The 56,008-nt window shown below is 65.4% G+C and carries 55 protein-coding genes (2 of these 55 only partly in view); 30 read left to right on the forward strand and 25 right to left on the reverse strand.

Annotated elements, in window-relative coordinates; genetic code table 11:
- On the forward strand, positions 1–995 hold the 3' portion of the coding sequence (gene chrA / locus JQ586_RS18975; protein WP_409410999.1) for a chromate efflux transporter. Its footprint begins 232 nt before the window's first position; the window shows 995 of its 1,227 coding nt (coding positions 233–1,227); its start codon lies beyond the left edge, outside the window; it ends in the stop codon at positions 993–995.
- A 47-nt stretch (positions 996–1,042) separates the two neighbouring features.
- Here the strand turns inward: chrA and JQ586_RS18980 are convergent, their stop codons facing one another.
- The 4 genes from JQ586_RS18980 to JQ586_RS18995 all read right to left on the reverse strand — a co-directional run bounded on the left by JQ586_RS18980 (position 1,043) and on the right by JQ586_RS18995 (position 5,660).
- Positions 1,043–2,218 (reverse strand): ABC transporter substrate-binding protein, encoded by a 1,176-nt coding sequence (locus tag JQ586_RS18980; protein WP_249147770.1) that lies wholly within the window; start codon positions 2,216–2,218, stop codon positions 1,043–1,045.
- Between the two features lie 69 nt (positions 2,219–2,287).
- On the reverse strand, positions 2,288–3,298 hold the full coding sequence (locus JQ586_RS18985; protein WP_212396126.1) for a VOC family protein: 1,011 nt from the start codon (positions 3,296–3,298) through the stop codon (positions 2,288–2,290).
- 17 nt (positions 3,299–3,315) lie between these two features.
- A complete protein-coding gene (locus JQ586_RS18990) occupies positions 3,316–4,170 on the reverse strand; it encodes a fumarylacetoacetate hydrolase family protein (RefSeq protein WP_212396127.1) in 855 nt (284 codons plus the stop codon).
- Positions 4,167–5,660, reverse strand: a complete 1,494-nt coding sequence (locus JQ586_RS18995; RefSeq protein WP_212396128.1) for a bifunctional 3-(3-hydroxy-phenyl)propionate/3-hydroxycinnamic acid hydroxylase — start codon at positions 5,658–5,660, stop codon at positions 4,167–4,169. The genes JQ586_RS18990 and JQ586_RS18995 overlap by 4 nt, the downstream gene beginning before the upstream one ends.
- An 89-nt stretch (positions 5,661–5,749) precedes the next feature.
- On the opposite strand from JQ586_RS18995, the gene JQ586_RS19000 reads away from it, so the two are divergent.
- Both JQ586_RS19000 and rnd read left to right on the forward strand, forming a co-directional pair.
- Complete coding sequence (locus JQ586_RS19000) at positions 5,750–6,496, forward strand: helix-turn-helix domain-containing protein (protein WP_212396129.1); 747 nt, start codon at positions 5,750–5,752, stop codon at positions 6,494–6,496.
- Positions 6,497–7,272: 776 nt separating this feature from the next.
- The gene (gene rnd / locus JQ586_RS19005) at positions 7,273–8,421 is read left to right on the forward strand and encodes a ribonuclease D (RefSeq protein ID WP_212396130.1); all 1,149 of its coding nucleotides are present in this window, start codon (positions 7,273–7,275) and stop codon (positions 8,419–8,421) included.
- A 1-nt stretch (position 8,422) separates the two neighbouring features.
- On the opposite strand, the gene JQ586_RS19010 is transcribed toward rnd, so the two are convergent.
- Complete coding sequence (locus tag JQ586_RS19010; RefSeq protein ID WP_212396131.1) at positions 8,423–9,619, reverse strand: autotransporter outer membrane beta-barrel domain-containing protein; 1,197 nt, start codon at positions 9,617–9,619, stop codon at positions 8,423–8,425.
- Positions 9,620–10,071: 452 nt separating this feature from the next.
- Here JQ586_RS19010 and JQ586_RS19015 point away from each other — a divergent pair, with 452 nt between their 5' ends.
- Complete coding sequence (locus tag JQ586_RS19015; RefSeq protein ID WP_212396132.1) at positions 10,072–10,275, forward strand: cold-shock protein; 204 nt, start codon at positions 10,072–10,074, stop codon at positions 10,273–10,275.
- 80 nt (positions 10,276–10,355) lie between these two features.
- Here JQ586_RS19015 and purN read toward each other — a convergent pair whose 3' ends face one another.
- A complete protein-coding gene (gene purN / locus JQ586_RS19020; protein ID WP_212396133.1) occupies positions 10,356–11,009 on the reverse strand; it encodes a phosphoribosylglycinamide formyltransferase in 654 nt (217 codons plus the stop codon).
- Complete coding sequence (gene purM / locus JQ586_RS19025) at positions 11,006–12,079, reverse strand: phosphoribosylformylglycinamidine cyclo-ligase (RefSeq protein WP_212396134.1); 1,074 nt, start codon at positions 12,077–12,079, stop codon at positions 11,006–11,008. Before purM ends, purN begins: the two co-directional genes overlap by 4 nt.
- Before the next feature lie 159 nt (positions 12,080–12,238).
- Between purM and JQ586_RS19030 the strand changes: the two genes are divergently transcribed.
- The 4 genes from JQ586_RS19030 to ppx all read left to right on the forward strand — a co-directional run bounded on the left by JQ586_RS19030 (position 12,239) and on the right by ppx (position 17,382).
- Positions 12,239–12,781: a CDP-alcohol phosphatidyltransferase family protein gene (locus JQ586_RS19030; protein ID WP_212396135.1), complete on the forward strand. Its 543-nt coding sequence runs from the start codon at positions 12,239–12,241 to the stop codon at positions 12,779–12,781.
- Positions 12,782–12,852: 71 nt separating this feature from the next.
- The gene (locus JQ586_RS19035) at positions 12,853–13,530 is read left to right on the forward strand and encodes a chromosomal replication initiator DnaA (protein ID WP_212396136.1); all 678 of its coding nucleotides are present in this window, start codon (positions 12,853–12,855) and stop codon (positions 13,528–13,530) included.
- Between the two features lie 132 nt (positions 13,531–13,662).
- Entirely contained in the window at positions 13,663–15,867 is a 2,205-nt protein-coding gene (locus JQ586_RS19040; protein ID WP_212396137.1) for an RNA degradosome polyphosphate kinase, read from the forward strand.
- A 12-nt stretch (positions 15,868–15,879) separates the two neighbouring features.
- Positions 15,880–17,382, forward strand: coding sequence for an exopolyphosphatase (gene ppx, locus JQ586_RS19045; protein ID WP_212396138.1), 1,503 nt, complete (start codon positions 15,880–15,882; stop codon positions 17,380–17,382).
- A gap of 15 nt (positions 17,383–17,397) precedes the next feature.
- On the opposite strand, the gene JQ586_RS19050 is transcribed toward ppx, so the two are convergent.
- Positions 17,398–18,237, reverse strand: a complete 840-nt coding sequence (locus tag JQ586_RS19050; protein ID WP_212396139.1) for a YjbE family putative metal transport protein — start codon at positions 18,235–18,237, stop codon at positions 17,398–17,400.
- Positions 18,238–18,350: 113 nt separating this feature from the next.
- The gene (gene ndk / locus JQ586_RS19055; protein WP_212396140.1) at positions 18,351–18,773 is read right to left on the reverse strand and encodes a nucleoside-diphosphate kinase; all 423 of its coding nucleotides are present in this window, start codon (positions 18,771–18,773) and stop codon (positions 18,351–18,353) included.
- A gap of 344 nt (positions 18,774–19,117) precedes the next feature.
- Between ndk and JQ586_RS19060 the strand changes: the two genes are divergently transcribed.
- The 3 genes from JQ586_RS19060 (at position 19,118) to JQ586_RS19070 (ending at position 21,731) form a co-directional block, all read left to right on the forward strand.
- A complete protein-coding gene (locus tag JQ586_RS19060) occupies positions 19,118–19,375 on the forward strand; it encodes a sulfur globule protein precursor (RefSeq protein ID WP_212396141.1) in 258 nt (85 codons plus the stop codon).
- Positions 19,376–19,582: 207 nt separating this feature from the next.
- Complete coding sequence (locus JQ586_RS19065) at positions 19,583–19,759, forward strand: hypothetical protein (RefSeq protein WP_212396142.1); 177 nt, start codon at positions 19,583–19,585, stop codon at positions 19,757–19,759.
- A 109-nt stretch (positions 19,760–19,868) separates the two neighbouring features.
- Positions 19,869–21,731, forward strand: a complete 1,863-nt coding sequence (locus JQ586_RS19070) for an ABC-F family ATP-binding cassette domain-containing protein (protein WP_212396143.1) — start codon at positions 19,869–19,871, stop codon at positions 21,729–21,731.
- Between the two features lie 16 nt (positions 21,732–21,747).
- Here JQ586_RS19070 and JQ586_RS19075 read toward each other — a convergent pair whose 3' ends face one another.
- The 3 genes from JQ586_RS19075 to JQ586_RS19085 form a co-directional block, all read right to left on the reverse strand.
- Positions 21,748–22,350 carry a hypothetical protein gene (locus JQ586_RS19075; protein WP_212396144.1) on the reverse strand — a complete coding sequence of 201 codons (603 nt, stop codon included), beginning with the start codon at positions 22,348–22,350 and terminating at the stop codon, positions 21,748–21,750.
- Positions 22,351–22,442: 92 nt separating this feature from the next.
- Positions 22,443–22,895, reverse strand: a complete 453-nt coding sequence (locus JQ586_RS19080; RefSeq protein WP_212396145.1) for a DNA polymerase III subunit chi — start codon at positions 22,893–22,895, stop codon at positions 22,443–22,445.
- A gap of 15 nt (positions 22,896–22,910) precedes the next feature.
- The gene (locus JQ586_RS19085; RefSeq protein WP_212396146.1) at positions 22,911–24,413 is read right to left on the reverse strand and encodes a leucyl aminopeptidase; all 1,503 of its coding nucleotides are present in this window, start codon (positions 24,411–24,413) and stop codon (positions 22,911–22,913) included.
- Positions 24,414–24,762: 349 nt separating this feature from the next.
- Between JQ586_RS19085 and lptF the strand changes: the two genes are divergently transcribed.
- The 11 genes from lptF to JQ586_RS19140 all read left to right on the forward strand — a co-directional run bounded on the left by lptF (position 24,763) and on the right by JQ586_RS19140 (position 37,987).
- Positions 24,763–25,929 (forward strand): LPS export ABC transporter permease LptF, encoded by a 1,167-nt coding sequence (lptF, locus tag JQ586_RS19090; protein WP_212396147.1) that lies wholly within the window; start codon positions 24,763–24,765, stop codon positions 25,927–25,929.
- Positions 25,926–27,023, forward strand: a complete 1,098-nt coding sequence (gene lptG / locus JQ586_RS19095; protein ID WP_212396148.1) for an LPS export ABC transporter permease LptG — start codon at positions 25,926–25,928, stop codon at positions 27,021–27,023. The genes lptF and lptG overlap by 4 nt, the downstream gene beginning before the upstream one ends.
- Positions 27,023–29,509 carry an LPS-assembly protein LptD gene (locus JQ586_RS19100; protein WP_212396149.1) on the forward strand — a complete coding sequence of 829 codons (2,487 nt, stop codon included), beginning with the start codon at positions 27,023–27,025 and terminating at the stop codon, positions 29,507–29,509. Before lptG ends, JQ586_RS19100 begins: the two co-directional genes overlap by 1 nt.
- 64 nt (positions 29,510–29,573) lie before the next feature.
- Positions 29,574–30,527 (forward strand): SurA N-terminal domain-containing protein, encoded by a 954-nt coding sequence (locus JQ586_RS19105; RefSeq protein ID WP_212396150.1) that lies wholly within the window; start codon positions 29,574–29,576, stop codon positions 30,525–30,527.
- Positions 30,528–30,544: 17 nt separating this feature from the next.
- Entirely contained in the window at positions 30,545–31,546 is a 1,002-nt protein-coding gene (pdxA, locus tag JQ586_RS19110; protein WP_212396151.1) for a 4-hydroxythreonine-4-phosphate dehydrogenase PdxA, read from the forward strand.
- Positions 31,547–32,401, forward strand: coding sequence for a 16S rRNA (adenine(1518)-N(6)/adenine(1519)-N(6))-dimethyltransferase RsmA (gene rsmA, locus JQ586_RS19115; protein ID WP_212396152.1), 855 nt, complete (start codon positions 31,547–31,549; stop codon positions 32,399–32,401).
- A gap of 19 nt (positions 32,402–32,420) precedes the next feature.
- Positions 32,421–33,479 carry an alcohol dehydrogenase gene (locus JQ586_RS19120; RefSeq protein WP_212396153.1) on the forward strand — a complete coding sequence of 353 codons (1,059 nt, stop codon included), beginning with the start codon at positions 32,421–32,423 and terminating at the stop codon, positions 33,477–33,479.
- A 46-nt stretch (positions 33,480–33,525) separates the two neighbouring features.
- Positions 33,526–34,731 (forward strand): ABC transporter substrate-binding protein, encoded by a 1,206-nt coding sequence (locus JQ586_RS19125; protein WP_212396154.1) that lies wholly within the window; start codon positions 33,526–33,528, stop codon positions 34,729–34,731.
- Between the two features lie 79 nt (positions 34,732–34,810).
- Positions 34,811–36,172 carry a caspase family protein gene (locus tag JQ586_RS19130; protein ID WP_212396155.1) on the forward strand — a complete coding sequence of 454 codons (1,362 nt, stop codon included), beginning with the start codon at positions 34,811–34,813 and terminating at the stop codon, positions 36,170–36,172.
- 41 nt (positions 36,173–36,213) lie between these two features.
- Positions 36,214–36,714: a hypothetical protein gene (locus JQ586_RS19135; RefSeq protein WP_212396156.1), complete on the forward strand. Its 501-nt coding sequence runs from the start codon at positions 36,214–36,216 to the stop codon at positions 36,712–36,714.
- A 79-nt stretch (positions 36,715–36,793) separates the two neighbouring features.
- A complete protein-coding gene (locus JQ586_RS19140) occupies positions 36,794–37,987 on the forward strand; it encodes a hypothetical protein (RefSeq protein ID WP_212396157.1) in 1,194 nt (397 codons plus the stop codon).
- 2 nt (positions 37,988–37,989) lie between these two features.
- Here the strand turns inward: JQ586_RS19140 and gmk are convergent, their stop codons facing one another.
- From gmk to JQ586_RS19185, 9 genes are all read right to left on the reverse strand, one after another.
- Complete coding sequence (gmk, locus tag JQ586_RS19145; RefSeq protein WP_212396158.1) at positions 37,990–38,643, reverse strand: guanylate kinase; 654 nt, start codon at positions 38,641–38,643, stop codon at positions 37,990–37,992.
- Positions 38,644–38,646: 3 nt separating this feature from the next.
- Positions 38,647–39,534 (reverse strand): YicC/YloC family endoribonuclease, encoded by an 888-nt coding sequence (locus tag JQ586_RS19150; protein ID WP_212396159.1) that lies wholly within the window; start codon positions 39,532–39,534, stop codon positions 38,647–38,649.
- 128 nt (positions 39,535–39,662) lie between these two features.
- Positions 39,663–40,925 carry an endolytic transglycosylase MltG gene (mltG, locus tag JQ586_RS19155; RefSeq protein WP_212396160.1) on the reverse strand — a complete coding sequence of 421 codons (1,263 nt, stop codon included), beginning with the start codon at positions 40,923–40,925 and terminating at the stop codon, positions 39,663–39,665.
- 128 nt (positions 40,926–41,053) lie between these two features.
- A complete protein-coding gene (gene fabF, locus JQ586_RS19160; protein ID WP_212396161.1) occupies positions 41,054–42,319 on the reverse strand; it encodes a beta-ketoacyl-ACP synthase II in 1,266 nt (421 codons plus the stop codon).
- 97 nt (positions 42,320–42,416) lie between these two features.
- On the reverse strand, positions 42,417–42,656 hold the full coding sequence (locus JQ586_RS19165) for an acyl carrier protein (RefSeq protein WP_002716125.1): 240 nt from the start codon (positions 42,654–42,656) through the stop codon (positions 42,417–42,419).
- 288 nt (positions 42,657–42,944) lie between these two features.
- Positions 42,945–43,682 (reverse strand): 3-oxoacyl-[acyl-carrier-protein] reductase, encoded by a 738-nt coding sequence (gene fabG / locus JQ586_RS19170; RefSeq protein ID WP_212396162.1) that lies wholly within the window; start codon positions 43,680–43,682, stop codon positions 42,945–42,947.
- A 21-nt stretch (positions 43,683–43,703) separates the two neighbouring features.
- Entirely contained in the window at positions 43,704–44,657 is a 954-nt protein-coding gene (gene fabD / locus JQ586_RS19175) for an ACP S-malonyltransferase (RefSeq protein WP_212396163.1), read from the reverse strand.
- Positions 44,658–44,879: 222 nt separating this feature from the next.
- The gene (locus tag JQ586_RS19180; RefSeq protein WP_212396164.1) at positions 44,880–45,905 is read right to left on the reverse strand and encodes a fatty acid desaturase family protein; all 1,026 of its coding nucleotides are present in this window, start codon (positions 45,903–45,905) and stop codon (positions 44,880–44,882) included.
- Positions 45,902–46,594 carry a TetR/AcrR family transcriptional regulator C-terminal domain-containing protein gene (locus JQ586_RS19185; RefSeq protein ID WP_409411000.1) on the reverse strand — a complete coding sequence of 231 codons (693 nt, stop codon included), beginning with the start codon at positions 46,592–46,594 and terminating at the stop codon, positions 45,902–45,904. The genes JQ586_RS19180 and JQ586_RS19185 overlap by 4 nt, the downstream gene beginning before the upstream one ends.
- Before the next feature lie 372 nt (positions 46,595–46,966).
- Here JQ586_RS19185 and rpsF point away from each other — a divergent pair, with 372 nt between their 5' ends.
- The 4 genes from rpsF (at position 46,967) to rplI (ending at position 49,432) form a co-directional block, all read left to right on the forward strand.
- Positions 46,967–47,440 (forward strand): 30S ribosomal protein S6, encoded by a 474-nt coding sequence (gene rpsF / locus JQ586_RS19190; RefSeq protein WP_212396166.1) that lies wholly within the window; start codon positions 46,967–46,969, stop codon positions 47,438–47,440.
- 6 nt (positions 47,441–47,446) lie between these two features.
- Complete coding sequence (rpsR, locus tag JQ586_RS19195; RefSeq protein ID WP_044536455.1) at positions 47,447–47,686, forward strand: 30S ribosomal protein S18; 240 nt, start codon at positions 47,447–47,449, stop codon at positions 47,684–47,686.
- A 126-nt stretch (positions 47,687–47,812) separates the two neighbouring features.
- Positions 47,813–48,781, forward strand: coding sequence for a DUF2232 domain-containing protein (locus JQ586_RS19200; RefSeq protein ID WP_212396167.1), 969 nt, complete (start codon positions 47,813–47,815; stop codon positions 48,779–48,781).
- Between the two features lie 51 nt (positions 48,782–48,832).
- Positions 48,833–49,432 (forward strand): 50S ribosomal protein L9, encoded by a 600-nt coding sequence (rplI, locus tag JQ586_RS19205; protein ID WP_212396168.1) that lies wholly within the window; start codon positions 48,833–48,835, stop codon positions 49,430–49,432.
- A gap of 38 nt (positions 49,433–49,470) precedes the next feature.
- Here the strand turns inward: rplI and JQ586_RS19210 are convergent, their stop codons facing one another.
- From JQ586_RS19210 to JQ586_RS19220, 3 genes are all read right to left on the reverse strand, one after another.
- Positions 49,471–49,935, reverse strand: coding sequence for a PaaI family thioesterase (locus tag JQ586_RS19210; protein WP_212396169.1), 465 nt, complete (start codon positions 49,933–49,935; stop codon positions 49,471–49,473).
- Positions 49,932–50,537 carry a TetR/AcrR family transcriptional regulator gene (locus tag JQ586_RS19215; protein WP_212396170.1) on the reverse strand — a complete coding sequence of 202 codons (606 nt, stop codon included), beginning with the start codon at positions 50,535–50,537 and terminating at the stop codon, positions 49,932–49,934. Before JQ586_RS19215 ends, JQ586_RS19210 begins: the two co-directional genes overlap by 4 nt.
- An 82-nt stretch (positions 50,538–50,619) precedes the next feature.
- Complete coding sequence (locus JQ586_RS19220; RefSeq protein WP_212396171.1) at positions 50,620–51,687, reverse strand: hypothetical protein; 1,068 nt, start codon at positions 51,685–51,687, stop codon at positions 50,620–50,622.
- A 258-nt stretch (positions 51,688–51,945) separates the two neighbouring features.
- Between JQ586_RS19220 and JQ586_RS19225 the strand changes: the two genes are divergently transcribed.
- Positions 51,946–53,196, forward strand: coding sequence for a cyclopropane-fatty-acyl-phospholipid synthase family protein (locus tag JQ586_RS19225; RefSeq protein ID WP_212396172.1), 1,251 nt, complete (start codon positions 51,946–51,948; stop codon positions 53,194–53,196).
- A gap of 38 nt (positions 53,197–53,234) precedes the next feature.
- Here JQ586_RS19225 and JQ586_RS19230 read toward each other — a convergent pair whose 3' ends face one another.
- Positions 53,235–53,555, reverse strand: a complete 321-nt coding sequence (locus JQ586_RS19230; protein ID WP_212396173.1) for a hypothetical protein — start codon at positions 53,553–53,555, stop codon at positions 53,235–53,237.
- A 34-nt stretch (positions 53,556–53,589) separates the two neighbouring features.
- Between JQ586_RS19230 and JQ586_RS41135 the strand changes: the two genes are divergently transcribed.
- The 3 genes from JQ586_RS41135 to alr form a co-directional block, all read left to right on the forward strand.
- Complete coding sequence (locus JQ586_RS41135; RefSeq protein WP_283815460.1) at positions 53,590–53,712, forward strand: hypothetical protein; 123 nt, start codon at positions 53,590–53,592, stop codon at positions 53,710–53,712.
- Between the two features lie 291 nt (positions 53,713–54,003).
- Complete coding sequence (locus tag JQ586_RS19235) at positions 54,004–55,506, forward strand: replicative DNA helicase (RefSeq protein WP_212396174.1); 1,503 nt, start codon at positions 54,004–54,006, stop codon at positions 55,504–55,506.
- A gap of 48 nt (positions 55,507–55,554) precedes the next feature.
- On the forward strand, positions 55,555–56,008 hold the 5' end (the start) of the coding sequence (gene alr / locus JQ586_RS19240; protein WP_249147759.1) for an alanine racemase. 803 nt of this gene lie beyond the right edge of the window; only the first 454 of its 1,257 coding nucleotides appear in the window; the start codon lies at positions 55,555–55,557; its stop codon lies off the right edge, out of view.

The following is a 56,008-nucleotide window of genomic DNA, read 5'->3' on the forward strand; positions in this document are numbered from 1 at the left end:
CGAGCAGCCAGGTCGGTTTCTCCATCGGCCTGATGCGCGCCGGCTATCGGGGCGCGCTGGCGGCCTGGACCGGGTTCACGCTGCCTTCGGCGATTGCGCTGGTGCTGTTCGCCTTCGGTGCGAGCGCGCTGCACGGCGCCGCCGGCGCGGGTCTCGTGCACGGCCTGAAGCTGGTTGCGGTTGCGATCGTGGCGCAGGCGGTCTGGGGCATGGCGCGCGCGCTCTGTCCGGACCGCGAGCGCGCATCGATCGCGACGGTGGCCGCGCTGATCATCCTCGTCAGCTCATCGTCGGTGGCGCAGATCGCCGCGATCATCCTCGGTGCCCTCGCTGGGCTCTGGCTCTGCCGCGCGCCGCAAGCCGATGGTGCCACCCATATCACGATGCCGGTGTCGCGCCGCACAGGCCTAGGCCTGCTGGTGCTGTTCATCGCGCTGCTGGCCGGCCTGCCGGTGCTGGCCCGGATCTGGCCCGGCCTTGCGGTGTTCGACGCCTTCTATCGCTCGGGCGCGCTCGTCTTCGGCGGCGGTCATGTCGTGCTGCCGCTGCTGCGCGAGGCCGTGGTGACGCCGGGCTGGATCAGCGACGACGCATTCCTCACCGGCTATGGCGCGGCGCAGGCCGTGCCCGGACCGTTGTTCACCTTCGCCGCCTATCTCGGCGCGGTCATCGGCGGCGTGCCGGGCGCGATCGTCGGGCTGATCGGCATCTTCCTGCCCGGGATCCTGATCCTGCTGGCCGCGCTGCCGTTCTGGGACGGCTTTCGCAAGCGTGCCAGCGCGCAGGCAATGATGCGCGGCGTCAACGCCGCCGTGGTCGGCATCCTAGGAGCGGCGCTTTATGACCCGGTGTGGAGCAGCAGCGTGCTTCGCCCGCTCGATTTCGGCATCGCGCTCGCCGGCTTCGTCCTGCTCACCGCGTGGCGCGCGCCGCCGCTGGTCGTCGTGGCACTCAGCGCGGCAGCCGGCGTCGCCACCGGACTGCTGCAATCCTGAACACGGCGCCGGGCTGACGTGTCCGCGGCAACTCCCGTCCGGATCGGCTATTTCACAAGCGGGCACTTGCTCTCCTCGAGCGAGCGAAACGCCTCGTCGGGCGGGATGGTGGTAACCAGCTTGACCAGATCCCACGGCCCCCTGGACTCCGCCGGAGTCTTGACCTGCACGAGATAGAGGTCGTGAACCATGCGCTGGTCGGAGCGGATCGTTCCTCCCGGCGTATAGGCATCCGACACCGGCGTCGCCTTCATCTTCGCCATGACGATTTCGCCGTCGTCGGAATCGGTGTCCTTCACCGCCTGCAAATAATGCCGGACAGCCGAATAGACCCCGGCCTGGATCTGCGAGGGCATCGCCTTGCGGCGTGCGAAGAACGCGTCGGCCCATTTGCGCGCCGCGGGCGTGACGTCCTCGTAGAAGCTGGTCGCGATCAGGTCGCCCTGCGTGACCGGGAGCCCGGCAGCCACGATGTCGACGTTCTGGAACGTCATCGGGACAACGGCAATTCCCTGCTGCGCGAAACCGAACTCCTGCGCCTGCTTCATGATCGTGACGTTGTCGCCGGCGGCATTCAGCGCCAGCACCTTGGCACCGCTTGCCTGTGCCTGCAGCAGGAAGGAGGCGAAGTCCGCCGTGTTGAGCGCGGTCTTGACGCTGCCCGCGACCTTGACGCCGAGCCTGTCGAGCTTGGCCCGCGCGATCGCTTCCACCGCATGCCCGAACGCATAGTCCGCGGTGATGAAGAACCAGGACCCCTGTACGGTCTTTGACACGCCGGCGACGACCGCATTGGCGGTCGAGGCCGCATCGTGGGTCCATTGCACGCTGGTCGGTGCGCAGGCCTTTTCGGTGAGCTCGAGAGCGCCGGCACCCGAGACCAGGAACACCCGCTTGTTCTCACGCACCAGTTCCTGCACGGCGAGTGCGGCGCCGGAGCTGCCGCCATCGGCAATGGCCTGCACGCCCTCGCGATCGAACCAGCGACGCGCGATCGCCGATGCGACATCGGCCTTGTTCTGGTGGTCCGCCTGCAGAATCTCGATCGGCTTGCCATTGATCCTGCCGCCGAAATCCTCCGCTGCCATCCGTGCCGCCTCGACCGAGCCCGGTCCCATCGCGGTGGCGAAGATGCCGCTCATGTCGGTGAGCACGCCGATGCGGATCGCATCGCCCTTGATCTCGGCCGACGCGCTGCCCGACAGGGCTGCGACCGCGACCATCGGCAGCGCCGCGCGGATCAGCAATCGAGAGATCATGCCTGGTTTCCGGGCCATCAGTGCTTCCCCTGTCTATGTTCGTTTGACGAATTCGCCGCGCCCGGTCACTGCGTCGAGCCACGGGCAGTCCGGCATCGGCGCACGCACGCCGCGCGCGGCCGCCGACAGCCGCATGTCACGCAGGCGCGCACGGCTCTCAGGCTCCATGTAAAGCCGGTCGTGGCCCCAGAAGCTCGGGCCGTCGAAGGTTTCATGCGGTTGCCAGGTGGCGGGATCGATGACCCGGCCACCCCAGCCATACTCGACGAAGAAGCCGGAAGGCGTCGTGGCGTAGAACGAGGTCACGAAATCGTTGGTGTGACGCCCGAGGGTATAGGCGATCCGCCCCTCGTCGAGCTGTGCGAGATCATAACCCTGCCCGACATCGTCGAGGCTGTAGAGTTCGACCATGAAATGATGCAGTCCGCGCCGGCCCGACCCGACCATCGCAAAACTGTGGTGACGGCCGTTGACGTGGAAGAAGTACAATTTGTACGGCGTCAACCCGTAGTCGCTGACCTTGAAGCCGAGCAGATCGCGATAGAACGGCAACAGCGGGTCGACGTCCTCGACATGCAGCACGACATGGCCCATGCCGAGCGGTCCGGTCTTGAACCCCGAGATCGGCCGTGCCGGTGCAAACGGCGTGTCCGCGATCGCGGGCCCGTAGAACACCTCGAGCGGATTGCCGGCGGGATCGCGGAAGCCGATGAGATCGGCAACGTGTCGCTCGTCCGCGAGCTGACGCGTGCCGCGGCGAACCGCAGTGCCGTGCCGCTCGAGCCGTGCCGCAAGCCGCTCGAGCGCGGCCGCATCCGCAACCTCCCATCCGAAGAAGGCGGCATTGTCGCCCTCGCGATCGCTCACCACCAGACGCTGCTTGCGGTCGTCCATCCGGAAGGCGCGGGTGCCGCCGCCACGATCGACCGGCTGCATGCCGAGCAGGCTGGTCGCAAATCCGGTCCAGTCCTCGAGCCGTTGCGACTGGATGCCGATGTAGCCGAGCGCATTGATTTCCGAATTGGTTTCCGAATTGGCTTCCATGGCTCCCTCCGTCCCTGTCATGCGGTCTCCGCGACCACCGGATTGCGCAGCACGCCGATCCCGGAAATCTCCACCTCGGCGACGTCGCCGGGCCTCATCCAGAGCGGCGGGTTGCGCTTTGCGCCGACGCCGCCCGGCGTGCCCGACACGATCACGTCGCCGGGCAACAGCGGCAGAATGGTCGAGATGTAGGCGATCAGACCAGGGATATCGGTGATCATGAGATCCGTCGTGGTGTGTTGCACCACCTGTCCGTTGATGCGCGTCTCCAGCGTCAGCTTCGACGGATCGGCAATCTCGTCGCTCGTCACCATCCAGGGTCCGAATGCGCCGGTGCCGGCGAAGGTCTTGCCGGAAAGGAACTGGGTGGTGTGGCGCTGCCAGTCGCGAATGCTGCCCTCGTTGTAGCAGGCGTATCCCGCGACATGCGCCAGCGCATCGCGCGCTGCGATATGCCGTCCGCTCTTGCCGATGATGACCGCAAGCTCGCCTTCATAGTCGAACTCGTCGGAAACCTTCGGTGTCACCAGCGGCGCGAGATGGCCGATCTGGCTGCCGGCGTAGCGCGCGAACAGCGCCGGCTTCTCCGTGACGGTACGGCCGGTCTCGGCGACGTGGTCGCGGTAGTTGAGGCCGACACAGATGATCTTGTCGGGGTTGGGGATCACCGGATCGAAGGCGACCGCGCCCAGGGCGAGGTCGGGCTTCGATGCCTTGGCAAGTGCCGCGGCCTCGTCAAGCAGTCCCCTGGCCAGCAGATCGCGCAGGGTCGGCGCGCGATCGCCAAATGCCGTCGACAGTGCCACGATGCCGTCACCGACGACGCATCCGTATCCGGCGCCTTCGGCGGTCGAGTAAGATGCGAGCTTCATCCAAAATCCTCCTGGTTCATGGTGTCGATCAGCGCCGACAATTCCTGCGGGGTCTGCGCCAGCCCGACGATGTACCGATCGGGCCGAACCAGTGCGGCGTGCGCGCCGACGCTGTCGAGCCAGCTGCTCAGCGGGCCCGGGCCGGCGGCGACCAGGGCGATGCCGCGTTTGCCGCAACTCTCGCGTATCGCGATGTCGAGCCCGTCGAGAAAGTCAGGCCGCACCAGTGCGGCAAAACGATAGCCGACATGATCGTCGAGCCGGCATCCGTTCGAGAGCATCGGCTGCGGGGCCAGAGTGCCGGCAACGGCGCACCCGCGCCGGAACAGGCCCGGTCCAAGCCGCGGCTTGATGGTCGCCATCCGGCGCGGTTCCGCGCCCGCTTCGCGGCCCTCGACGCGCGTCGCGTTGATCAGGCTTCCGAGCCGGACTGCAAGCTCGATATATTCGCGGACATGGGGATGGCGCTCGGTCTGGTAACTGTCCAGCAAAACGTCGCTCGCCTCACCGCGGATCACGCGTCCGAGCTTCCAGGCCAGATTGGCGGCATCGCGGATGCCGGCACACATCCCCTGCCCGAGAAACGGCGGGGTCTGGTGCGCGGCATCGCCGGCGATCAAGAGCCGCGCGCGGCGCCAGGCCGATGCGATGACCGAGTGAAAGCTGTAGCACGCCGCGCGCTCCAGCTCGGCGTCACCGGGGGTGATCCAGCGCGCCAGGAGCTTCCAGACGTTGCCGGGGTCGGTGATCCGCCGCGCATCGTCATCCGGCATGACAGCGATTTCCCAGCGCCGGCGATTGCCGATGCTGCGGACATAGGTCGCCGGACGGCGGGCGTCGCAGAACTGGACGCTGTAGTCGCCGAGCTCGGGCTTCGGCCGCTTCAGGATCGCGTCGACCACCAGCCACTGCTCGTGAAAGCCGAGGTCTTCCACATCCGAACCGATCAGTCGCCGGACCAGCGAGCGCGCGCCGTCGCAGCCGACGACGTAGCGCGCCCGCGCCTCGTCGAGCCTGCCGTTGGCTAGGCTTTCAAAGCGGATCGCAACGTGATCGCCGCGTTGATCCAGCGCAAAGACGTCGGTGCGCAAGCGAATATCGACCGACGCATGGGCACTCGCACCGGCACGCAGCACGCGTTCGAGATCGGGCTGATGGAAGCGATAGCTCGCATTCCATCCGTTCGGACCGACCTGCAGCGGCCGCGACCAGTCGAGGAACAGTCTTCCGTCACCGTCCACGAAATGCATGCCCGGCGAGACATGCGTGAACGGCAAGATCTCGTCGGCCAGACCGATGGTCTGGAAGATCCGCATGACCTCGTCGTCGAAATGCACGGCGCGCGGCAACGCATAGGGTGTGGGCTCGCGATCGAAGGCGATCACGCTGAGCCCATCCACCGCCAGCAGGTTGGCCAATGTCGCGCCGACCGGGCCGAACCCGACGATCGCGACGTCATAAAGCCCTTCCGCGCGTTGCGGCCCGTCCATGCGTTTCCCTTTCCGTTGCGATAAGGCTTGCCAGCCGGTCGGCAGCCGTGCAACGACGACGACAGTTCTGTTCACCAGGTGAACATGCCATGGACGTCAAACCGATCCGCGCACTCGGCCGGGGCCTTGCCGTGCTGGCAGCGCTGAACCGCCACGCATCCGCCAGCGCGCTGACGCTGGCGCGGGAAACCGGCCTGCCGCGGGCCACCGTCTATCGCTCCCTGAAAACGCTGATCGATACCGGCTACGTCATGCGGAGCCGCTCCGATGACCGGTTCACGTTGCTTCTGAAAGTGCGCGAGCTCTCGGAGGGGTTCGAGGACGAGCAATGGCTGGGGGCCGCGGCGGCGCCGGTGATCTTCGATCTCACACGCGAGATACTCTGGCCCTGCGATGTCACCACGCTCGAAGGGGTGCGCATGGTGGTCCGTGAGTCCACGCATCGCTTCGCGCCGATGTCGATCGATCGTCGCATGGTCGGCGTCCGCATTCCCCTGCTCGCCAGCTCCGCCGGCCTCGCCTATCTCGCGTTCACCGCGCCGCACGAGCGGACCCTTCTGCTCGATCTGCTGCAGGGCGCAGGCGAGCTCATGGATCGTGCCGGCACGGAGAAGCAGCTCCAGGGCATCCGCCGGCGCGGCTACGCCGTGCGCCAGGGCGGCAGGATCTGGCCTCACACCGGCACCATCGCGATGCCGATCCGCCGCGACAGGCAGGTGATCGGGTGCGCCTCCATCATCTGGATGACCAAGGCCTTGACCGCGACCGAAGGAATCGCGCGCTGCCACGGCCCGCTTCGTCAGGCCATCCGAGGCATCGAGGCACGGTTGCAGTAGAGCTGGCTTTTTACGCGCGAACGCTTCCGATTTTCCGAATTGAACTTGACATGTACCCCAAATCAGATGTCCAATCCGCCCGTCTCACCCGCTCGAGGGGCGCTTTGCGGTCGTCACGAACGTTGTGGTGGGATGCGGTGGACGCCGCATGCGTGACTGACGAGAGCGCATGCAGCGGACGGCGAAATCGTGCAGGCCTGACGCCCTGGTGGCAGGTGTCCTGTCAGCAAGAGACCAAGGTCTCTTGCTGACGGCGGTGACAAAAGAGCCCAGTCTCACCGGGGAGAGTACGTATAAGCCGTAACCCATCGCGCAGGGAAAGCCGGGATGTTTGCGGTTACACCTGTGGTCCTACCTCCCGCGTTTTCTAATACGCGGGACCCATGGGTGCGATCGGCACCCGGCTTTCCCTGTGCCCTCTGATCTTCGGAGTGGCGAAACGAAATACAAGCCTCGGACAAATCATGTCGCGAGAACGCGAAGCTGTGGCCCCCTCCACCGCTGTCATCGCCGGCTTGACCGGGCGATCCAGTACGCCGCGGCCCATCGGCTCAAGCAGAATGTGGCGAGGAGCGCACGATCAGGGACAACAGCGACATTGTGGCACCTTCGGTGCCCCTTTCTTCGGCAACAAGATCGAAATTCCTCTCAAATCCCTCCCGATCCCGCCAAAAATCCCCTGCCCCTCGCGCCATGCAGAGCCAAAATCCCAGCAAGACCCTTGACATAGCTGCACTTTCGGCAGAACGCGTGTCTCTAAGCGTCATGGACAGTTCATGGATCTGATTACCAACACCTCCGAGCTTGCGGCCGCCTGCGAGCGACTTGCCAAACACAAGGTCATCACCGTCGACACCGAGTTCCTGCGGGAGACGACCTACTATCCGCTGCTCTGCGTCGTGCAGATGGCGAGCGCGGACGAGGCCGTCGTGATCGACGCGCTGGCTGAGGGCATCGACCTCAAGCCGTTCTTCGAATTGATGTCCAATGAAGCCGTGCTGAAGGTGTTCCACGCGGCCCGGCAGGACATCGAGATCGTCTGGCATCTCTCCGGCACCATTCCGCATCCGATCTTCGACACCCAGGTCGCTGCCATGGTGCTCGGCTATGGCGACAGCATCGCCTATGATGCGCTGGTCGACCGCGTCACCGGCCACCGGCCGGACAAGACCCACCGCTTCACCGACTGGTCGCGCCGCCCGCTGAGCCAGGAGCAGCTGCACTACGCCGTCTCCGACGTCACCCATCTGCGCGACGTGTTCGCAGCGCTGGACGCCGACCTGCAGAAGCGCGGCCGCAGCGACTGGGTCAGCGAGGAGATGGAGATCCTGACCTCGCCGAACACCTACGATTTCCATCCCGAGCGCGCCTGGGAGCGGCTCAAGACCCGCGTGCGCAAGCCGCGCGAGCTCGCAGTGCTGATCGAAGTCGCGGCCTGGCGCGAGCAGGAAGCGCAGAGCCGCGACGTGCCGCGCTCGCGCGTGCTCAAGGACGATGCGGTCGGCGACATCGCGACCCACGCGCCGACCTCGCTGGAGAAGCTCGCCACTTTGCGCTCGCTGCCGAAGGGCTTCGATCGCTCGAAATGGGGCAGCGACATCATCGCCGCCGTGCAGCGCGGGCTCGCGCGCGATCAGTCGACGCTGCCGAAGCTCGAGAAGCCGCGCAACAATTCCAATGGCGCGGCAACCGTCGAGCTGCTGAAGGTTCTGCTGCGAATGACCTCGGAGCGGCATGGCGTCGCCAGCAAGGTGATCGCGACCGTCGACGATCTCGAGCAGATCGCCGGCGACGACAACGCCGATGTCGGCGCCCTGCACGGCTGGCGCCGCGAGCTGTTCGGCGAAGCCGCGCTCAAGCTGAAGCACGGCCAGGTCGCGCTCGCGATCGACAAGGGCCGCGTGGTACGGGTGGATCGGAGCTAGCTCACCACTTGTATTCGAAGCCGATCGTGCCCTGATGCGACTGCATGGCGGCACGGAACTTGGCGTCGTAGTTCAGGTAGATGCGCGCGGTGCTGGTCAGGCTCAGCGAGGCGGCCGCGCCGGCGTCGGCACCATACTGGCTCTCGCCGATGCCCTGCAGCGTCAAGCCCTGCCCGGCGAGGCTGACGGTCGTATTGCTGAAGTTCTGCACGACATTGTCGACGAACTTGCCGTACGCGGACAGATCGAGAATCTTCTGGTCGAAGATCCAGTAGTGGCCGACCTCCGCACCCAGCAGAAGGCGCATCCGGTCGACGCTGGATGCGGTGACGGAGACGGGATCGAGCCCGCCCGTCTCCTGGTACGATCCGGTTCGCGCGTGGACGTATTCGAGCGCACCCTTCGGGATCAAGCGGCTCTGGTCCTTGTCGATGTAATAACTGAGCTCGCTGATCGCACCGTCGAGCCGCGCGTTGTAGCCCGCGGTCGCAAGGCCGAGGCCGGTGTCGCGGCTGGAGTTGATATTGCCGAAGCCGTGCACCAGCGCCACCGCCCAGGTCCACGGCCCCTTGTCGAGCGAAGCCGTGAAGCCGAACTGGGTGAGATCGAGCGTGGCCGATTGCAGCGCCAGCGGCACGTCGATCGCGGTGCGGCTCTGGTCGATCGAGAAGCCGATGTTGACGCCGGGCGCGACCCGCGCGCCGATCCCGGCGACGCCGCCCCAGGTTGTCCTGGTGTCGCCGACATAGCCGCCGGTCGCGCCTGTTGTCATCGAGATTCCGTAACCTTCGACCCAGCTGCGGTAGACCGGACCATCCGTGCTCTCGGATGCGCCGCCCCCGCCGGGATTGGTACGCGACATCCGGTTGAACCCGTTCGAGGCCTGGTTGCCGAGCCGTTCCAGGAAGTTGCTGCCGAGATTGGTGACGGTCGAGGAAGCCGAGACGTCGGCATTGATCATGGTCTGCGTCGGGCTCGGAGCCGGCATCGGGCTGGGAGACGGCGTGGGCGTGACTGTTGGTGTCGGCGTGGGCGTTGGTGACGGCGTCGTGGTCGGTGTTGGTGTCGGCGTCGGGCTCTGCGCACGGACCGGCGAGGCCATCGCGACGGCCAACAGGGCGACGAGCCCGGCGAGGCGCGCGAGACCGCGGGCACTTCCGGTCAGTCCTGCGCACGAACGGCGCGATAGGCGGCACATGCGATCAGGCCCCAGGGAGCAGCGTGCGGCGCGAAATACGCGGACGGCCGATACGGCTCTGCGTGATTTGCTCGCACTTCCCGAAGAGCGTCAACGCCCCGCGCCATCGGCCGATGGCCGAACGCCGGGAGCTGTTGTCCGGTTGCCACAGGTGGCGATTGCATCGCCACATCCTGCAGGGGCACGCCGCAGCCTTGCTAAGGCGCAATTTTCGTGTTGCAATCCGTTCACAATCGGATTGCGGCCGTTCGACTATGCGTTTCGCGACGTTGAGATCCAAGGTTTCGAGGGGCGACCCTTCGAGCGACAAGACTTCGGACTTGAAGACTCGAGACTTGAACACTGCGGACCTGAAGACTCGGGAATTGAACAGACACCCGGAAGCCCGCTTGTGGCGTGGCACGTGCAAAACGTGGCCGCGTCTTTTTTATATCCAGACTGGGAGAGAGGCGATGCCGAAGGGTACCGTCAAGTGGTTCAACCCGACCAAGGGTTACGGGTTCATCAAGCCGGCCGTCGGAGACAAGGACGTGTTCGTCCATATCTCCGCCGTCGAGCGCGCGGGGCTTTCCACGCTCAACGAAAACCAGACGGTCGAATACGAGTTGGTGGAGAACCGCGGCAAGTCATCAGCGGAAAATCTCAAGGTGCACTGAACGGCAGCGGCGGCGAAGGCTGTCGTGACGTCTCCCCCGGCCGCATCACCCCGGGGGTCGTGTTTTTGCGTGCCCGCGCGCTAGCGCACAGCCGGCGCAATCAGCGTGCTGTTCGACGCGGCGCTGTCCAGCGTCCGGCAGTGATCGCCGTCCAGCCTGAGCCTGCCGCTGGCCAGCAGCCGCAGCGCCTCGGGATAGATCCGATGCTCGATCGTGATGACGCGCGCTGCCAGCGTGTCAGGCGTGTCGTCGTCTGCCACGGTGACCGCCCCCTGCATCACGATCGGCCCCGCGTCGGTTTCCGGGATCACGAAATGCACCGTCGCGCCGGAGAGCTTGACACCCGCACGCAAGGCCTGGCCGTGCGGATCCAGGCCAGGGAAGCACGGCAGCAGCGAGGGATGGATGTTGAGCATCCGCCCGTACCAGGCCCGCGCGAACTCGGCGGTGAACAGCCGCATGAAGCCGCCGAGGCAGATCAGCTCGACGCGGTTCTCGTCCAGCGTCCGCTGCAGCACCGCCTCGAAGGCGGCGCGGTCCTTGCCGAACGGCTTGCTCTCGATCACGACGGTCGGAACGCCTCCGGCGACGGCCCGCTCCAGCCCCGGCGCGTTGGCACGATTGGAGATCACGACGGCGATCTCGGCCGGAAAATCCGGCGCCTTGGCGGCCTCGATCAGCGCGGCCATGTTGGAGCCGCGGCCGGAGATCAGGATGGCGACGCGGCGCTTCATCGCGAGAGATCGAGACGACCGTGATAGACCACGCGATGCTCGCCTTTGGCCTCGATCACCTCGCCAAGCAGCGCCACGGTCTCGCCGCTGGCGGCGAAGGCTTCGGTCACTTGCTCGACGGCGTCGGCCTTGACGATCGCGATCATGCCGATGCCGCAATTGAACGTGCGCAGCAGTTCGAGCTCGGAAATGCCGCCCTGCTCGGCCAGCCACTTGAACACCGGCAACACCGGCAGCCGCGCCAGATCGATGCCGACGCCGAGGTGCTTGGGAAGCACGCGCGGAATGTTGTCGGTGAAGCCGCCGCCGGTGATGTGCGCGAGCCCCTTCACCGCGCCGGTCTCGCGGATCGCGCGCAGGCAGGATTTCACGTAGAGCCGCGTCGGCGTCAGCAGCGCCGCGCCGAGCGTCATGACGGGCGAGAACGGCGCAGGCGCATCGTAGGTGAGTCCGGAGTTTTCGACGATCCGCCGCACCAGCGAATAGCCGTTGGAGTGGACGCCCGAGGACGCCAAGCCGATCACCGCATCGCCGACCGTGATATCGGCGCTCGGCAACAGCGTGCCGCGCTCGGCGGCGCCGACGGCAAAGCCGCCGAGGTCGTAATCGCCATCCTTGTAGAGGCCCGGCATCTCGGCGGTCTCGCCGCCGATCAGCGCGCAGCCGGATTCCCGGCAGCCTTCCGCGATGCCGGCGACGATCGCTGCGGTGGCCTCGGGATCGAGCTTGCCGCAGGCAAAATAGTCGAGGAAGAACAACGGTTCCGCGCCCTGCACGACGAGGTCGTTGACCGACATCGCGACCAGGTCGATGCCGATGCCGCCATGGATGTTGGTCTCGATTGCGATCTTCAGCTTGGTGCCGACGCCGTCGGTCGCAGCCACCAGCACCGGATCCTTGAAGCCGGCCGCCTTGAGATCGAACAATCCGCCGAAGCCGCCGATCTCGGCGTCCGCCCCGGGGCGGGCGGTCGCCCGCACCATCGGCTTGATCAGATCGACCAGACGATTGCCAGCATCGATATCGACGCCAGAATCCGCGTAGGTGAGCCCGTTTTTGCGCTCGGTCATGCCCAATTCCAGATGATCAGGGGCTGGTTACGAGGAATTCCGCCCCCGCGCAATGGCTCGCGGCCCAGCTGCCACGATACTATGTAGATAACACCCGGCCGCTGCTGAAAAGAGCCGGATATCGAGTAAAATCAGGCTTCTAGCCGGGAAGCGACCAAGTTGAGTATTCCGAACATCATTACCATCGCCCGCATCATCTTGGTGCCGGTGATCGTCTGGGCCATCGTCTCCAGCCAGATGGAGATCGCATTCGCGATCTTCGTGATCGCCGGTGTCTCGGACGCGGTCGACGGCTTCCTGGCCAAGCGCTTCAACATGACGAGCGAGCTCGGCGCCCTGCTCGATCCGCTCGCCGACAAGGCCCTGCTGGTCTCGATCTATATCGCGCTCGGAATCTGGGGCGCCGTGCCGCGCTGGATCGTGATCCTCGTCGTCTCGCGCGACATCATGATCGTCGCAGCCGTGATAGTGTCATGGTTGTTCGACAAGCCGGTTGAAATGAAACCGCTGATGGTGTCGAAGCTCAATACGGTGGCGCAGGTCGCGTTCGCCGCATTGGTGCTGGCCTCGCTCGGCTTCGGCTTCGAACCGCACCCCTACGACGTGATCCTGATGGGATTGGTCACGGTGTTTACTCTGGGTTCGGTGTCGCTCTATCTCGTGGAGTGGATCCGGCACATGAGCACGATCGAAGCCCGGTAGAGCTGTTCCGGAAAAGTGGAGGCCGGTTTTCCGAAGAATTCATGCTCAAACAAGGTGTTTTGGAGACTTGCGTGGCAGGCAGCGTTCAACCTCGTCAATTGGCCTTGGCATTGCCGCACGAGGAGAAACTGACCCGCGACGACTTCCTCGAGGGACCGGCCAATGAGGCCGCGCTGGCGCTGATCGACCGCTGGCCCGACTGGCCGAACCGCATCATGCTGCTGGTCGGAGCGGAGGGCTCCGGCAAGAGCCATCTCGCCGCAATCTGGGCTGAGCTATCGGGTGCGCGCGCGACCTCGGCACGGGCGTTGACGGCCGAGACGGTGCCAGCAGCGCTCGCCACCGGCGCGCTGGTCGTGGAAGACCTGAGACCCGCGGAGTTCGACGAACGCGCGATGTTCCACCTGATGAATCTCGCTCGGCAGGACGAGGCCTTCGTGCTGATGACGGCGCGCATTCCCCCTTCCGCCTTCGAGATCGAGCTGCGTGACCTGCGCTCGCGGCTGCGCGCGGTGCCGACGGTGGTGCTGCTGGCGCCAGACGACATGGTGTTTCGCGGCCTGATCCTGAAATTCTGCGCCGACCGCCAGATGAGCGTGGACGAATCGGTCGTGAGCTACTTGACCAACCGGATCGAGCGTTCCTATGCGGCGGTCCGGCAGGCGGTCGAATTGCTCGACACCGAGGCGCTGCGGCAAGGCCGACCGGTGACGCGCGCGCTGGCGGCCGAGCTGCTGCGCGATGCATGAGCCGGCTGCCGGCTTGACGCGCCAAGCGGGCGGCACATCAATGTCATCGAAACGTCATCGCAATATCACATGGTTTGAGCGGCCCTCGGCTAGACCACCCGGGCCGCCTGCCCAAAATTGGATCACCACTTGATGGACTCGGCACAAGTTACTGAAATCAAAGAAAAAGATGTGGAAGTCGCACCGCTCCCCGCGATCGCGACCAGCCCCGAGCGATTCATCAATCGCGAGCTCTCCTGGCTGCATTTCAATCGCCGGGTGCTCGAGGAATCGGTCAATCCCGGCCATCCCGTGCTGGAGCGCGTCCGGTTCCTGTCGATTTCAGCGAATAACCTCGACGAGTTCTTCATGGTCCGCGTCGCCGGCATCAAGGCGCAGGTTCGCGAAGGCATTCCCGAGCGCAGCCCGGACGGCCTGCTGCCGGCCGAGCAGCTCGTCATGATCAACAAGACGGTGTCGCAGCTCGCCTCCGACCAGCAGGCGATCTGGAGCGACCTGCGCGCGATCCTGTCCGGGGTCGGCATCCAGCTCGTCGACGCGCGCGACGTCACCAAATCCGAGCGGACCTGGATCGAGGATCACTTCCTCCACAACATCTTCCCGCTGCTGACGCCGCTGGCGATCGACCCGGCCCACCCGTTCCCGTTCATCCCGAATCTCGGCTTCACGGTTGCGCTGCATCTGTCCCGGACCTCCGACGGCAAGCCGATGAACGCCCTGATCCGCATGCCCGGCAAGATCGACCGCTTCATCCGCATCCCGTCCGCGAAGGAAGGCGGCGCGGTGCGGTTGATCACGCTGGAACAGGCCACCGGCCTGTTCATTGGCCGCCTGTTCCCCGGCTACACCGTCAAGGGCCAGGGCGCGTTCCGCATCATCAGGGACTCCGAGCTCGAAATCGAGGAAGAGGCCGAAGACCTCGTTCGCCTGTTCGAAACCGCACTCAAGCGCCGCCGGCGCGGATCGGTGATCCGGCTCGAGATCGAGGCCAAGATGCCGGAAGAGCTGCGCATCTTCGTGCAGCACGCGCTGTCGGCCGCCGACGACGAGGTGTTCCTGGTCGACGGCGTGCTCGCGATGAACGAGCTCTCGCAGCTGACGCGCCTCGATCGGCCCGACCTCGAATTCCCGCCCTATGTGCCGCGCCATCCCGAGCGGGTGCGCGACCATGGCGGCGACATCTTCGCGGCCATCAGGCAGAAGGACCTCGTGGTCCATCACCCCTATGAATCCTTCGACGTCGTTGTGCAGTTCCTGCAGCAGGCGGCGCGCGATCCCGACGTGGTCGCGATCAAGCAGACGCTCTATCGCACCTCGAACAACTCACCGATCGTGCGTGCGCTGGCCGAAGCCGCCGAGGCCGGCAAGTCGGTGACCGCGCTGATCGAACTGAAGGCGCGCTTCGACGAGGAGGCCAATATCCGCTGGGCTCGTGACCTCGAGCGCGCCGGCGTGCAGGTGGTGTACGGCTTCATCGAGCTGAAGACCCACGCCAAGCTGTCGATGGTGGTGCGCCGCGAGGGTGGCAACCTCACCACCTATGTGCACACCGGCACCGGCAATTATCATCCGGTCACCGCGCGCATCTACACCGACCTGTCCTACTTCACGTCGGATCCGATCATCGGCCGCGATACGGTGCGCGTATTCAACTACATCACCGGCTATGCCGAGCCGAGCGACATCGAGAAGATGGCGGTGTCGCCGCTGACGCTGCGCAAGCGCATCATCGAACACATCCGTGGCGAGATCGCCCACGTCCGGAACGGACGCCCCGGCGCGATCTGGATGAAGATGAACGCACTGGTCGATCCCGACATCATCGACGCGCTTTACGAGGCTTCGCAGGCCGGCGTCTCGGTCGAACTCGTGGTGCGCGGCATCTGCTGCCTGCGGCCCGGCCTGCCCGGCCTGTCGGAGAACATCCGCGTCAAATCGGTCATCGGCCGCTTCCTCGAACACGGGCGCGTCTACTGCTTCGGCATGGGGCAAGGCCTGCCGAGCACGAAAGCTGCTGTGTATATCTCGTCCGCCGACATGATGCCGCGCAACCTCGACCGACGCGTCGAGGTGCTATGTCCGCTGCAAAATCCCACGGTGCATCAGCAGGTTCTCGAACAGATCATGGTCGCGAACCTGAAGGACACCGAGCAGAGCTGGCAATTGTTGCCGGATGGATCGTCTACGCGTATGAAGGCCGCGAAAGGCGAAGAGCCTTTCAACCTGCACAACTACTTCATGACAAATCCGAGTCTGTCCGGCCGTGGCAAATCTCTCAAGGAATCCTCGCCGCGCCGGCTCACGCGCCGCAACGAACGTCAGCAGCCGTCGGCATAAGGGAACTTCACGGTGAAGCGACCGCGGAAGCGCGCTGCCAGCGTCGCTGTCATCGATATTGGCTCGAACTCGGTTCGTCTCGTGGTCTACGAGGCGATGGCGCGCAGCCTCATCACCATCTTCAACGAGAAGGCGCTGTGCGGGCTCGGCCGCGAGGTGCAGACCACCGGCCTGCTTGCGACCGACGCCGTCAACAAGGCGCTCACCGCGCTCCGCCGCTTCCGCGCGCTGTGCAAGATCCAGCAGGTCGGCCGGGTCTATGCGATCGCGACCGCGGCCTGCCGCGACGCCAAGAACGGTCCGGACTTCATCGCGCGGGCCGAGCGCATCTGCGGCGCCAGGATCGAGATCCTGTCAGGACCGCGTGAGGCGAAGCTGTCGGCGCTCGGCGTCATCTCCGGCGTGCACAACCCGAACGGCATCGTCGGCGATCTCGGCGGCGGCTCGCTCGAACTGATCGACGTGAGAGGCAATCGCGTGCGCAGCGGCGTGACCCTGCCGCTCGGCAGCCTCGCGCTGCAGGACCTCGCGCACAAATCGCTCAAGCGGGCCGAGCGCATCGTCAGGAACGAACTGCTCGGTGTCGCCCTGCTCAAGGCCGGCCGTGGCCGCGCCTTCTATGCGGTCGGCGGCACCTGGCGTGCGCTGGCGCGCATCCACATCATCCAGAGCGGTTATCCGCTCAAGGTGATGCACGGCTATTCCATTCCCGCGGCCGACGCGCTCGACTTCGCGCGGCGGCTGCGGCGGCTTGCGGCCGCCAATCTGCTCGCCAATATCGAGGCGGTCGCCGATGCGCGGCGACCGCTCCTGACCTATGCCGCGCTGGTGCTCGAATACATCATCCGCGTCGCGCAGCCGAAGACCATCGTGTTCTCGACCTTCGGCGTGCGCGAAGGCCTGCTCTACGAAATGCTGCCGCAGGCCGAGCGCGCCAAGGACGGTCTGGCCTGCGCCGCGCAGGACCTCAACGTGCTGCTGTCGCGCTCGGCGCGTCACGCCCAGGAATTGACGGCATGGACCGACCGGCTGGCACGCGTGGTGCACCTGCGCGAGACCGAGGAGGATCGCCGGCTGCGCCACGTCGCCTGCCTGCTCTCCGACGTCGGCTGGCGGGTGCATCCCGACCATCGCGGCGAGGAAACCCTCAGCCTGATCATGAACGGCAATTTCGGATCGATCACGCATCAGGGCCGCGCCTTCGTCGCGCTCTCGGTGTTCTACCGCTACGCCGGCCTCAGCGAGGAAAACGAGCCGCCGCCACAAATCCGCGAATTGGTGACGCCGGCGATGGACGAGCGTGCCCGCGTGCTCGGCGCCGCGTTTCGCGTCGCCCATCTGATCACCGCGGCACGCACCGGCGTGCTGCCGGCGACGCATTTCCGGACCCAGGGCCGCAAGCTGATGCTGGTGTTCGAGCACCGGATGGTCGATCTCGTCGCCGACCGGGTCGGCAGCCGCTTCAAGCAGCTCGCGCGGCTGCTCGGCCGATCCGGCTCGATCGTGCGCCGCTAGAGAACGACGAAGCGTTCACGCAGCCCTGACGGAACGCTTCGCCTTCCTGAGCGCGCGACGGCGCCAGATTGATCCCAGCATCAACACCACGACGATCCCGAGCACCGCGAGCAGGATCTCGCTGCCGCTGCCGCCATGGGCGAATTGCGGAGCCACTCCAACCGACGCCAGCCAGGAATCCAGTCTGGCGCCGAGCGGTCCGGCGAACAGCAGATCCAGCTTCGGATGCACGGCGGGATCGGTTGCGATGACGTCGCCCGCGATCCAGCCGAGCAACGCAGCACCGGCCCAGACCAGGATCGGCAGCTTGTTGAGCAGCGCCATGATCAGCGCCGCTCCGGCGACGATCAAGGGAACGCTGATCGCAAGTCCGAGCACCAGGAGCGGCACGCTGCCATTGGCGGCGGCCGCCACCGCGATCACGTTGTCGAGGCTCATCACGATGTCGGCGACGACGACGATCTGCACCGCCGCCCACAAATGCGCGGCAGCGGCCACGCTGTCCTCGTCCTCGTGCTCCGGCACCAGCAGCTTGGCCGCGATCACGATCAGCGCCAGCCCACCGACGAACTTCAGGTAGGGCAGTTCCATCAGGCTGGCGACGATGCCGGTGAATATGACGCGCAGCAGCACCGCAGCGGCCGCTCCGAAGATCATGCCCCACAGTCGCTGTCGCGGCGCAAGGCCCCGGCAGGCGAGCGCGATCACGAGCGCGTTGTCACCCGACAGCAGGACATTGATCCAGATGATCTTGCCGACGGCGACCCAAAAGGTCGGGGTCACCATCTCGTTTCTGAACTCGGTAAAGAACGCACCGATTTGCGCGGGATCAAAGATCTGCCACAGCCAGTCCACGGTGCGTCCTTTTCGGCCTCGCGGCCGCCCCTGTCGGCGATCGCGCGCCGCTCCCGAGTCTATATAGGCACGATCTGGTCGGAAAACCGCTGCCCGGCTTTCCCGATCGTGCCTTAGCCGACGATCTCGTTGCCGGCGAAGAACTGCGCGATCTCGATCACGGCGGTCTCCGGCGCATCCGAACCGTGCACCGAGTTTTCGCCGATCGACTTCGCATGGAGCTTGCGGATCGTGCCTTCAGCGGCCTTCGACGGATCGGTCGCGCCCATCACATCGCGATATTTCAGGATGGCACCCTCGCCTTCAAGCACCTGGACCACCACCGGGCCCGAGGTCATGAAGTCGACCAGCTCACCGAAGAACGGACGCGCCTTGTGGACCGCGTAGAAGGTCTCAGCCTGGCCGCGGGTCATGCGAATGCGCTTCTGCGCCACGATCCGCAGTCCGGCCTTCTCGATCACCGCATTGACCGCGCCGGTCAGGTTGCGCTCGGTGGCATCGGGCTTGATGATCGAAAAGGTGCGTTCAATCGCCATGATCTCGTCCTTGCAAAGGGTGGTTGGGAGTTGCCGGGGCTTATATCGGCGCGATGCCGCGTCGGCAAGCGACCCGGCGCCTCGCCAGCCCTTGGTTTTGATGCGTTCTGACGCCGAAAAACGTCTCGGCAGCGATGATCCGGCCGAGCCCATCCCTGCCAGCTTACGACGATTTCACGAAGGTGAACCCATCCTGTCAGCGCTGTGCCGCTTCCATTCAGCTGCGGCCGCATAGGCTCTCAACCGATCGGACGCCTTGCTGGCCCCTCCGCAAGCCGCACAGGACGTCCCGGGAGATGTCACCGCCGGCGCGTCGACCGCGCCCCAACTTCGAGGAGACGATCATGTTACGCAAACTCTCGCTTGCTGCAGTTGCCGCGATTTCGCTGGGCGCGGCCGCGCTGGCCCCGACCTCCGCCTCCGCCTTCGGTGGCTGGCACGGTGGATGGCATGGCGGCTGGCACGGCGGCTGGTGGGGCCCGCGCGTCGTGGTCGGTGGTCCCGCATACGGCTATTACGGTGGTTACGGCGGCTGCTACGTGCGGCGCGTGGTCCCGACCCCGTGGGGACCCCGCTGGCGCCTGGTGAACCGCTGCTACTGACCCGATTTGATGCCCCTCCCCTGACTTGGGCCCCGGCCACCGCGCCGGGGCTTTTTTCGTCCGCGGGAACCCGCCAAATGCTCCAGGCCGCTACCTCAGAGCGAGCGCCGGACCACAGAAATGCCCGAAACCAAAATCGGGCTCGCGACTTGATAAGGCACGGATTTACTCAAACCTCGCGAGGTGAAACTCGCCAAGAGACGTGCCATGACCACGACCCAGACCAACAGGGATCTCGAGCAGATCGATCACAAGACCTGCCGCCACATCTGCGATGCCGTTGGCGAGCGGCTTCAGCAGAGCATGCGCCCGGAACCGTCGCTGTCATCCCCCCTGCAACAGCTCATGGATGAATTGCGTCGACGGGAAGACGATCGCCGTTAGGCTCTTGCGGGCTGACAAGCAGCCCAAAATGCGTATTTCCAACAACCGTGTGGCCAGAATTTACAAACTGACGGGTTGCGTTTGGCGGCGGGTCCGGTGACAACGCTGCATGCTTTCCATCACTGATATCTCGGTCCGGATCGCCGGACGGTTGTTGATTGATCACAGTTCCGTGCAGATCACGCCCGGTGCGCGCGTCGGATTCGTCGGCCGCAACGGCGTGGGCAAGTCGACGCTGTTTCACGCCATCCGCGGCGACATCCCGACCGAAAGCGGCAGCATCGCCCTGCCGCCGCGCTGGACCATCGGCAGCCTCGCCCAGGAAGCCCCCGACGGGCCCGAGAGCCTGATCAACGTCGTGCTGAAGGCCGATCGCGAACGCGACGCGCTGCTGCGCGAGGCCGAGACGGCGCAGGATCCGCACCGGATCGCAGAGATCCAGACCCGGCTGACCGACATCGACGCGCACTCCGCGCCGGCACGCGCGGCGGCGATCCTCTCTGGCCTCGGCTTCCCGACGGCAGATCAGGCGCGGCCCTGCGCCGAATTTTCCGGCGGCTGGCGCATGCGCGTCGCGCTTGCGGCGACGCTGTTCTCGGCGCCCGATCTGCTGCTGCTGGACGAACCGACCAACTACCTCGATCTCGAAGGCACGCTGTGGCTGGAGAATCACCTCGCCAACTATCCGCGCACGGTGATCGTCATCAGCCACGACCGCGACCTCCTGGACACCTCGGTCGATCAGATCCTGCACCTCGATCGCGGCAGACTGACGCTCTACAAGGGCACCTATTCATCATTCGAGGAACAGCGCGCAGCGCGCGAGCTGCTCGACGCCAAGCACGCCAAGCGCCAGGCCGACGAGCGCAAGCGCCTGCAGGCTTTCGTCGACCGCTTCAAGGCCAAGGCCTCGAAGGCACGGCAAGCCCAATCGCGTGTCAAGATGCTGGAGCGGATGAAGCCGGTCACAGCGCTCGTGACCCAGGACGTCCGCGAAATCTCGTTCCCGACGCCGGAGAGACTGCTGTCGCCGCCGATCATTGCGGTCGACGAGGTCGCGGTCGGCTACGAGCCGGGCAAGCCGGTGCTCAATCGCGTGACGCTGCGCATCGATACCGACGACCGCATCGCGCTGCTCGGCGCCAACGGCAACGGCAAGTCGACGCTGGTCAAGCTGCTCGCCGGCAAACTGGCGCCGTTCTCGGGCAGGGTCACGCGGGCCGACAAACTGTCGATCGGCTACTTCGCCCAGCATCAGGTCGATGAGCTCAATCTCGACGCATCGCCCTATGACCACATCCGCAAGCTGATGCCGGATGCCCCCGAGAGCAAGGTGCGCGGCCGGGTCGGCGCGATCGGCTTTTCCGGCAAGGCCGGCGACACGCTGGTGCAGAGCCTGTCGGGCGGTGAAAAGGCGCGGCTGCTGCTCGGGCTCGCCACCTTCTTCGGTCCGAACATGATCATCCTCGACGAGCCGACCAACCATCTCGACATCGACAGCCGCGCCGCGCTGGCCGAGGCCATCAACGATTTTCCGGGCGCGGTCATCATGGTCTCGCACGACCGCTATCTGATCGAGGCCTGCGCCGATCGGCTCTGGGTGGTCGCCAACCAGACCGTGACGTCCTATGACGGCGATCTCGACGAGTACCGCAAGCTGATCCTGTCGGCCAATGACGACCGGACCGCCGCACGCGAGCGCGTCAAGGAGGCCGCAAAGCCCGAGCGCGCGAGGGGCGAACGGCGCGCTGCGCCCAGGCAGCGGATCGCGCAGGCGGAGGCCGAGATCGAGCGCATCAACGGCATCATTGCCAAGATCGACACTGCGCTGGCGCTGCCCGACATCTTCACGCGCGATCCCAGGCAGGCCGCGCAACTCACCAAGGCCCGCGCCGGCGCCGAAAGCGCGCTGCAGCGCGCCGAGGAAGAGTGGCTGGACGCCAGCGCCGAGCTCGACGCGGCAGCGAACTAACAGAACGGAAAAGGCCCTAGCCGTTCGAGGTTGCCGGAGGCTTGGTCGCGGCCGGCTTTTTCTTCTTCGGCTTGGCCGCCTTCGCCTTCGGCTCGGGCTCCGGATCCGGGCCGCGCTCCACCGAGGTCAGCCGACCCGAGGTGAAGGTGTAGATGCCGGCGCGCGCGCCGCGCGCCCAGGTCACGACCGCGACGCGGTTGCCGCCCGGGCCGCTCGATAAATTCACGCTGTCGGGCGCGCCGATGCCGCGCACGACGTCGCACTCGGTATGACCGAGCGCGACATGACCCGTCAGCTGAGGCTGGGGCGGCGGTGCGCCGGCGGCACCATCTGCGAGCGCGTTCGCGTCGGCGGCGCCGGGCGGCGGCGCCATGCCGGGACACGATCCGTCGGCGCTGACGAGATCATCATTGGTCACCGGCTTGTCCGGGGTCAGCGGCGGAGACTCGATCGAGATGTTGCGGATGAACAGCCGCCCCGGACGCGAAAACCACTCGGCATCGCGCGACATGAGATCGGATGCACTCGAGCAGCCGGCAAGGCCGGGCGCAAGCACAAGCAGCGCCAACAGCGACTTTCGACTGAATGTTGCGTCCCGCACGATCGACCGCACTCCCATTGTAAGTGTAAGGGGTTGTCCGAACATCTCTTTGCGGCATGACCGTGGCTTGCCGCAAGAAACCTCAAATTATCATTAATTGCTTGATATCTCTATTGCCGCCGCTGCCAGCGTCCCCGTTCGTCGGCCTGCCAGTAGGTGACCTCCAAGCCACGTGCCTTGCAAGCCGTCCAGCTCTGCCGCGCCGCGGCCAGTGCCTCGGGATCGTCGCCGTTGAACACGAGCACGACCCGCTCGTAGGTGTCGCAATCGGCCGGCAGCGCGGCGCTATCGATCAGGAAGCGGACATTGGCCCGGTTCGGATTGCCCTCCTCGATCGACAGGATGATCGGCTGGTCCTGCGCGTCGGCAACGCGCCAGATCGCGTGCGGCAGAAACGAATCATCGCTGTAGGTCCATAAATGCGCGTCGAGCATCTCGGCGCGCTCCGGCGATGTCGATTGCACGACCACGCGCCAGCCGCGCTCGAGCGATTTCTCGAGCAGCGGCGGCAACACGCTCTCCAGCGTCATGTTCTGCAGATGGTAGAACAGAACCTCGGTCATGCGGCGGCAGTCGCCTCACTTCTTTCCTTCATAATAGTCCGAGACCAGCCGATCGAGCAGCCGGACGCCGTAGCCCGAACCCCAGCTCTGGTTGATCTCGGTTTTCGGCGCCCCCATCGCGGTGCCGGCGATGTCGAGATGCGCCCACGGCGTGCTGTCGACGAAGCGCTGCAGGAATTGTGCCGCGGTGATCGAGCCGCCATTGCGTCCGCCGGTGTTCTTCATGTCCGCGAATTGCGAGTCGATCTGCTTGTCGTACTCCGGGCCGAGCGGCATGCGCCAAACCCGCTCGCCGGTCTCGAGTCCGACCTTGGTCAGCCGCCCGGCAAGCTCGTCATTATTGGAGAACATGCCGGCATGATCGGTGCCGAGCGCAACCATGATCGCGCCGGTCAGGGTCGCGAGATCGACCATGAATTTCGGCTTGCACTTCTTGGCGACGTACCACAGCACGTCCGCAAGCACGAGGCGGCCCTCGGCGTCGGTGTTGATGATCTCGATGGTCTGGCCGGACATCGAGGTGACGATGTCTCCGGGACGCTGCGCGTTGCCGTCGGGCATGTTCTCGACCAGGCCGATGGCGCCGACCGCGTTGACGCGCGCCTTGCGGGCCGCGAGCGCATGCATCAGCCCGACCACGCAGGCCGCGCCGCCCATGTCGCCCTTCATGTCCTCCATGCCGCCCGCTCCCTTGATCGAGATGCCGCCGGTGTCGAAGCACACCCCCTTGCCGACGAAGGCGACCGGCGCCTCGCTCTTCTTGCCGCCGTTCCAGCGCATGATCACGGTGCGGCCGGGACGCACCGAGCCCTGCGCGACGCCGAGCAGCGCGCCCATGCCGAGCTTGGTCATCGCCTTGACGTCGAGCACCTCGACGGTGACTCCGAGCTTGCGGAGCTGGCCCGCCCTGCGCGCGAACTCCTCGGGGTACAGCACGTTCGGCGGCTCGTTGACGAGCTCGCGCGCCAGGTTCACGCCGTCGACGATACAGGCGCCCGGGGCGAACGCCTTCTTTGCCGCCGCGACATCTTCGACGGCGATCGAGACGTCGGCCCGTACGGCACCATTCTCGCCGTCCTTCTTCCTGGTCTTGTAGCGATCAAACTTGTAGGCGCGCAGCCGGAGGCCGGTCGCGATCCCGGCAGCCTGATCGGCCGTCATCGCGGCATCGGGCAATTCGGCGATCACGGTCAGGGCGTGGCTGCCGCCGTTGAGCTTTCCGGCAGCGATGCCGCCGAACTTCAGGAAATCGTTCTGCTTGAGATCGGACGCCTTGCCGATGCCGATCACGATCAGCCGGTCGGTCTTGACCCCGTCGGGCGCCAGGATGTCGAGCGCGGATCCGCTCTTGCCCTTGAACTGGTTGGCGGCGGCCGCCCGCTTGATCGTCTCGGCCGCTGTCCCAAGTGCCTTCCGGGTCGCCGCTCCCAGCTTCAACTGCTCGTCGCAAAAAGCGAGCAGAATGCCACGAACCGGCGTGGACAGTGGGGCAAAGCCGACCTTGACGGCGTCGGACATAGGAAAATCCTCCAGAATTCAGGGTGTTGCCAGGATGTATTTCCAAGGCCTGGGAACGGCCCGGATGCGCGTCGCGATGGCGGCCCGGGGCGAGCCGGACCGTGCTTGACCTTACTATGGCCTGCCCGCGACACCGCTGCCAAGCGCCGCCGTGGCGAGAAGGCCACAAGGAGGATTAATTAACCATACGTAAAGGCTGCCTTGGCTCGGCCATTTTGTTGACGGATCAAGGGGATGGTAGTGAGAGTGTGAAGCCGGACTGATCTGCGGCTCGATCCTGGGGAACCCGCTTGGCGGGATGGGTCGGAACCGTGCGTTTGGGGGCGCCTAGGGGGTCATTGCGGTCGTTATGGGGTCGGTCGACAAGTACATCTTCAAAACGGTGCTGGCATCGTTTGCGCTTGTCCTGGTCAGCCTCACCGGCGTGATCTGGATTACACAGGCGTTGCGCGGCATCGACCTGATGACCAGCCAGGGCCAGACCATCGTCACCTTCCTGGGCATCACGGGCCTCGTGATCCCGGCGCTGGTCCTGATCATCGCTCCGATCGCGCTGATGATTGCGATCTCACACACCCTGAACAAGCTCGCGACCGATTCCGAGATCATCGTGATGAACGCGGCGGGTTTTTCGCCGTTCAGGCTGTTCTACCCGTTCTTCTATGCCACCTGCGTGGTGGCGGCGATGGTCGCCTTCATCGGCGCCTACCTGGCGCCCGACGGAATGCGACGAATCAAGCAGTGGGACGCCGAGATCACCGCGGACGTGCTGACCAACATCCTGCAGCCCGGCCGCTTCGCCCAGCTCGACCAGAATCTGACGATTCGCATCCGCGAGCGCCTGCCGGGCGGTGTGCTCGGCGGCATCTTCGTCGACGACCGCCGCGATCCGCAGGAGCGCGTCACCATCGTCGCCGATCACGGCACCGTGCTGAAGAACGAGAGCGGCTCATATCTCGTGCTCGAGGACGGCAATCTGGAGCGATTCGAGGTCGGAAAGCGCGATCCGGCGCTGGTGGTGTTCCAGCGCTACGCCTTCGACATGTCGAAATTCTCGCAGGGCCGCGATGTCACGCTCGGCATCCGCGAGCGCTACATGTGGGAACTGATGTGGCCTGACGAGAATGATCCGGTCTACCAGCAGCTGGCTGGCCAGTTCCGCGCCGAGCTGCATGACCGCTTCATGGCGCCGATCTATCCGTTCGCCTTCGCTGCCCTCACCTTCGCCTTCCTGGGTGCGCCGCGGACCACGCGCCAGAGCCGCAATTTCTCGATCGGCGGCTCGGTGGCCGCCGTGTTCGGTCTGCGCATGGTGGGTTTTGCCTGCTCTGTCCTCACGGTGAAGACGCCGCTGGCCGCGCTGGTCCAGTACCTGATGCTGTTCGCCGGCATCGGGATCGGTCTCTGGATGATCATCGGCGGCGTGGTGGTCGAGCCGCCAGCCAGGCTGATGGAGCAGATCAACCGCAACAACGAGCGCATTGCGCGCTTCTTCAGACGGCCGGCCACCGCATGAGCATGGTCACGAACACGCTCGGGCGCTATTTCGCCGGCCGTTTCGTGGTCTCGGCGGTGGGCGTGTTCGCGGGCATCTTCGTGCTGCTGGTGCTGGTCGACTACATCGAGATGGTGCGCAAGACCTCGAGCCTCGTCAACGCCTCGGCCATCACCGTGGCGGAGACCTCGCTGTTCCGGGTGCCGCAGCTGCTCGAGAAGCTGATGCCGTTCTGCGTGCTGATCGGCGCCATGACCTGCTATCTCGGCTTGTCGCGCAAGCTGGAGCTCGTCGTGGCGCGCGCCGCCGGCGTCTCGGCCTGGCAGTTCATTTCGCCCGCGCTCGTCAGCGCGTTGCTGCTCGGCGTCGTCGCGACCACGGCCTACAATCCGGTCTCGGCGAACCTGCGCGAGCTTTCCAAGCGGATGGAAGCCGAGCTGTTCGGGTCGGCGCCCGGCGGAGGCATCCAGGATGCGTCCGGCTTCTGGCTGAACCAGATCAACGATGAGGGCCAGGCGATCATCAACGCGGCCCGCAGCGAGCAGCAGGGTGTGCGGCTGACCGGCCTGACCGTGTTCCGATTCGATACGGCGCTCCAGTTCAAGGAGCGAATCGAGGCGCGTGAAGCGTCGCTCGAAGACGGGCGCTGGGTGTTCAAGGGAGTGCGCAGATACACGCTCGACAAGCCCCCGGTCGACCAGGACACCTTCTACCTGGCCACCACCCTTACCCCGGCCCAGGTCCGCAACAGTTTCTCCACTCCGGAAACTGTGTCGTTTTGGCAACTACCGACGTACATCCGCTCGTCGGAGAGTTCGGGGTTCGCGACCGCCGGCTATCGCCTGCAGTATCATAAACTCATCGCACAGCCATTTTTGCTGGCTGCGATGGTGATGTTGGCGGCTTCTGTGAGCCTTCGCTTCTTCCGGATGGGCGGCGTGCAGAAGATGGTTTTGAGTGGCGTGGGTGCAGGCTTTCTGCTCTACGTTCTGTCGAAAGTAACTGAGGATTTGAGCAAGGCTGAGTTGATGCATCCCATCGCTGCGGCGTGGTTGCCCGTCTTTGTGGGTGGCCTCACCGGTTTCTTGGCCTTGCTGTATCAGGAGGACGGGTAGTGGCAGACGTCGCCGCCCGCCAGACAAGGTCGCCTGCGTTCAGGCGGCGCAGCCTGCTGCGCCGTCGTCGGAGCCGCGTGGCCGCGTCGCTGGCTGCCCTCCTCGCCGCGATTGTCATCGCTGGTGCGCTTGACGTCGCCACGACGACGCCCGCCTCCGCGCAGGCCTTCACCTACAATCCGCACCATACGAGGCCGGTTCCGCCACCGCCCAAGAATGACGGGCAGATGCTCGTTCAGGCCACCGAGGTCGACTACGACTACAACAATCAGCGCATCTCGGCGGTCGGCAGCGTGCAGCTTTTCTACAACGGCACCAGCGTCGAGGCGGACAAGGTCATCTACGACCAGAAGACCAAGCGTCTTCATGCCGAAGGCAACATCCGCATGACGGATGCGGAAGGCAAGATCACCTACGCCAACATCATGGATCTGAGCGACGACTACCGGGACGGTTTCGTCGATTCGCTGCGCGTCGATACCGCGGATGCGACGCGGATGGCGGCGGCCCGCGCCGATCGCTCCGGCGGCAACTACACGGTGTTCGACAACGGCGTTTATACCGCCTGCGCACCCTGCAAGGACGACCCGAAGAAGCCGCCGCTCTGGCAGGTCAAGGGTGCGCGCATCATCCATGACCAGACCGAGAAGATGCTCTATTTCGAGAACGCCCAGATCGAGTTCTTCGGCGTTCCGATGGCGTATCTGCCCTACTTCTCGACGCCCGACCCGACCGTGAAGCGCAAGAGCGGCTTCCTGATGCCGAGCTTCACCTCGTACACGGCGTTCGGCTACGGCGTCGAAGTCCCCTATTACTTCGCAATCGCGCCGGACATGGACGCGACATTCGATCCGCGCTTCACGACCAAGCAGGGCGTGCTGCTGCAGGGTGAATTCCGCCAGCGCCTGTCGAACGGCTCCTATCAGGTCAAGCTCTACGGCATCGACCAGACCGATCCCGGTGCCTTCGCGGGCTTGCCCGGCGACCGCCAGTTCCGCGGCGGCATCGACACCAAGGGCCAGTTCGCACTGAACGACAAGTGGGTGTGGGGCTGGGACGGCGTCGCGATGTCGGACTACTACTTCTTCTCCGACTACCGGCTGGCGCAGTACAAGGACCCTTACGGATCGTTCCTGTCACTGTATACCGAGGCGGTCTCGCAGCTCTATTTGACCGGCGTCGGCAACCGCAGCTTCTTCGACGCGCGCGCGATCTATTACCTCAGCTTCTCGGGTAACCAGAGCCAGGTTCCGGTCGTCGCCCCCGTGATCGACTACAACAACGTGATCAACAGTCCGATCCTCGGCGGTGAGTTCAGCTACAAGACGAACTTCACCAACCTGACCCGCGACACCGCGGTGTTCGATGCGGTCACGACGGCTGCCAGTACCAGCGGCCTGTGCTCGACCACGTCCGCCGATCCGATGGCGCGGGTACCGTCGCAGTGCCTGCTGCGCGGCATGCCGGGCACCTACACCCGCTTCACCGCCGAGGCGCAGTGGCGCAAGTCCTACACCGACCAGTTCGGAGAGATCTGGACGCCGTTCGTCAGTCTCCGCGGTGACGCGATCAACGCCGACATCTCGAATCAGCCAGGCGTTTCCAACTACCTTCCGGTCGGCGATACCCAGACGGTCCGCCTGATGCCGACCGTCGGGTTCGAATACCGCTATCCCTTCATCAACGTCCAGCCGTGGGGCACGACCACGATCGAGCCCATTGCCCAGGTCATCATCCGGCCGAACGAGCCTGATGCGGGCAAATTGCCGAACGAGGACGCGCAGAGCATGGTGTTCGACACCAGCAACCTGTTCTCGGTCGACAAGTTCTCCGGCTATGACCGCGTCGAGGGCGGCAGCCGCGCCAATGTCGGCGTTCAGGCCACCACGCAGTTCGACCACGGCGGCAGCATCAAGGCGATGTTCGGACAGTCCTACCAGCTGTTCGGGCTGAACTCGTTCGCGGTTGCTGATGTCACCAACACCGGCGTCGATTCGGGCCTGCAGAACGCGGCATCGGACTATGTTACGAGCCTCGCCTACTCGCCGAACCGGACCTATACGTTCAGCGTGCGCGCGCGCATGGATGAAGCCACCTGGAACGTCAACCGGTTCGAGGCCCAGGGAACCGCGAATTTCGACCGCTGGTCGGTCAGCCTGATGTACGGCGACTACGCCGCACAGCCGCAACTCGGATATCTGACCCGGCGCGAAGGCATTCTCACCAGCGGATCGGTCAAGGTGGCGACCAACTGGGTGGTCCAGGGTGCGGCACGCTGGGACCTTGTTGCGAACAAGATCAACCAGTACGTGATCGGCGCAGGCTATGTGGATGACTGCTTCGTGCTGGCCGCCAACTATGTCACGTCCTACACTTATCAGGCTGGCACCACGCCGCCCGTCCTCAGCCACGCCTTCATGTTCCAGATCGGCCTGCGGACCATTGCGCAGACATCGGCGTCGAGCAGTTCGGCCGGCGTCCAATAGCCTGGAACCAACCCTGGACCTGCGCATGCGGCAGGTCCAGTTCGAACGGGTTTAGACCGCTGACATGATCACCACGACAGTTCGCCTGGCAATTCGCCGTTACTTCCTGCCCTTGGCTGCCTTGCTGGCCTTCGCACTGCTGTTTGGAGGTGGCGCGCCGGCGAGCGCCCAGACCATCGCCGCGATGGTCAATGGCGAGCCCATCACCAATTTCGACATCGAGCAGCGCAGCAAGCTCAATGCCCTGTCCGGCTCCAAGGAGATCAATCGGCAGTCCGTTCTCAACGATCTGATCGACGAGAAGCTGAAGATCAAGGAAGCCAAGAAATACGGCGTCGATCCCGGCACGAGCGACATCGACCAGGCCTATGGCGGGATGGCGCAGCGCATGCGGCTGAACAACGATCAGCTCACCAAGGTGCTGGAGGGCAAGGGCATCCGGCCCGATACGCTGAGGCAGCGAATCAGGGCCGACATGGTCTGGGCGGCCCTGGTACGCGGACGCTTCAAGGAGAGCCTGCAGGTCGGCGAAAAGGACGTCAATGCCGCGGCGCAACAGGCCGGCGAAGCGACCGAAGCCGACGCGTTCGAGTACCGGATGCAGCCGATCGTGCTGATCGTGCCGAAGGGCGCGCCGCAGTCCGCTTTCGAGGAACGGCGCAAGGAGGCGGACAGCCTGCGCGAACGCGTGACGAGCTGCGAGGAGGCCAACTCCTTTTTCAAATCAATGCGCAACGCGGCGATCCGCGAAATCGTGGTGAAGACGTCGGCCGACCTGCCCCAGGCCCTGCGCGATATTCTGGACAAGACCCCGATCGGTCATTTGACCGCCCCCGAGGTCACCAAGCAGGGCATCGAAATGGTTGCGCTGTGCGACCGCAAGGCCACCACCATCGACACCCCCAAGAAGCGCGAGATTCGCGACAAGATGTACGCCCAGAAATACGAGGCGAAATCGAAGGCGTATCTGGCGGAAGTCCGCAGGGCCGCGATGATCGAATACCCAGCCGCGCGTTGATCGACTATCGTTGACGCATGGCAAACCCCCTTGCGCTGACCTCCGGCGAGCCCGCCGGCATCGGCCCCGACATCACGCTTGCCGCATGGCTGCGGCGCCGCGAACTCGACCTTCCGCCCTTCTATCTGCTTGGCGATCGCGGAGCCCTGGCTGACCGCGCCAAGGCGCTCGGGATCACGATCGAGCTCGCCGACGTCACCGCCGAGGAAGCGGCCGCGGCGTTTCCGCGTGCCCTGCCGGTCGTTGCCGCCGGCCGTCCGGCAACGGCGCGGCCCGGTGCCCCCGACGACACCAGTGCCGACGCCGCGATGGCCTCGATCCGTCAGGCGGTCACCGACGTCATGTCCGGCAAGGCCGGCGCCGTCGTTACCAATCCGATCGCCAAGAGCGTGCTCTATCGCGCCGGCTTCCGTCATCCCGGCCACACCGAATTCCTCGCCGAACTCGCCGCCACGGGCGGGCGGGCGCCGCAGCCGGTCATGATGTTGTGGTCGCCGACGCTTGCCGTGGTCCCGGTGACGATCCATCTGTCGGTTCGCGAGGCGCTGGCGCAACTGTCGACCGACCTGATCGTCTCGACCGCGCGCATCGTGGTCGCGGACATGAAGTCGCGGCTTGGCCTCGCCGCTCCGCGACTTGCGATCTCGGGTCTCAACCCGCATGCCGGCGAGGATGGTACGCTCGGCATGGAGGATATCGAGGTCGTTGCACCGGCGGTCGAGATCCTGCGCCGCGAGGGCATCCTGGCCAAAGGGCCGCTGCCGGCCGACACGATGTTTCATGCGGCTGCGCGCAAAACCTATGACTGCGCGGTCTGCATGTATCACGATCAGGCGCTGATCCCGATCAAGACCGTCGCGTTCGAGGACGCGGTGAACGTCACGCTGGGGCTGCCGTTCATCCGGACCTCGCCCGATCACGGCACCGCGTTCGACATCGCAGGCACCGGCAAGGCCAATCCCTCGAGCCTGATCGCCGCGCTGCGGCTCGCCGCGCGGATGGCCGCGGCGCAGCGGTAGATGAGCACGATCGACGACCTGCCGCCGCTGCGCGAGGTCATTCGCGAACACTCGCTGTCGGCGCGCAAATCGCTCGGCCAGAATTTCCTGCTCGACCTCAATCTCACGGCCCGGATCGCCCGCGCCGCCGGTCCGCTCGAAGACGCCACCGTGATCGAGGTCGGCCCCGGCCCCGGCGGATTGACGCGCGCCCTGCTGGCGCTCGGCGCCAGGCGTGTCATCGCGATCGAGCGCGACGAGCGCGCGCTGGCGGCGCTCGACTACATCGTCAAGCGCTATCCGGGCCGCATCGAGATCGTGCACGGCGACGCACAGCAATTCGATCCGCGCCCGATGCTCGAGGGGGGCAAGGCGAAGATCGTCGCCAACCTGCCCTACAACATCGCGACCCAACTTCTGGTCGACTGGCTGTCGATCGAGCCGTGGCCGCCCTGGTACGACATGATGGTACTGATGTTCCAGCGCGAGGTCGCCGAGCGCATCGTCGCCCATGAGAACGAGGAAGCCTATGGCCGGCTCGGGGTGCTGGCCAACTGGCGCGCCGAGACCAGGATCCTGTTCGACATTTCGCCGGCAGCATTCGTGCCGCAACCGCAGGTGACATCCTCGGTGGTACGATTGATACCGCGAGCTGCGCCCGAACCGTGCGATCGCCGCTTGCTCGAGCAGGTCGCGGCCGCAGCTTTCGGCCAGCGCCGCAAGATGCTGCGGCAGAGCCTGAAATCGCTCTCCGTCGATCCCGCGCGGCTCGCCGCCGCTGCCGGCATCGACGCCACGCGGCGCGCCGAAACCGTTCCGGTCTCGGGCTTTGTTGCCATGGCGAGGGAATTGGCCGATATACGGTCCACAAAATAGAACATCAGGAGAGAACGTAATGGCGCGTATGGTTCGCCAATCCCTCGTCAAGTTCGATGCACCGCTGTGCGAAACCATCATCGACACGCCGAAGCCGGTGGGCCGCGAGGTCCTTGTCCGCATCGAGCGTTGCGGCCTGTGCCACTCCGATCTCCACATCCAGGACGGTTATGCCGATCTCGGCGGCGGCAAAAAGCTCGACACCACCCGCGGCATGACCCTGCCCTTCACGCTCGGCCATGAGATCGCCGGCGTCGTCGACGAGGTTGGTCCCGACGTGCCGAACCAGCTGATCGGAACGAAGAAGGCGGTATTCCCCTGGATCGGCTGCGGCCAGTGCCGCGACTGTCTCGCCGGCGACGAGAATTTGTGCGTCAAGCAGCGCTTCCTCGGCGTTTCCATCGACGGCGGTTTTGCCACCCACGTGCTGGTGCCCGACGCGAAATACCTGCTCGACTATGATCCGCTGCCGGTGAACCAGGCGGCGACCCTGATGTGCTCCGGCGTCACCGCCTACGGCGCGCTGAAGCGGCTGGTCGATCGTCCGCGCCAGCGCAATCTCCTGCTGATCGGCCTCGGCGGCGTCGGCATGATGGGCCTGTCGTTCGCGCAGGCCATGTTCAAGCAGCCAATCGCGGTTGCCGATCTCAGCCCCGCTGCGCGCGAGACTGCGCTGAAGAACGGCGCTGCGGTCGCCTACGATCCGGCGGAGCCCGACGTGGCCAAGCGCATGCTGAAGGAAAGCGACGGCGGCTTCGATGGCGCCGTCGATTTCGCCGGCAACGAGAAGTCGATGGCGTTCGCCGTGTCGACGGTGGCGCGCGGCGGCAAGATCGTGGTGTCGGGCCTGATGGGCGGCCAGTTCACGCTGCCGATGGTGCAATGGGTCTACAAGCGCATGACCATCGAAGGCTTCATGGTGGGCACGCTCGCCGAGGGCCAGGAGCTGATGGCGCTCGCGCGCGCCGGCAAGATCAAGCCGACGCCGATGAAGGAAGAGCCGATGGCCGACGTCCAGAAATGGATCGAGGAGTTGCGGGCCGGCAAAGTCGTGGGACGCGTTGTTCTGAAGAACTAGCAGAAGCGTCTCGCCGGCCTCACCCGAACAAATGGGGAGGACGTGAATGAGGAAACGTTCGACGATCCCGGCTTGGGCGGCGCTCGCGTTCGCCCTTGCCACGACGCCGGCCGCCGCGCAGCATTACGGTCCGGGCGCCACCGCGAGCGAGATCAAGATCGGGACGACCACGCCCTACAGCGGCCCGGCATCGGCCTATTCGGCCGGCGCCATATCGATCACCGCCTATTTCGCGATGATCAACGATCATGGCGGCGTCAACGGCCGCAAGATCAACTTCATCAGCCTCGACGACGCCTACAGCCCGCCCAAGACCGTCGAGCAGATCCGTCGCCTGATCGAGAGCGACGAGGTGCTGTTCCTCGTCAACCCGGTCGGCACCGCGCCCAACATGGCCGTGGTCAAATACATCAACCAGAAGCAGGTGCCGCATCTGTTCGTGGGATCGGGCGCGACCATCTTCAACGATCCCGAGCACTTTCCGTGGACGATGAGCTGGACGCCGCATTACGCGTCGGAAGGCGAAATCTACGCGAGATACATCCTGTCGACGCAACCGGACGCGAAGATCGGCATCCTCGCGCAGAACGATGATCTCGGCCGCGACTACATCATCGGCTTCAAGCGCGGGCTTGGCGACAAGGCGGCAAAGATGATCGTGTCGCAGCAGGCCTACAACACCAGCGATCCCACCGTGGACTCGCAGATCGTGTCGCTGAAGGCCTCCGGCGCCAACGTGCTGTTCATCGCCGCCGTACCGAAATTCGCGGCGCAAGCCATCCGCAAGGCCTACGATATCGACTGGCATCCGCAGGAACTGCTTTCCAGCGTCGGCTCGTCTATCGCGGGCGCGATCCGCCCTGCCGGCTTCGAGGCGGCCAAGGGCGTGATCTCGGCGGCCTACCAGAAGGACCCGGCCGATCCGCAATGGAAGGACGATCCGGCGATGCAGGCCTGGAACGTCTGGATGGACAAGTACAACCCCCACGTCGACAAGAGCGACTACTACGCGCCCTACGGCTACAATATCGGCTACGCCGTGGTGCAGATCCTCAAGCAATGCGGCGATGACCTGACGCGCGAGAACGTCATGAAACAGGCCTCGCATCTCGACATGGAACTGCCGTTGCTGCTGCCCGGCATCCGGCTGCGGACCTCGCCGACCGACCTGCGGCCGATCAAGCAGATGCGGCTGGTCCGCTTCAACGGCCAGCGCTACGTGCTGTTCAGCGACGTCATCGAGAGCGATTGACCCGCACTCGGAAAGCCGCCGCGGCTTTTTTCCTGCCTGCTTCGCTGCTAACCTGCCGTCGAGGCATGAGGTGCGGGGGATGCACGGAACTGCTTACGGCAGAGGCCTGGCGGTGGCAGCGTTGCTCGCGCTGCTCCACGCGTTCGCAGGTGCCGCCGAGGCGGCGACCGAGAAGCGTGTCGCGCTCGTGATCGGCAATTCCGCCTACCAGAACGTCACCCGGCTCGACAATCCCCGCAACGATGCCGCCCTGATGGCTGAAACGCTCGCGAGCCTCGGCTTCACACTGGTCGGGGGCCGTGCCCAGATCGATCTCGACAAGCCGGCCATGGATATCGCAGTCCAGAGCTTCGGCCGGCAGGTCCAGGGCGCCGACGTCGCGCTGTTCTATTACGCTGGCCACGGCGTCCAGGTATCAGGCTCGAACTATCTGGTGCCGGTCGGCGCCAACGCCACGCGGGAAGCCGACGTCGATTTCCAGATGCTGGATGTCAATCTGGTGCTGAAGCAGATGCAGGGCTCCGGCACGCGGCTCAACATGGTGATCCTCGATGCATGCCGGAACAACCCGTTTGGCGGACGTGGATTGCGCGCCGCAGACGGAGGTCTTGCCCAGATGCGTGCCCCGGACGGAACGCTGATCTCCTACGCAACACAGCCCGGCAACGTCGCACTCGACGGCACCGACGGTCACAGTCCCTACACCAAGGCGCTGGCGTCCACGATCAGGCAGGCAGGCCTCGACATCTTCCAGACCTTCAACCAGGTCGGGCTCGCGGTGAAGCGCGAGACCGGAGGCGCGCAGCAGCCCTGGGTGTCCTCCTCGCCGATCGACGGCACCTTCTATTTCGTTCCGCCCGCCGCTCCGGCCGCGCCGCAGGTCGCGGTCGCGGCGCAGCCGGAGGCGCAACTGCCGGGCACGCTGCGGCCGGACCCCGACCGCGTCCCGATCAAGGATGTGGCCCTGCTCCGCGAACTGAGCGAACGGCTCTACGAGCACAATTTCGATCCCGAGCCGATCGACAGCAGGAACGGCATGCGTGCCGCGATCAGCAAATTCCAGGAGAAGGTCGCGATGACGCCGACCGGTGAAGCAACCGAGGGCGTGCTGACGCGGCTGCGCAAGATGGAGGATCTCAGCCCATGGGGCTCGATCGTTTACGGTCCCGATATCGACAAATGGGGCATCTCCTGGAAGCACGCGTCACGACGCGCCGCGGTCGACGATGCGCGCGACAAATGCGGCGGCGCCAAATGCACCTTCGAGCTATCCTTCTACGGCTCGCATTGCGGCGCGTTCGCCATATCGAGCAAGTCGTGGTCGCTGATCGAGCGCGACACGCTCGATCGCGCCAGGGCGGCGGCGCTTGACGAATGCGGCAAGGCCGGGAAATCCTGCCGCATTATCGATGCCGTCTGCGCGAACGGCGTCGGACACTGAGCTTACCGACGGTGGCATTCGAAAAGCAGAGTATGCAAGACATGTCTCAATCCACGCTGCGGCCTGCCCTGTTTTCCGCCCTGCTCCTTTCCGTCCTCGGCGCGACGTCGGTGCTCGCGCAGTCCGGCAGCAGCGGCGGCAGCATCGGCAACGATGAGAAATCGCTGTCCGGCTCGCGCGAGGCACCGCGCGCGGTCGACTCCAGCCGTCCGTCCCGGCACAGCAAGCCGGATACGGAAGAGCCGAGCCACGCCGCGCGCAGGAGCGGCGGCGGTGGCGGCACCGGTAATTTCGACGGCGCGTGGGCGGTCGTCTCCATCGGCTGCGGCGGCACCGCCACCGGCGCGGTCGTGATCACGAGCGGCAGGATTATCGGCGAAAGCCTCACCGGATCCGTCAGCCCCAACGGCGCGGCGCGGTCCGTTTTCCGAGGCAAAGGCTTTACCTCGATCGGTTCGGGTCACCTGTCCGGCCGCAGCGGCTCGGGAACGTTCCGCCGTTCCGACGGCTGCGGCGGAACCTGGTCCGCCACCAAGCAATAGCGGCCGCGCGATCGTTGCCCCCGGCGCGCCGCAATTGCGGGACGCCGAGGGCCGCAATTAAGCCCTACCCGCTCCGGATTTGCGGCGCATTGCGACCCAACTCTTTACCGACATTGGGACCTGCCAGCGTTTGCACAAAGAAATACCGGGGACGCGTATGTCAAATCGTTCAGCAATATTTGCCGCGGCACTTGCCGCCGGCATGTTGGGGGCTGCCAATCTCGCCGCGGCGCAGACCGCCGCCGGGACAGCAGAGAAAACGGCAGACAATTGCCAGCCCGCACCGAAGGGAAGCGCACCGGCAGGAAGCCATTGGTATTTCCATCTCGACCGCGCGACCCAAAAGAAGTGCTGGTATCTTGGTGAGGCGAAGAACAAGGCGGCCAAAGCCGCAGCCGCGCAGCAACCGGCGGCGCCCGCGCCCGATGCGACCGCTGCCGACGACACGTCGCCACAGGCGCAGCCCCAGCCACAGCCACAGCAGACGCAATCCCAGCCACAGCCCCAACTCCAGCCGGCGATGCGCAAATCGGTCGCCGATGCGCATGCCGAGGTGGTGTCGCCGCCTGCAGCCGCCGCACCGGCGGCGGCTCCCGATGCCAGCCAGGCAGGCAATCCGGCAGCCGACGCGAACGCGCCGGCGGATCCAAATGCGCCGTCCTCGTCAGTGACGGCACGCTGGTTCGACGCCTCGAGCATGGGCGCGTCGAACGGCACGCGCCTCGCTACCCCAACACCGGCGCCTGCGGCCACGCAAGCCGATGCGACGCAGACGGACGCACCGGCGCCGGCGCCGGCGCCGGCCGCCGCGGCGCAAGCCTCCACAGACAGGCCGTCCTCGTCCACGCAGATGCTGCTGATCGTCATGATCGGCGCACTGGCACTGGCGGGTCTGGTCAGTGCCCTCGTCGTGCGGCTGACCCGTACGCGCACGAAGGCCTACGAGATCGACAACGAGTGGCACGCGCCGTGGGATTCGCTCAGCCGGGAGCGCGCGCCGCCAGTCGCCCCGAAGCGCGAACGCCCGACCAGAGCTTTTCCGGGCAGAGTTGATGCCGGTTCGCGGGAAGAAAACGCGTCAAAACCAAAACCTGGATTGGCGTTCGAATTCCGCCTGAACGGCAACGGCTCTAGGCTGTCCGAGATGCCGCCACGCCGCGCCGAACCGCCGATGCCGCGCCGCGAGGGCGTGCGTGATTTCGAAAAATCCGAGGAGGACAGCCGGCAGATCGCCGAGATGCTGCAGCGACTGGCACGCAGCGCTGCGAGCTGAGGCTACTTCTCGAGCTGGCGCTGCAGGCCGCGCACGAATTCGGTCAGGCCTGTGCGCCGCTCGCGCTTGAGCCGTTCGGCCTTGAGGATCGACTGCACCTCGGCGAAGGCGTCGTCGACGTTCTGGTTGATGACGATATAGTCGTACTCCGCCCAATGGCTCAGCTCGTGGGTGGCGCGGTTCATCCGCCCGCGGATGACCTCCTCGGAGTCCTGCGCGCGGGTGTGCAACCGTTTCTCGAGATCCGCTGCAGATGGCGGCAGGATGAAGACGCTGACGACGTCGGCGCGCGCCTTCTCGCGCAGTTGCTGGGTGCCTTGCCAGTCAATATCGAACAGCACGTCCTGGCCGGCCGACAGCGCGGTCTCGACCGCGGCCCGCGGCGTGCCGTAACGATTGTCGAATACGGTGGCCCATTCCAGCAAATCGCCCTGCCTGGCCATCGCCTCGAATGTCGCCTGGTCGACGAAGAAATAGTCGCGGCCCTCGACCTCACCCGGCCGCATCGGACGTGTGGTGGCCGACACCGACATCTTCAATCCCGGCATGCGGTCGATCAGCATGCGCGATAGTGTGGTCTTGCCGGCGCCCGAGGGCGAGGACAGGACGAACATCAATCCGCGACGCTCAACGCCATCGTAGCCCTGCGCCGTCATCGCTCACTCCAGATTCTGGACCTGCTCGCGGAACTGCTCCACCACGTTCTTCATCTCGAGCCCGGTATTGGTCAGCTCGACATCGTTCGACTTCGAGCAGCAGGTGTTGACCTCACGGTTGAATTCCTGCGCGAGGAAGTCGAGCCGCCGTCCGACCGGGCCGCCCTTGCCGATCATGTCGCGCGCCTGCGCGACATGCGAAGCGATGCGGTCGAGCTCCTCGCGGATATCGGCCTTGGTGGCGATCAGGATCGCCTCCTGGCTGAGCCGGTCGGCATCGAAGCGATCAGACGTTTCCAGCAGCGCCGCGATCTGCTCGGCGAGGCGTGCCTTGATCGCCTCGGGCTTGCGGCCGGGCGCGACTTCCGCGCGCCCGGCGAGGCGTTCGATCTCGTCCATCCGCTGCATCAGGATCTGCCCGAGCGCCGCACCCTCGCGGCGGCGCATCTCGACGAGGCTGTCGAGCGCCTGCTCGAAAGCCCTGGCCGCAGCAGCCCGCGCCGCCTTGTCCTCTTCCTCGTCGCTCTCGGGCTCGACCACCTCGATCACGCCCTTGATTCCGAGCAGGCCGTCGATGCTCGGCGCAACAGCGTCGATCCGCTGTGCGAGCTCGCCTGCGACCTTCACCACGGCTTCCAGCACGTCCTCGTTGATGCGGACCGTCTGCGCCGCATCGGTCCGTTTGACGCTGAGATTGGCGTAGACCGTACCGCGCGACAGCACCTCGCCGGCGCGCTTCTTGGCGGGGGCCTCGAGCTCGTCCCATCCGGGCGGCAGCCGCAGCCGGAGGTCGAAACCCTTGGCGTTGACGGATTTGAGCTCCCACTCGAACGTATAGGGGCCGCTCGCGCCATGGCTTCGGGCAAAGCCGGTCATGCTCGATAGCGCCATCGCGTTGAACTCTCCAACAAAAAGGTATGAGGCTCGCCTGGAACCTGCGGGACTCGCTCGGAGCCTTCGCGACCTTAGAGCGGATTCCGTGAAAGTGGAATTACATCCACGTCAGGGCAGAGCCGCGGTTAGCGCTGCACTACCGGCGGCGTCGCGGTCTGCTGGGCCGCACCCTGGCGGCCGCGCGGAGGCTTCTTCTGATTGGCCGGCTTCGGCGGCGTCGCCGCGGTCGGATTGGTGTCGGCGGCAGCGGGCGCCGGGGCCGCGGCCGGCGGCGGCGGATCATCCGCGGGCTCGACGGTATCGTTCTGGATCTGCTTTTCCATCGTGCGCAGCTTGGCGACGTTCTTGGCGTGCTGGTCGTAGGTCTCGGTAAAGGCGTGACCGCCGGTCCCGTCAGCAACGAAGAACAGATCACGCGTGCGCGCGGGATTGGCGGTCGCCTCCAGCGAGGCGCGGCCGGGATTGGCGATCGGCCCGGGCGGCAGACCGTCGATCACATAGGTGTTGTAGGGCGAGGGCTGGTTGATCTCGCTGCGCTTGATCGGACGTCCCAGAGTGCCCTTGCCGCCGACCAGACCGTAGATGATGGTCGGATCGGACTGCAGCTTCATCTTCTGCCGCAGGCGATTGACGAAGACGGCGGCGACGCGGCTGCGCTCGTCGGCGCGCCCGGTCTCTTTCTCGACAATCGAAGCCAGGGTGACGAGCTGGTCCGGCGTTTTCAGCGGCACGTCCTGACTGCGGCGGTCCCAGATCTCGGCAAGCACGCGCTTCTGCGCCTGCTGCATGCGCTGGATCACCTGGTCGCGCGTGGTGCCGCGCGGGAACTTGTAGGTCTCCGGCAGCAGCGTTCCCTCGCGCGGGATCTCATGCACCGAGCCCGTGAAGATGTCGTTGTCGGAGAGCCGCGCCACGATCTGCTCGGAGGTCAGGCCCTCCGGAATCGTGATGGCATGCTGCACCACCTTGCCTTCGACGATGGTGGCGATGACGTCGCGCAGGCTGGCATTCTTCTGGAACGAATACTCGCCGGGCTTGAGGTCGGAGCTGGCCTTCAGCGCGAACACGCTGCCGATGAAGATCCACGGGTTGACGTTGATCACGCCCTCGCGCGAGAGCACGTCGGCGATGTCGCGCTTGCCGGCGCGGGCCGGGATGTTGACGACCTTGTCTTCCTGGAGCGGCCCCGGCGCCTCCAGCGTCTGTCGTCCGTAATAATACGCAGTGCCGGCGCCGATCATCGCAATGATCAGGATGGTGATGATGGCGTTGCCGACGATCACGAAGGGATTGCGGGCACGATCCGAGCGCTTGGGCGGCGGCGGAACCTGTTCCGGCTCCAGCGCGGCACGCGGACTCCTCGGCGAAATGGGCGGCCTCTCACTCATCGATGCAAACCAAAATCCTACCGGTTCAATCGTGGCCGGACAAACCCCTGCCCGGCCAATAGCATACGCCCGCTATTAGGAGTCACCGCGGAATACGGCAAAACGGTGGACTAGTTCTAAACACCCAATTAATTCGTCACACGCTGCACGATCACGGAGGCGTTGGTGCCTCCGAAACCGAACGAATTGGAAAGCGCCACATTGATCTCGCGTTTGCGCGACGTGTGCGGCACGAGATCAATCGCCGTTTGGACCGACGGATTGTCGAGATTGATGGTCGGCGGCGCGACCTTATCGCGAATCGCAAGGATCGCGAAGATCGCCTCGATTGCACCGGCTGCGCCGAGCAGATGTCCGGTTGCCGACTTGGTCGACGACATCGAGACCATCGACGCCGCGTTGCCGAGCAGACGCTCGACCGCACCGAGCTCGATCTCGTCGCCCACCAGGGTCGAGGTGCCGTGCGCATTGACGTAGTCGATATCGGCCGGCGTCAGGCCGGCGCGCTTGAGCGCTGCACTCATGCTGCGGAAGCCGCCATCGCCGTCCGGCGACGGCGAGGTGATATGATACGCATCGCCCGAGAGGCCGTAGCCGGTCACCTCGGCGTAGATCTTCGCGCCGCGCTTCTTCGCGTGCTCATACTCTTCCAGCACCACGATGCCGGCGCCCTCGCCCATCACGAAGCCGTCGCGATCCTTGTCGTAGGGGCGCGAGGCCTTTTGCGGCGTTTCGTTGAAGGCGGTCGACAGCGCGCGCGCCGCGCAGAAACCGGCAACGCCGATCCGGCTGATCGGCGATTCGGCGCCGCCCACCACCATCACGTCGGCATCACCGAGCGCGATCAGCCGCGCACCGTCGCCGACCGCATGCGCGCCGGTCGAACACGCGGTGACCACGGAATGGTTGGGGCCCTTGAGGCCGTGCTCGATCGAGACATAGCCCGACGCCAGATTGATCAGGCGTCCCGGGATGAAGAATGGCGAAACCCTGCGCGGCCCGCGCTCCTTCAGAACGATCGCGGTCTCGGCAATGCCGGTCAGGCCGCCGATGCCGGAGCCGATCAGCGTGCCGGTCGCGCACTTGTCCTCTTCGGTCTCGGGATGCCAGTTGGCATCGTCGAGCGCCTGCTTGGCCGCGCACATCGCGAAGATGATGAAGTCGTCGACCTTGCGCTGGTCCTTCGGCTCCATCCACTGATCGGGATTGAAGGTACCGTTGCTGCCGTCGCCGCGCGGCACCGGACAGGCGATCTGGCTCGGCAGATCCGACACGTCGAAGGTATCGATCTTCTTCGCGCCGCTCTCGCCCGCGAGAATGCGCGCCCAAGTTGCCTCAACACCGCAGCCGAGCGGTGTAACCATGCCCAGCCCAGTGACGACAACTCGCCTCATGTCAATATCTCCGGCCCGGAATGGGCGGCCAATAATAAGAAACCGGGGGACCGTTCGACAACGGTCCGTCCGGCTTCGTCAACCTGCGCGAAAGGCGTCAGCTCTTCGCGTTCTTCTCGAGAAACTTCGTGGCGTCGCCGACGGTCAGAATCGTTTCGGCGGCGTCGTCCGGAATCTCACAGCCGAATTCTTCTTCAAAGGCCATCACGAGCTCGACCGTGTCGAGGCTGTCGGCGCCGAGGTCATCGATGAAGCTCGCGCTGTCGACCACCTTCTCGGGTTCGACACCGAGGTGTTCGACCACAATCTTCTTAACCCGCTCGCCAATCTCACTCATCGTTCAACCTCGTTGTTCCATTGGACCCGACCCCAAGACGATACGAGCCATCGTGGTCGTCTCGATTACTCAGTCGCGCATAGTCTTGATTCGGCCCGGTCGTAGCCGACTAAGCCCCGGCGAACGGCAGGCGTCGCCCCGCCAATATACAGGCTTTCAACATCCTGCAATGGCGTTCTTTGCCCATCCGTGGGGGGTTCAGCTATCATACTTCCAAAGCCTTGACTACACACCTGAACCGGCTCCCGGAAAGGGCCTTTCGCCGCATTGCGAGAGCCAGTAAGCAGCTCAAATCATGGCCATTCCGCCATTGACGTGAATCGTCTGTCCGGTGACGTAAGCGGCCTCGTTCGAGGCCAGGTAGACCGCAGCCGCAGCGATATCCTCGGGCGTTCCGAGCCGCGCCGCAGGAACCTTCGCCAGGATGGTCTCGCGCTGCTTGTCGTTGAGCGCATCCGTCATCGGCGTCTTGATGAAGCCCGGCGCGATGCAGTTGGCGGTCACGCCGCGCTTGGCATATTCGGCGCCCAGCGTCTTGATCAGGCCGATGATGCCGGCCTTCGACGCGGTGTAGTTGCCCTGCCCTGGATTGCCGGTGACGCCGACGATCGAGGTGATCGCGATGATCCGGCCGAAGCGCTTGCGCATCATCAGCTTGGTCGCGGCGCGCGCCAGGCGGAAGGTCGCGGTCAGGTTGACGGCGATGACGTCGTCCCAGTCTTCGTCGCGCAGCTGTACGAACAGATTGTCACGGGTGATGCCGGCATTGGCGATCAGGATGTCGACCTGCCCCATCGCAGCCTCCGCTGCCGGCACCAGCGCCTCGACATCCTCCTTGCTGGAGAGATTGCAAGGCAGCACGTGAACGCGTTCGCCGAGCTTGGCGGCAAAGCCGTCCAGCACCTCGCGCCGCGTACCGGAGATCGCAACCGTCGCGCCCTGCGCGTGCAGCGCCTGCGCGATCGCGCCGCCGATGCCTCCGGTCGCGCCCGTGACGAGCGCCGTCCTGCCAGTCAAGTCGAACATCGAAAATCTCCTCTCGGCTGGTTACGCCGAAGCCTTCAAGGCGTCCCTGGCCGCAACAATATCGTTGGGGCCGCCGACCGACACGCCGACCGCGCCGTCCGCAATGCGCTTGACCAGTCCGCTCAGCACCTTGCCGGCGCCGATCTCGAAGAACCGGGTCACGCCCCGCCCTGCCATATAGGCGACCGACTCGCGCCAGCGCACCGTCCCGGTGACCTGCTCGACCAGGCGACGGCGAATCTCGTCGGGATCGGTGATGGCGGCAGCCAGCACGTTGGAGACCAGCGGCGCCGCCGGCGCCTTGATGGTGACGCCGGCCAGCGCCTGCGCCATCGCATCGGCCGCCGGCTGCATCAGCTTGCAGTGGAAGGGGGCGGACACCGGAAGCAGCATCGCGCGTTTTGCCCCTTTGGTCCTGGCGATTTCCACCGCGCGATCGACGGCGGCCTTGTCGCCCGAAACAACGACCTGCCCGCCGCCATTGTCGTTGGCGGCCTGGCAGACCTGTCCCTGGGCGGCCTCGCTGGCGACCGCAACTGCCGCCTCATAGTCGAGGCCGAGCAGCGCGGCCATCGCGCCGGCGCCAACCGGGACGGCCTTTTGCATTGCAAGGCCGCGGGTGCGCAGCAACCGCGCGGTGTCGCTGACGGTCAGGCTGCCGGCCGCCGCCAGCGCCGAATATTCGCCGAGCGAATGGCCGGCCACGAAGGCGGCGTCACGCCCGACCGAGAACCCCGCCTCGCTCTCCAGCACACGCAAGGTCGCGATCGACACCGCCATCAACGCCGGCTGGGCATTTTCGGTCAGTTGCAGCGTCTCGGCCGGACCATCCCAGATCGTCGCCGTCAGCTTCTCGCCGAGCGCAGCATCGACCTCGTCGAACACCGCCCTGGCTGCCGGAAAGGCCTCGGCCAGGGTCTTGCCCATGCCGACGGCCTGCGAGCCCTGCCCGGGAAACGTGAATGCTGCCGTCATCGGCGCTCCCTACCTTGTTGAGCGTGATCTTCGCGCAAACGCTTGGCGTTTGTCGCGGGGGAAATTGCTGTCCGCGTCGCGCGAAAAGCGCCCCGGCGGGTCCGGACAACGGCTTGAGCCCTGCCCCGGACCGGGCCGTAAGACACTGATGATGGCCACCATGTCAAGCCGCGCCGGCGGAACCCTGGGGATGCAGGTGGGGATGCCGGAGAGGGATTCGGGCTAGAACCCGCCGGCATTCTGGTCGGCGTTAACCCTGCCGCCGGCCCGCGCCCGGCGCGCGCTGTTGACCAGCTGCCCCGGACGATCCTCGTGGTCGGGCCTCGCGGTCGCCAGCCGCAGCACGGCGGCATAGCCCGGCTGCACCTCCATCCGCTCGGCATAGCGGCTCCGGCCCAGAATGCGGTGGACGCGCGGCAGGTTGTAGCAGGGCACGTAGAACAGCAGGTGATGCTCGAGATGGTAGTTCACGTAGTAAGGCGCGACGAACAGCCGTTCGAGGACGTTGGCGTGCGTGGTGCGGGTGTTGCGCAAGGGATCGGCGCTGTCGGGGACCACCGCGTGCTCGGCGATGTTGCGGATGCGCGTGATCACCATCATCCAGGTGAACAGCGGCACCAGCCACAACAGCGGATAGGCCCACCACACGCCGGCAGCGGCCAGGCCTGCGAACAGCACCGCGTTGGTCACGCATTGCGGGCCGAGCTTCTCCCAGAAGTTCGCGGCGCGCCGCGACAGCGGCCATTCGCTCGGGCCGAACGCGTTGAGCAGCTGCGCCTTGCGCTGCTGGTAGCCGGTCTGGCCCGTGATATCGCGGAAGAATTTGCGGCGATAGCTCATCTTCGTGATCGGAAACGGCGCCGACAGCACGAGGTCGGGGTCATCCTCCTGCTGCGTTCGCGCGTGGTGCTGCAGGTGATAGCGGCGATAGCCGCGCGTCTCGGCGAAGATCGGATAGGCGCAGAACCACTGGCTCAGCGCCAGGTTGGTCTTCTCGTCCGCCGAGAGGCAGCCATGCGCGCCGTCATGCATCAGGATCGCAAGCCCGAGCTGGCGCGAGCCGATGATCGCGACCGCAAGCAGATAGGTCAGCGGATTGGGCCACCATGCGACCAGCGCGACCGCGCCTGCTATCAACGCCCAGGCATGCGCGATCAGGGCGACGCCCTTCCATGTCTTGCGCTGGCGGACCGCAACCAGTTCATCCTCGGTCAGGAAATCGCGGGCACGCATGCGGAGCGCGGTCATGAGCTGGTCTCCTCATCCGATGAGGCTGAAGTGTCGCGATTGCGGTTGCCAACAAGGCGCAGGCGCATGCCATCATTGCCCGAGGTCGCGGTTGCCTGCTCGCCGAGGGCGCGCAGCAGCTCGCCGCACATCTCCTCCGCCGCCCGGCCCATCGCAAAACCTTCGACGATGACGCCGATCGCGACCGCCCAGAATCGCCGCGAGCTCTCCTCCGGCGCACGCAGCGTTCGCCAGCCGTGCCGTTCGACCTGTCCCGCATAGGCGCGCGCGCCTTCACTGTGCAGGCGCTCGATGGTGCGTTCGACCAATGGTGCGAGATCCTGGCGGCGCCGCGTCAGGGTCAGGGCTTCGGCGAAGAAGGCGACCGTGTCCGTCGCAGTCACGGTCTCGGCCAGCGCATGCGTGTAATCGCGCGGCGTGAGGGCGTTGAGAGCGGCCCGCTCGGTGGCGCGAGCCAGATAGAGCATGTCGCGGCAGGCAGCCTCGACGAACAGCGCCTCCTTGGTGCGGAAGTAATAGGTGATCTGACTGGGAAAGGCGTCCGCCGCGGCGGCGATGTCGGAGATCGAGGTCCCGGACAGCCCGCGCTCCTTGAACAGTCGGCTGGCGCCATCGAGCAACTGGGAGCGCATCTTGCGACCTGCCGAGCGCGTCGCGCGGACTGCGTGCTTCGGGTCTGGTGCGGGCATGCCGGCGGTCTCCGAACCCATCATGATCCTTCTTGCGTATTTGTATGCCATACAAACAAAGAAATCAACACAAAATTGCCAGGAGGTTTGCCTTGGGGAGCCCCTCGACCGCCCCCGCCCTACAATCGGCGGCCCGGTTCGGGGTTGTGAGCGCTTGCCATTGCGGCCAAAATCCTTATAAAGCGCGCATCCGTGGGCCCCGGCCGGGAGCTGAACGGACGGTCTCAGCAAATTCACCTCGTTGATTTTGATGTGGCAGGGCCAGTCGGCCCGTCGTCCCGTGCTTCCGCCTTCTGAGCAGCATCGAGTCCTTTCCGAAGGTCTCGAAGGGCTTGTCGCCGGGAACCGCGCCAACACTAGGAAAGGACAGCCATGGCTCTTTACGAGCATGTTTTTCTCGCGCGTCAGGACGCGAGCAGCCAGCAGGTCGAAGAACTGACCGCCCAGATGACCGGTATCGTCGAACAGGGCGGCGGCAAGGTCACCAAGACCGAGAATTGGGGCGTGCGCTCCCTCACCTACCGCATGAACAAGAACCGCAAGGCACATTTCGTGCTGATGAACATCGACGCTCCGTCGGCTGTCGTCACCGAGATCGAGCGCCAGGAGCGGATCAGCGAAGACGTCATCCGCTATCTCACCGTACGCGTCGAAGAGCACGAGGAAGGCCCGTCCGCGATGATGCGCAAGGCCGACCGTGACCGCGAGCGCGACGATCGCGGCGGCGGCTTCCGCGGCGACAGGGAGGGCGGTTTCCGTGGTGATCGTGATCGCGATGGCGGTGGTTTCCGTGGCGACCGTGGCCCGCGCCGTCCGCGCGAAGAAGACGCAGCGACCGAGGAGTAAAGAATCATGGCTGAAGCTGGTGCCCGCCGTCCGTTTTTCCGTCGCCGCAAGTCCTGCCCGTTCACGGGCGCGAATGCGCCGAAGATCGACTACAAGGATTCCAAGCTGCTGATGCGTTACGTCTCCGAGCGCGGCAAGATCGTGCCGAGCCGCATCACCGCCGTCTCCGCCAAGAAGCAGCGTGAACTCGCCCGCGCCATCAAGCGCTCGCGTTTCCTCGGCCTCCTGCCCTACGTTATCAGGTAATCGCCTTCGGCCGGCGGCCCGTGCCGCCGGCCCGTTATTCTCATAAGGCTTCCGGGTCGTCCGGTCGCCGATGGTTGGGGTTCTCGACGGAGTGCCTCTAACCGCTCGAAAGGAGCGGGACAGCTGATGATCGCGATCTTCATCGTTGCCATTGCCGCCGGCGCAGCGTCGGGGCTGATGTTCGCCTCGGTCATTTCGGGCGAACTGATCTCGTTGCTGCTGTTCTACCTCGCGCCGCTGCCGCTGATGGTGACCGCGCTCGGCTGGGGGCCGCTTGCTGCCGCCATCGGCGGCATCGCGGCGGCCGCAGGTCTCGGCGCGATCTTTGGACTTCCCTACTGCATCGCCTTTGCCGTGATCGTCGCCCTGCCCGGTTGGTGGCTTGGCCATCTCGCTTTGCTCGGCCGGCCGATCGAATCGGCCACCGACGGCGCGGAATCCGCTCCGCCGCAGTTCGAATGGTATCCGGTCGGCCGCATCGTGCTCTGGATCGCGGCTTTCGCCCTCATCACCACGACAGCTGCACTGCTGACGCTTGGCTCGGATGCGGAGACCATCCACGTGGCGATGCGGCGCGGCCTGCTCAGGATCATCAGCGCCGCGGCCGACGGGCAGACTGGCGGAGATATCGAGCGGTTCGTCGACGTGATGGTGGCGATGGCGCCGATCGCGGGGTCGATGGTCGCGATGGTCACGCTGACGCTGAACCTGTGGCTTGCCGGCAAGGTCACGCAGACCTCCGGGCGGCTGAACCGGCCGTGGCCGGATCTGCGCGCGACCGCGCTGCCGCCGATGACGCTGGTCGCGCTGCTGGTGGCACTCGGCCTCAGCTTCGTCGGCGGCCTCCTCGCGATCCTGGCGCAGGTCGTCTCGACGGCACTGATGATCGCCTTCGCGATCATCGGCTTCGCCGTGCTGCATACGGTGACGCTGTCGCTCAACAGCCGCGGCTTCTGGCTGTTCTGCACCTACGCCATCGTCGTCGTGTTCGCCTGGCCGCTGGCCGCGCTGATTGCGCTCGGCATCGCCGACGCGCTGTTCGGACTGCGGCAGCGCTATTTGCGCTCGAGGCCGCCGCCGTTGCCTGCATCTTGATATCCGATCCAACCACTCAAACCGATACTTAGCATCTAAAGGAGAACGAAAATGGAAGTCATTCTGCTGGAGCGCGTCGCCAAGCTTGGCCAGATGGGCGAGGTCGTGCGCGTCAAGGACGGGTTCGCCCGCAACTTCTTGCTGAAGCGCGGCAAGGCGCTGCGCGCCACCGAAGCGAACCGCGCCAAGTATGACGGCATGAAGGCCGAGCTCGAGGCCAACAACATCAAGGCCAAGGGTGAAGCCGGCAAGGTCGCCGAGAAGATCGACGGCCGCGACATCGTCATCATCCGCCAGGCCTCCGAATCCGGCCAGCTGTTCGGCTCGGTCTCGGTGCGCGACATCGTCATGGCGCTCGCCGCCGACGGCATCACGGTCTCGCGTCCGCAGGTCTGGCTGGACTCGCCGATCAAGGTGATCGGCCAGCAGAAGGTGACGATCGCCGTCCACCCGGAAGTCGAGACCAGCGTCAACGTGACTGTCGCCCGCTCCGCCGAGGAAGCCGATCGCATCAAGCGCGGCGAGGACATCTCGACCCGCCAGGAAGACCAGGACGCCGCCGCGGAGGCGCTGGCCGCCGCCGGCGAGTTCTTCGATCCGGAAGCCCAGCACGACGATGCCGAGCCGGCTCCGGCCGCCGAAGAGAAGTAAGCGCGTCTCGATTGCTCCATCGACTGAAGCCCGGCCCCTCAGGCCGGGCTTTGGATTCGTGCCGCGGCCTCTTCATCGAGCATCGCGATCGAGGCGAGCGCGGTCGCGGTATGCTTTTCCCTGCCGTCGATCACGCAGAACACATCGGCCGCGACCACCGCGACCTGACGTCCCGGCTTGATCACCCGCGCGCGGCAGATCAGCCGGTCGCCTGACGCCGGTGACAGCAGGTTCAGCTTGTACTCCGCCGTCAGGACCGGCTGACCGCGCGACGTCGCTGCAGCGATCGTCGTCGCGTTGTCGACCAGGAACGCCGTCACCCCGCCATGAAACAGGCCGTGCTGCTGCAACAGCTCGGGCCGGCGGTCGACCGCAAGCGTGCAGGTGCCGCGCGACAGCTCGGCCAATTCCGCGCCGACATGGCCCATGAATCCCTGCCGTCCGACATTGGCGCGGATTCGCATTGCGATCGGTGCGAAATCCGGATCGGTCTGTTCGCTCATGACGTCCCTCCTGCTCCCGGCGACGCACCTTTCGCCACGACCGCGCGGATTGCGCAGCCAATAAGCGTCTCGACCTGCTCGCGCGGATCGCGGCTTTCGCGGCCCGACAGGTAAGCGCGGCAGAAGATCTGGGCCGGTCCGATGATCTGGCTGAGGAACAGCGCCGTGTTCATCGGCAACAATTCGCCGCGCGCGAGCAGCGGCGCGCGCCAGTGCCCGATCGCCTCCGCCAAGCGCGAGTTCTCGGCGCGCTGGGCGCCGCGCACCTCCTCGCCCCATTCGGCGCGCGAAATCTCGAACAGGAATCGTGCCTCGCGGCGGCTTGTCACCACCCAATCCAGGTGGGCGCGGATCAGCCGCGCCACGCCGTCGCTCGCGCCGCAGGTCGCGTCGACCGAGGTGATGATCGCGGCGTGATAGGATTGGAGGATTTCAAGGAAAAGGGTTCCGGCGAGCTCTTTCTTCGAGGCGAAGAAATGGAAGAAGCTGCCGTTGGAGGCGCGCGCCCGAGTCCGGATCGCGGCAACGGTTGCGCCTTCGAAGCCGTCGCGATCGAACACCATAAGCCCTGCCGCCAACAGATCCTCGCGCGCCGTGGTCACCTGGTTTTTCCTCTCTTGGATCGTTACTCTAGAGTATTACTCTAGTTCTGGTCAAACGTTTACGCGACCTCGGACTGGGCGACTACTTGGAGAGCGGCGGCTCCGGCGTCCCGGCCGGGGCACCGGAAGGCGGTGGAGGCAGCGGCGCGGTGGAAGTCACCGGCGCCGGCGAAGCGGAGGCAGCCGGCTCAGGTGCGGCGGCTGCGGACGATGCGGCAGGTGCGGGCGAAGCCGCAGGGGTCACGGTTGCGGCTGGAGATGCCGGTGTCACCGCTGGAACGGGGTCGGCTCGCAGCGGAGCGGACTCGCTGCCGGCGCCCTCCTTCGGCGCATCCACCTTGGCGCTGTCGGACTTGTCGGAAGCAGGCTTGTCCGGAGCAGATTTTTCGGGAGCCGACTTGTCGCTCACCGGCTTCTCGGCTTCGCCCTTGTCCTCGCTCTTGCTCTCGCTTTTGGCGCCGGCATCGGTCTTTGCGCTCTCCGCCTTGGGCTCGTCTTTCGAGGTCTCGCCCTTTGCAGCTTCGTCGGGCTTGTGCTCCTCGACGGGCTTGCCATGCCGGCCGAGCTTGTGGCGGCGACCGGGCTTGGGCTGCTCACCGGCCGCTTCCGGCGTCTGGCCATCCGGCTTTGCGACATCGGGCGCTTCGCTGGGACGCGCCATGTGCCTGCTCCGGCGGCCGCGATGCCCTTCCTCGCCCTGCGGCAATCCATCGGCGTCCGGCCTAGCCCCCTCCTGCGGGAGCGCGCCCTCGCGATGGCGGCGGCCGGTGCGCTCGGCCTGCTCCGGATGGTCGGCCTGCTCAGGCGACTGCTTCGCCTCGCGCCGACCATCCTTGCCCTCCCTCGCCCCTTTCGGCTGATCCTTGGCCTGGTAGCGCGTATCGCTGGCGCCATTCGAGACCAGATAGGCCGACAGCACCGACGCCATCTCGCCCGACGTCGTGTAGTGCTGGCGCAGGAAGCCCGGCAGCGACGAGGCCGGCACGCTCTTCAGGAGGCCGCGCGGGCTCTTGTGGCAAGCCGTGCAAGTGCCGGCGAATATCTGTGAGGGGCTCTTGCCGGCCTCGAGGTTTTGCGCGTGCGCTGATCCTGCCGAGAGGCAGCCAATCAGAAGCATCACCGTCGCCAGACTGAGCGCTCGGCTGGACATTCCTTACGTCTCCGGATTTGGAAAAATGGCGGCCCGCATGGTCGACCGGCCGCGGCGGTCACCTTTTATCGGATTATCCTGCGAATGGAAGCGCATCTATGGCGCATCCACGCTATTGTCACATTTCGGAATATCGGCTTTGACCACAACGCAATAGCACAATCCAAAGGCGTGCCTATCTTTGCAGCGGGGACACGTTGGAACAAAGAATTCCAGTGTGTTTAGGCACAAGCAGCTTGCCGTTCCGTTGGTGTTTCGATGGATCGACTCTTGCGACACTTCTTTGGGCAGTTCATTCGCCGCGGTGCAATCACGTTCACGACCGCGAGCGGAACCAGATTCATCTGTGGCGACGGCAGCGGTTCTCCCGTGGCTGCGCGTTTCCTCTCCAAGTCCGCCGAAATCCGCACCCTGCTCGATCCCGAGCTCTATTTCGGCGAAGCCTTCATGGACGGCACGTTCGTCGTGGAGCAAGGGACCATTGCGGATGTGCTGGCGATCCTGATGGGCCAGGCCAGGATGCTGCCGAACTTCGCCAAGCTGCAGGCCTGGCTCCGGTTCCTCGGACGGCGCGCTCAACAAATCAATCTGCGCGGCAAGTCGAAGACCAATGTCGCCCATCACTATGATCTCGACGGCAGGCTCTACTCGCTCTTTCTCGACGCCGACAAGCAGTACAGCTGCGCCTACTTCGAGACCCCCGAATCCAACCTGGACGACGCCCAGCTCGCCAAGAAGCGTCACCTTGCCGCCAAGCTGATGGCCGGACCGCGCGACCGCGTGCTCGACATCGGCTCCGGCTGGGGCGGACTCGGCCTCTATCTCGCCGAGATGACCGGCGCCGACGTCACCGGGGTTACGCTCTCGACCGAGCAATTGCAGATTTCCAACGCCCGTGCGGCGGAGCAGAGTTTGACGCAGACGGCGCGGTTCCTGCTGCAGGACTACCGCGACATCCCCGGCCCGTTCGACCGCATCGTCTCGGTCGGCATGTTCGAACATGTCGGAGTGGCCTTCTACGAGAAGTTCTTCAAGCGCTGCGCCGAGCTGCTGACCGACGACGGGATCATGGTTCTGCATTCGATCGGCCGCTCGACCGGACCCGACGTCACCAGCCCCTGGATCCGGAAATACATCTTCCCCGGCGGCTACATTCCGGCGCTCTCGGAAGTGATGCCTGCGATCGAAAAGGCCGGCCTTCTGATCTGCGACATGGAAATCCTGCGGCTGCACTATGCCGAGACGCTGAAGGCATGGCGCGACCGCTTCATGGCGCGGCGCGAGGAAGTCGTCCGGCTCTATGACGAGCGTTTTGCCCGGATGTGGGAATTCTACCTGGCAGCCTCGGAGATGTCGTTCCGGGTCCAGAACATGATGAACTTCCAGCTCCAGCTCACCAAGCGCCAGGGCATCGTGCCGATGACCCGCGACTACCTTACGCGTGGCGAGGCACTGCTGCGCCGCAAGGAGCAGAACGTTCCGCCGCGGCTGCGACTTGCCGGCGAGTAGATCGCCTCGGAACGGTAAGTTTTGGGAAGCCCGAAATCCTAGTTCCGCAAGCTGTAGGGCGAGCCGCAGTTGCCCAAGACCGTCGCCGGCCGAGCCAGATGCGCCGAGACGTCCGCGACCAGCCCGGGATCGCAGGGGGTGTGGCGAACGTCCGCGCGCGCGGCCAGTTCCATGGCGTCGACCAGCCTCGATAGCCAGCGCGGGTCCAGTCGCGCCGGGCGGCCGATCCGATATCGCGATGTCTGAAACTCTGCTGCCATCGTCGCCGTATCTTGCCTGAGCGAGGACAACCCAAAATCGGCCGGGTGGTTCCCGCGATCCTGCCGCAAAAAAAATGCAGCTGTTGTGATCTGCTTCACAGAGGGCTGGCCCGGTCCGTCGTAATGGTTCGGAATGGCCCCAAAACCGTACCAGACGATGTTGGATCCGCAGCGCGATATCGCGACCGATTACGCCCTGATCGCAGCCGGCGTCGCCGCCGCATTGATCGCACTTGCGTTTCTCATCCTGGTCTGAGGACGCGGCGCGAACCGCCCCCTCGTCTCCAGATGAGTCCATCGGCGCGCGAAAAGGTTCAGGCCGAGTTGCGGTTTTGCCCTCAACATCACGTGCCAGCCGCGCCCCAGCCGGATTCGGACAAAACCCCGTCAAGCTGAATGCCGCCGTGCGTCCCGGATTCACACACCGCGTTGTGTGAATCGTGCATAAGGCACATCCGTCCTTTCGCTTCGTGCCCGGCTGGCGCTTGATCGCCGCCCCACGACCGAAATTCCCAGTAACGACGAAATCAGAAGAATAAACTCGTCCATGGCCCTGATTGATTCGAACGTCCACAAGCTCGCCCCCGACGCCGGAACGCCGGCCTACCGGAGTGCGCCGCACAACATTGAGGCGGAACAGGGCCTTCTGGGCGCGATCCTGGTCAACAACGACGCCTTCTACCGGGTGTCGGACTTCCTGGAGCCGAAACACTTCTTCGAGCCGCTGCACCAGACCATCTACGAGACTGCCGGTTCGCTGATCCGGATGGGAAAGGTCGCGACCCCGGTGACGCTGAAGACCTTCCTGCCTGGTGACACCGACATCGGCGGCATGACGGTCAGCCAATACCTCGCGCGGCTCGCGGCCGAAGCGACCACGATCATCAACGCCCAGGACTACGGCCGGACCGTCTACGACCTCAGCCTGCGCCGCAACCTGATCCAGATCGGCGAGGACATCGTCAACGTCGCTTACGAAGCTCCAGTCGACTTTGCACCGCGCGCCCAGATCGAGGACGCCGAGCGGCAGCTCTACTCGCTGGCCGAGACCGGTCGCTATGACGGCGGCTTCCAGCGCTTCTCGCAGGCGCTCACCATCGCCGTGGACATGGCGGCGAAGGCGTTCCAGCGCGACGGCAAACTGTCCGGCATCTCGACCGGCCTTCGCGACCTCGACGCCAAGATGGGCGGCTTGCAGCCCTCCGACCTCATCATCCTTGCCGGCCGTCCCGGCATGGGCAAGACGTCGCTGGCCACCAACATCGCCTACAACATCGCCAAGGCCTATGTGCCCGAGGTCCAGGCGGATGGCACCACCAAGGCGATCAATGGCGGCTCGGTCGGCTTCTTCTCCTGCGAAATGAGCGGCGAGCAGCTCGCCACCCGTATTCTGGCCGAACGCACCGGCATCCCCTCGAGCTCGATCCGCCGCGGCGGCATCTCCGAGCTGGATTTCGAGAAGATCCGCGACTGCTCCATCGAATTGCAGTCGCTGCCGTTCTATGTCGACGAAACCGGCGGCCTCTCGATCTCGCAGCTCACCGCCCGCGCCCGCCGCCTCAAGCGGCAGAAGGGCCTCGATCTGATCGTGATCGACTACATCCAGCTGTTGCAGGGCTCGGGCAAGCGCGGCAACGACAATCGCGTCCAGGAAATCACCGAGATCACCACAAATCTGAAGGCGCTGGCAAAGGAGCTGAATGTTCCGATCATCGCCTTGTCGCAGCTCTCGCGTCAGGTCGAGAACCGCGACGACAAGCGGCCGCAGCTTTCGGACCTGCGTGAATCCGGCTCGATCGAGCAGGACGCCGACGTCGTGATCTTCGTCTATCGCGAGGAATACTACCTCGCGAACAAGGAGCCGCGTGCGGGCACACCCGAATACGAGAAGTGGCAGATGGACATGGACCTCGCCCACGGCAAGGCCGAAGTCATCATCGGCAAGCAGCGTCACGGCCCGACCGGCACCGTCGACCTGCACTTCGAAGCGAGCGTCACCCGGTTCGGCGATCTCGCGCCCGACGGTCAGGTTCCGGATCGCGGATACTAATGGTCCCGCGCGGTTGAACGCCGCAAGGCCCGCGCGTACAACTGGCGCATGAACATCGTGACCGACGCCAAATCGCAACTGACGCCCGAAGCCAGCCCGATGGCGGCGCATCCGACCGCCACCGGGATCCTGACCGTGGATCTCGACGCCATCGTCGCCAACTGGCGCAAGCTCGAAAAGACCGCGGTGCCTGCCGAATGTGGTGCGGTGGTCAAGGCCAACGGCTATGGCTGCGGCGCCGAACAGGTCACGCGGGCGCTCGCCAATGCCGGCTGCAACACCTTCTTCGTCGCCAATATCGAGGAGGCCGCCGTGATCCGCGCGGCCGCGCCCCGGGCCACCGTCTATTCGCTCGGCGGCTTCTTCCAGAACACCGGCGATGCCTACGCCAGGATCGACTGCAAGCCTGTGATCGGCGACCTCAACGAGCTCGCCGAATGGGACGTGTTCTGCCGCCGCTCCGGCTGGTCCGGCGGCGCGGCCATCCATATCGACACCGGCA

Source organism: Bradyrhizobium jicamae (assembly GCF_018130215.1).
In the GTDB taxonomy this organism is placed as follows: domain Bacteria; phylum Pseudomonadota; class Alphaproteobacteria; order Rhizobiales; family Xanthobacteraceae; genus Bradyrhizobium; species Bradyrhizobium jicamae_A.

What these genes read in the sequence shown, in the direction of transcription:
- JQ586_RS18980 (WP_249147770.1), bottom strand. Translation starts at nt 2,218, where the DNA reads ATGGTCGCGGTCGCAGCCCTGTCGGGCAGCGCGTCGGCCGAGATCAAG.
- JQ586_RS18985 (WP_212396126.1), bottom strand. Translation starts at nt 3,298, where the DNA reads ATGGAAGCCAATTCGGAAACCAATTCGGAAATCAATGCGCTCGGCTAC.
- JQ586_RS18990 (WP_212396127.1), bottom strand. Translation starts at nt 4,170, where the DNA reads ATGAAGCTCGCATCTTACTCGACCGCCGAAGGCGCCGGATACGGATGC.
- JQ586_RS18995 (WP_212396128.1), bottom strand. Translation starts at nt 5,660, where the DNA reads ATGGACGGGCCGCAACGCGCGGAAGGGCTTTATGACGTCGCGATCGTC.
- JQ586_RS19000 (WP_212396129.1), top strand. Translation starts at nt 5,750, where the DNA reads ATGGACGTCAAACCGATCCGCGCACTCGGCCGGGGCCTTGCCGTGCTG.
- rnd (WP_212396130.1), top strand. Translation starts at nt 7,273, where the DNA reads ATGGATCTGATTACCAACACCTCCGAGCTTGCGGCCGCCTGCGAGCGA.
- JQ586_RS19010 (WP_212396131.1), bottom strand. Translation starts at nt 9,619, where the DNA reads ATGTGCCGCCTATCGCGCCGTTCGTGCGCAGGACTGACCGGAAGTGCC.
- JQ586_RS19015 (WP_212396132.1), top strand. Translation starts at nt 10,072, where the DNA reads ATGCCGAAGGGTACCGTCAAGTGGTTCAACCCGACCAAGGGTTACGGG.
- purN (WP_212396133.1), bottom strand. Translation starts at nt 11,009, where the DNA reads ATGAAGCGCCGCGTCGCCATCCTGATCTCCGGCCGCGGCTCCAACATG.
- purM (WP_212396134.1), bottom strand. Translation starts at nt 12,079, where the DNA reads ATGACCGAGCGCAAAAACGGGCTCACCTACGCGGATTCTGGCGTCGAT.
- JQ586_RS19040 (WP_212396137.1), top strand. Translation starts at nt 13,663, where the DNA reads ATGGACTCGGCACAAGTTACTGAAATCAAAGAAAAAGATGTGGAAGTC.
- ndk (WP_212396140.1), bottom strand. Translation starts at nt 18,773, where the DNA reads ATGGCGATTGAACGCACCTTTTCGATCATCAAGCCCGATGCCACCGAG.
- JQ586_RS19060 (WP_212396141.1), top strand. Translation starts at nt 19,118, where the DNA reads ATGTTACGCAAACTCTCGCTTGCTGCAGTTGCCGCGATTTCGCTGGGC.
- JQ586_RS19065 (WP_212396142.1), top strand. Translation starts at nt 19,583, where the DNA reads ATGACCACGACCCAGACCAACAGGGATCTCGAGCAGATCGATCACAAG.
- JQ586_RS19070 (WP_212396143.1), top strand. Translation starts at nt 19,869, where the DNA reads ATGCTTTCCATCACTGATATCTCGGTCCGGATCGCCGGACGGTTGTTG.
- JQ586_RS19075 (WP_212396144.1), bottom strand. Translation starts at nt 22,350, where the DNA reads ATGGGAGTGCGGTCGATCGTGCGGGACGCAACATTCAGTCGAAAGTCG.
- JQ586_RS19080 (WP_212396145.1), bottom strand. Translation starts at nt 22,895, where the DNA reads ATGACCGAGGTTCTGTTCTACCATCTGCAGAACATGACGCTGGAGAGC.
- JQ586_RS19085 (WP_212396146.1), bottom strand. Translation starts at nt 24,413, where the DNA reads ATGTCCGACGCCGTCAAGGTCGGCTTTGCCCCACTGTCCACGCCGGTT.
- lptF (WP_212396147.1), top strand. Translation starts at nt 24,763, where the DNA reads ATGGGGTCGGTCGACAAGTACATCTTCAAAACGGTGCTGGCATCGTTT.
- lptG (WP_212396148.1), top strand. Translation starts at nt 25,926, where the DNA reads ATGAGCATGGTCACGAACACGCTCGGGCGCTATTTCGCCGGCCGTTTC.
- JQ586_RS19105 (WP_212396150.1), top strand. Translation starts at nt 29,574, where the DNA reads ATGATCACCACGACAGTTCGCCTGGCAATTCGCCGTTACTTCCTGCCC.
- pdxA (WP_212396151.1), top strand. Translation starts at nt 30,545, where the DNA reads ATGGCAAACCCCCTTGCGCTGACCTCCGGCGAGCCCGCCGGCATCGGC.
- rsmA (WP_212396152.1), top strand. Translation starts at nt 31,547, where the DNA reads ATGAGCACGATCGACGACCTGCCGCCGCTGCGCGAGGTCATTCGCGAA.
- JQ586_RS19120 (WP_212396153.1), top strand. Translation starts at nt 32,421, where the DNA reads ATGGCGCGTATGGTTCGCCAATCCCTCGTCAAGTTCGATGCACCGCTG.
- JQ586_RS19125 (WP_212396154.1), top strand. Translation starts at nt 33,526, where the DNA reads ATGAGGAAACGTTCGACGATCCCGGCTTGGGCGGCGCTCGCGTTCGCC.
- JQ586_RS19130 (WP_212396155.1), top strand. Translation starts at nt 34,811, where the DNA reads ATGCACGGAACTGCTTACGGCAGAGGCCTGGCGGTGGCAGCGTTGCTC.
- JQ586_RS19135 (WP_212396156.1), top strand. Translation starts at nt 36,214, where the DNA reads ATGTCTCAATCCACGCTGCGGCCTGCCCTGTTTTCCGCCCTGCTCCTT.
- gmk (WP_212396158.1), bottom strand. Translation starts at nt 38,643, where the DNA reads ATGACGGCGCAGGGCTACGATGGCGTTGAGCGTCGCGGATTGATGTTC.
- JQ586_RS19150 (WP_212396159.1), bottom strand. Translation starts at nt 39,534, where the DNA reads ATGGCGCTATCGAGCATGACCGGCTTTGCCCGAAGCCATGGCGCGAGC.
- mltG (WP_212396160.1), bottom strand. Translation starts at nt 40,925, where the DNA reads ATGAGTGAGAGGCCGCCCATTTCGCCGAGGAGTCCGCGTGCCGCGCTG.
- fabF (WP_212396161.1), bottom strand. Translation starts at nt 42,319, where the DNA reads ATGAGGCGAGTTGTCGTCACTGGGCTGGGCATGGTTACACCGCTCGGC.
- JQ586_RS19165 (WP_002716125.1), bottom strand. Translation starts at nt 42,656, where the DNA reads ATGAGTGAGATTGGCGAGCGGGTTAAGAAGATTGTGGTCGAACACCTC.
- fabG (WP_212396162.1), bottom strand. Translation starts at nt 43,682, where the DNA reads ATGTTCGACTTGACTGGCAGGACGGCGCTCGTCACGGGCGCGACCGGA.
- fabD (WP_212396163.1), bottom strand. Translation starts at nt 44,657, where the DNA reads ATGACGGCAGCATTCACGTTTCCCGGGCAGGGCTCGCAGGCCGTCGGC.
- JQ586_RS19180 (WP_212396164.1), bottom strand. Translation starts at nt 45,905, where the DNA reads ATGACCGCGCTCCGCATGCGTGCCCGCGATTTCCTGACCGAGGATGAA.
- JQ586_RS19185 (WP_409411000.1), bottom strand. Translation starts at nt 46,594, where the DNA reads ATGCCCGCACCAGACCCGAAGCACGCAGTCCGCGCGACGCGCTCGGCA.
- rpsF (WP_212396166.1), top strand. Translation starts at nt 46,967, where the DNA reads ATGGCTCTTTACGAGCATGTTTTTCTCGCGCGTCAGGACGCGAGCAGC.
- rpsR (WP_044536455.1), top strand. Translation starts at nt 47,447, where the DNA reads ATGGCTGAAGCTGGTGCCCGCCGTCCGTTTTTCCGTCGCCGCAAGTCC.
- JQ586_RS19200 (WP_212396167.1), top strand. Translation starts at nt 47,813, where the DNA reads ATGATCGCGATCTTCATCGTTGCCATTGCCGCCGGCGCAGCGTCGGGG.
- rplI (WP_212396168.1), top strand. Translation starts at nt 48,833, where the DNA reads ATGGAAGTCATTCTGCTGGAGCGCGTCGCCAAGCTTGGCCAGATGGGC.
- JQ586_RS19210 (WP_212396169.1), bottom strand. Translation starts at nt 49,935, where the DNA reads ATGAGCGAACAGACCGATCCGGATTTCGCACCGATCGCAATGCGAATC.
- JQ586_RS19220 (WP_212396171.1), bottom strand. Translation starts at nt 51,687, where the DNA reads ATGTCCAGCCGAGCGCTCAGTCTGGCGACGGTGATGCTTCTGATTGGC.
- JQ586_RS19225 (WP_212396172.1), top strand. Translation starts at nt 51,946, where the DNA reads ATGGATCGACTCTTGCGACACTTCTTTGGGCAGTTCATTCGCCGCGGT.
- JQ586_RS41135 (WP_283815460.1), top strand. Translation starts at nt 53,590, where the DNA reads ATGGCCCCAAAACCGTACCAGACGATGTTGGATCCGCAGCGCGATATC.
- JQ586_RS19235 (WP_212396174.1), top strand. Translation starts at nt 54,004, where the DNA reads ATGGCCCTGATTGATTCGAACGTCCACAAGCTCGCCCCCGACGCCGGA.